A 54,266-nucleotide genomic window follows, 5' to 3' on the forward strand; every position below is an offset into this window, starting at 1 on the left:
GTCATCAAGTTCGATGAACAGAAACGGATTGAGTCCTGGGTGCGCAAGACCACCCTGATCGGGACGGATTTCCTGTAAGAGCCGATAAATCGTAACAAAAAAACGCGGTCCGCATGGACCGCGTTTTTTTATGCGTATTTTCGGCTATCCCATTTCCCTTTCAAGGAAGAGGGGGATGGTCTTTTTCAGCGTGGTGCGCATGAATTCTTTTTTCTGGGTAGGAAGCTTTTCATTGCGGGGGATCATGAAAAGGCTCCGGCAGGACTGGCACTCCCAATGCTTGTCATGCCGCTGGAGATGGACCAGCAGGCCGTCGCGGTCATAGCAGACCTGGCAGAATGGCCCTTTTCGCTCGTCTTCGTCCAGGAGCCAGTATTTCTGGCCGTCGAACTGGACCTTGTCGGCCAGATCAAGGACGTCGGCCACTTCGGAAAGCTGTAGTTTGAGAGCCTCATTTTCTTCGCAAATGGCCAGGAATTCCTCCTGGAGGCTTTTCAGCAGCGCTTCGGCTTCTTCCAGCTTGCCTTCCTGGCAGAGAATCAATGCCCGTTTGAATCCCGTGGCTTGGTACATCGTCGAGAACATGAGCGGTTTCCCCCCGTTATAATTCAGTCACGGCTTCTGTATCGTCCGGTTTCCCCTGCAACTTTAGGGTGTGCGCCTTTTTGCCTGGGAAAAGTGCAGGATTTGTCTTGTCGGGCGAGCCGGACGGTGTCTCATGCGGAGAGAGGAACCTGGATAAGATGTCGTGATCAAACGGGAATACATAAAAGTTCGATGGCTCTTTACACGGCGCTGCTATTGGCATAGGGTTTTCGCAGCTAGGGGTGCCCCTTGGGGCTGAGATGACGTCCAGTCTGACCCTTTGAACCTGATGCGGGTAATACCGTCGTAGGGAAGCTGCAACACCTTCGAATTTTTCGTGTATGCGCTTGTCCTCTGCGACAAGCGCATTTTTTTATGCACGCGAAACGGGCAAGGAGCGCACATGCAAATCGTACTCAATGGCAGCGAGACCGAGTTGGCGGACGGCATCACCGTCCTCGGCCTGCTCGAATCAAGAGATATTTCGGCGGAAGCCGTGGTGGTGGAACTGAACCGGGAAATCGTTCCGGCCGACGCGTTTGGCGAAACCACTCTCAATGACGGCGACCATCTGGAAGTGCTCCGTTTTGTCGGCGGCGGATAAAAGGACAGAAAACATGAGTGAAGACAGTTTGGAAATCGGCGGCCTGAAACTGGCCAGCCGTCTGTTTACAGGTACGGGAAAATACGCGGACGACGCGGTCATTCCCGCTGTGTGCGAGGCCTCGGGCTCCGAGGTGATTACCGTGGCCCTGCGGCGTGTGGACCTGGAGTCCACCACCGGCAACGTCATGGATTGCATCCCCAAGCACATGCGGCTGCTGCCCAACACCTCGGGCGCGAGAAACGCCGACGAGGCCGTGCGCATCGCCCGGCTGGCCAAGGCCATGGGCTGCGGCGACTGGATCAAGATCGAGGTCATCTCGGACAACAGGTACCTGCTGCCCGACGGCTACGAGACGGCGAAGGCCACGGAAATCCTGGCAAAGGAGGGCTTCACGGTCCTGCCTTACGTCAACGCCGACCTTTACATTGCCCGTTCCCTGGTGGACGCCGGGGCCGCTGCGGTCATGCCGCTTGGCGCGCCCATCGGCACCAACCGGGGGCTGAAGACCAAGGAGATGGTCCGCATTCTTATCGAGGAAATCGACCTGCCCATCGTCGTGGACGCTGGTATCGGGCGGCCTTCCGAGGCGTGCGAGGCCATGGAGATGGGCGCGGACGCCGTGCTGGTCAATACGGCCATCGCCACGGCCTCCGATCCGGTCATGATGGCGCGGGCCTTCGGGCGTGCGGTCAAGGCCGGACGCGAAGCCTATCTGTCCGGTCCCGGAGCGAGAAGGACGCAGGCATCCGCCTCCTCTCCCCTGACCGGATTCCTGGCGGAGGGCTGACATGAGCTTCTATCCCATTTGTGAGGAGTTGAGCCGGGCTCCGCTGGATGAACGGTTCGACGCCGTCACCGGCGAGGACGTGCGCCGCGCTCTGGGCAAGTCCTCCTGTTCGCCCGAGGATTTCCTGACGCTCATGAGCCCGGCGGCCAAGCCTTTTCTGGAGGAGATGGCACGCCAGGCGAGCGAGATCACGCTCCGTCAGTTCGGCCGGACCATCCAGATGTTCACGCCCCTCTATCTCTCCAACTACTGCACCAATCACTGTGTTTATTGCGGTTTCAACTGCAAGAACCAGATCAATCGCAGCCAGCTCTCCCTGGAGCAGGTGGAAGTGGAGGGCAAGGCCATTGCGGCTACCGGTATGAAGCAGTTGCTGATTCTCACCGGTGACGCCCGCGCCAAGGCATCCCCGGAGTACCTGGAGGACTGCGTCAAGGTGCTGCGCCGCCACTTCCCGTCCGTTTCCATCGAGATCTACGCCATGGATCAGGATGAGTACGACAGGCTGGTGAAGGTCGGCGTGGACGGCATGACCATGTTCCAGGAGACCTACGACGAGGAACTTTACGCCACCCTGCATCCGCGCGGCCCCAAGAGGGATTTCCGCAACCGGCTGGACGCGCCCGAGCGCGGCTGTCGGGCGGGCATGCGCGTGGTCAACATCGGCGCGCTGCTCGGGCTGGGGGACTGGCGCAGGGACGCGTTCATCACCGCCATGCACGCCTCCTACCTGATGCGCAAGTACCCGGAGACGGACATCGCGGTTTCCCTGCCGCGCATGCGTCCGCACGTGGGCGAGTACCAGCCCGCCACCATCGTGTCGGACAGCGACATGGTCCAGTTTCTCATGGCCCTGCGCATTTTCATGCCCCGGCTGGGCGTGACCATCTCAACCCGCGAGGCCCCGGAATTCCGCGAGAACATCATGCCCCTGGGCGTGACCCGGATGTCTGCGGGCGTGTCCACTGCCGTTGGCGGCTACTCGGACGAGGCCGAGACCTCCGGTCAGTTCGACATCGCGGACGAGCGCTCCGTGGACGAAGTCTGCTCCATGATCAAGGCTCACGGGTTCCAGCCCGTGTTCAAGGACTGGGAGCCGATCATCCCGGTGGAGGGCGCGGCATGAACGCGGCCGAACGCGGCATGGCGACCTACCTGGGCGAGGACCGGCTCCGGTTCCTCCAACAGGTGGTCGTGGGCATAGCTGGCGCGGGCGGCCTCGGGTCCAACTGCGCCATGCATCTGGTGCGCAGCGGCTTCAAGCGGTTCCTGTTGGTGGATTTCGACGAGGTGGACGCGTCCAACCTCAACCGGCAGTGCTTTTGCCTGGATCAGGTGGGGCAGCCCAAGGTCGAGGCCCTGGCCAGGAACATGCGCGCCGTGAATCCGGATCTGGAACTGGAGTTGCGCAACGAGCGCCTGGCCGAGGATACCATGCTCGCAACCTTTGCCCGCTGCGACGTCGTGGTGGAGGCCATGGACGCGCCGCGTTTCAAGAAGGCGCTGGTGGAGGCGTTCCTGCCCACGTCCCGGCTGGTGGTCACCGCCTCGGGTATCGGTGGGGCAGGGGACGCCGACGCCATCGTCACCCGGCGGGTGAGGGATAATCTGTACATGGTCGGTGACATGGAGACCGAATGTTCCGATGCAACCCCGCCCTTTGCCCCCAAGGTCACCGTGGCCGCCGCCAAGCAGGCGGACGTGGTGCTCGGCCATTTCCTGCGTGTGTTTGAACAAGAAGGAGGCAGATAGATGCGCACCCGCGCCATTACCCGGCAGACCATACTGGACACGGACCTGTATTGTCTGACCGCCGAAAAATTCTCCCTGGGTCGCTCCAATCTGGAGGTGGTTCAGGCCATGCTGGACGCGGGCGTCAAGCTGGTCCAGTACAGGGAAAAGGAAAAGAAGACCGGCGTCATGTACGAGGAGTGCATGGCCATCCGCCGGATGACTCGCGAGGCGGGAGCCGCGTTCATCATCAATGACTACATCGACCTGGCCCTCATGGTCGGGGCGGACGGCGTACACATCGGCCAGGAGGATTTCCCTGTCTCGGCAGTGCGCCGGATCGTGGGCGAGGACATGGCCATCGGGCTGTCCACCCATGCCCCCGAGGAGGCGCGAGCCGCAGTGGAGCAGGGGACGGACTATATTGGCGTGGGGCCGATCTACCGCACCTTTACCAAGGACGACGTGGTCGATCCCGTGGGACTGGAATATCTGGAATACGTCGTGGCCAACCTGGACATCCCGTTCGTGGCTATCGGCGGCATCAAGGAACACAATGTGGCCGATGTGGTCAAACGCGGCGCGCGCTGCGTTTCCCTGGTCACGGAGATAGTCGGTGCCGAGGATATCGGCGGGACAATCAACGCCCTGCGCAAGGAAATGCAGGCCGCGAAGGAGAAATAATGGATTATACGACACAGATGGACGCCGCCCGCAAGGGTATCGTCACCCCCCAGATTGAGGCCGTGGCCCGCAAGGAAAATATCCGTATCGAAGACCTCATGGCCCGCATGGCCAAGGGGACGGTCATCATTCCCGCCAACAAGAACCACAAGAATCTCGACGCCGAGGCAGTGGGCGAGGGCATGCGCACCAAGCTCAACGTCAACCTCGGCATCTCCAAGGATTGCTGCGCCATCGAGCCGGAGCTCGAAAAGGTGCGCGGCGCCATTGAACTGGGTGCCGAAGCGATCATGGACCTCTCCTGCTACGGCAAGACCCAGGAGTTCCGCCGCCGCCTGGTGGAGATGTCTCCGGCAATGATCGGCACTGTGCCCATCTACGACGCCGTGGGGTTCTACGACAAGAACCTTCAGGATATCACCGTGGATGAGTTCTTCGACGTGGTGAAGAAGCACGTGGAGGACGGCGTGGACTTCCTGACCATCCACGCGGGGCTGAACAAGCACACCGCCGAGAAGGTCAAGTCCGCCAAGCGGCTGACCAACATCGTCTCCCGCGGCGGCTCCCTGCTCTTCACCTGGATGGAGATCAACAACGCCGAGAATCCGTTCTACGAGCACTTCGATCGCCTGCTGGACATTTGCGAGGAATACGACGTGACCCTGAGCCTGGGCGACGGTTGCAGGCCTGGCTGCCTGAACGACGCCACCGACGCCTGCCAGGTGGAGGAGCTCATTACCCTGGGCGAGCTGACCAAGCGTGCCTGGGAACGCAATGTCCAGGTCATGATCGAAGGCCCCGGCCACATGGCCATGAACGAGATCGCGGGCAACATGATGATGGAGAAACGGCTCTGCCACGGCGCGCCGTTCTACGTCCTCGGCCCCATCGTCACGGACGTGGCTCCCGGATACGACCACATCACCTCCGCCATCGGCGGAGCCATCGCGGCCATGTCCGGTGCGGATTTTCTCTGCTACGTCACCCCGGCCGAGCACCTTCGTCTGCCCACCCTTGAGGACATGAAGGACGGTATCATCGCCACCCGCATCGCGGCCCACGCCGCCGATATCGCCAAGGGATACCCCGGCGCTGCCGACTGGGACAACGAGATGTCCAAGGCCCGTGCCGCCCTGGATTGGGAGGCCATGTTCAAGCTGGCCATGGACCCGGTCAAGCCCCGCGAGTACCGCGAGTCCTCCAAGCCCGAGCACGAGGATTCCTGCTCCATGTGCGGCAAGATGTGCGCCGTGCGCAACATGAACCGCGTGCTCGAAGGCAAGGACATCCAACTGGACGACTAGCCTCTGCGTAATGACAAAACAAAGCCCCGGCGGACAGTGTCCGCCGGGGCTTTTTTGGCTTTAGGACCCACGTTGGCCGGGAGAAGGGGAAGAGGTCTATGACTTCTATCGCTTGCGTCCGCAGACCATGTAGATGGAATCGCTGACGCCCTTGGTTTCCAGGAAGCGAGGATCGTCCTGATCGCGCCAGTCGTTGCGGCGGGAAAAGGTTCGGGCGTCTCCGTCCAGCCCGGCTCGGCGCAGGTATTCTAGGATCAGGCCCATGCGTTCGAACTCGTGCAGTTCCGTCCAGCCCTGGATGACGCGGTCCTTGTCGTAGGCGTTGCCGAATCCGGCAAGCACCATTCCGCCCGGTGCCAGGTGTGCGGCTATGCTGCGCAGTACCCCCACCGGATCGGCGAGGTATTCGAAAACCTGGGTAAAGATGACTGCGTCGTAGCGTCCGGCCATGTGCGGAGACGTGGCTGCGTCCATGGCGAGCACGCGCATGTCAGGGGTGAGGACGCGATCCTGGAGGGCCTGGAGGTTGCGTTCAGCGGCGTTGTCCATGCAGGGCGCATTCGGGGCAATATTCTCGTTCCGAATTTGGAAGAACGCATCGTGAAAGAAGTCGGTGGGTTCGCCATTGTGGCGGGTCTGCATGCCCGGCCCCCAGTCGCAGGTGGCTTCGCGCCAGTGGGTCAGTGAGCCGTACGTGCCGGCGTCGCGCGGCTGAAGATATTGGATTGCGGCTTCGATGGTCACCGGGATAGTGGCCAACGGGTGGTTGCAGTCGGCGGTGAAGCTCTTGTCCGTGAGCCCTGTCAGGCGGAAGGGTGTCAACGTGTCCGGATAGACGTCCAGCAGTCCGTCTATGTGTCCCTGCGGGTAGAAGCGGCCCAGCCTCGGCAGGATCGGTTGGCCAAAACGGGTTTTCTTGCGCAGCCGGTCCAGGGGCAGGATACGCACCAGGGATTCCTTGAAACGGGGGATGCACATCCTCGGTTCGTAGGTGAAGGCTACGGACTCGCCCTCGCCCTTGCCCTCCAGCGCCTCGCGCATGCCGCGTGGAAAGATGTCGTTGACCGGGTTCACCTTCCGGCCCAGGAACCACTCCTCGTGGCGGATGCCATCCATCTCCCAGGATACGGTGAATTCCAGTGCTCCCGTGACGTTGTCGTTGAAAAGCGTTCTGTTCATGTAAGGGCGGGCCGACGTTTGTTCATTCTGTGAAGGGAGGCGTGGCGTCTAGTAGCTGTCGAAGTCAGGATATTGAAAGTCCCACTTGTCGTAAATGGGTTTGAGCTTTCCTTGTCGGTGCAACCGAACTATTCCTTCCTCATACATTCTTTTGATGTGCTTTCCCCGTTCCGTAACGTTGAAGAGGGGGAAATAGGCGCGCCTGCCCGCTTTTTGGACATCAAAGTCCTGTCTGCGAAAGGGAATGGTGTTTCTGCGCATGGACTGCCTAATCAGGTTGAGGTCGTCCACATAGAAATCGGAACGGTCCAGGATGATCATGGACAGGGCCTGTTCACCCGTGAGCACGTCCTTTATCCTGACCGGCACGTTGAAGTTGGCCTGGGAATAGAAAGTCGGCTGGCTCAGGATTTCCATCCCCCGCAAGGTCTCCTCGCCGCGCCATGGGCCGATGCGGCTTTTCTTGAAAAAGACATAGTAGTCGTTTTCATACATGGGATACCGGGCCAGGACCAGGGGCGGAGTCGCCTTGTCGTCGCAGGTCATCATGTCGGCCAGACTAAGCAGGACGAGCTCTTCGGAGCGGTTGGATTTGGAATAGGTGTGCCTGACGGGGATTCCGTAGAGGCTGAAAACCGCTCGCAGTACTTCATGGTACAACCCGGTGCCGTCCTTGTTGGTAAAGGAGTCCCAGGATGGGCTGGCGGAAATGACTTCGTCTATTTCCGACGCCGGGCACGGCGATGCGATAAGGGTCATCACCATGAATATGCCGAGAGCGATTTTCTTCATCGTTTGCGTTATTTTTCCTTTTGAGAAAATTTGTCGTTTAAGATGCCTTTCGATATGAATTGCGTCAATATCTGTTTTTAGAATTTAAAAAGCGGTAAAGCCGCAACAAATATTATATCTGAATAACGATTCATGCGTTCTGCTCTAGGTTGTTCGCATGGTTTTCAAGACGGCAAGGGGCTCGGGCGGTCGCAACCCCTTGCTGCCAGGCTGTGCGTTACTTCATGTCGTACGTTGTAGGGCCATTGCCATATCCTGTCCGGTTCAGCCATTGCGCAGGATAGCCCACGGCCCTGGCTTCGGTCCCGGGCAGGTTGATGTAGCCGTCGGAGTATTTGGCGAGCAGATCGAAGGTGAGATCCCGCCAGGTGTTGAGGACATCACCGGCCTGGTTGAAGCTGAACTCGGTGATGCGCTGCCTGGCTTCGGCTTCGGACAGTCCGGCCACCGCGCGGTCCATGGCCAGCACTCCTGCCAAGCCCTTGCGTTCCAGTTCGCGCTGGGCGGGCTTGATGTCCACTTCGGTCATCCGCTTGAAGTTGAGCCGCGCCCAGTTGCCGAGCAGGTCGAAGTGCCACCAGGCGGACTTGAAGCTGAAGTGCTGCGGGCTGCCGGTCTGATAGGGCTTGGGCAACTGGAGCATCTTTGAGAAGAAGGGCGTGAACACCGTGGTGTAGGAGACGTCCGGGCCGAACCAGAGGAGTCCCTTGGTGGCCTCCGGGGCCTTTGGCCGGGTCTGGCAGACGAAGGTATAGCCCTGGTAGAAGACCGAGATGGCCCGTTCCCATGCGCCGTAGAATTTTTTTTCCTTATCCACGTTGTTCTGGTTGCCGTCATAGGGGCCGACAAAACGGTGCGGATCGCCGTAAGGACCGGCCGCCGTGCCCTTGGTCAGGTCGAACTCGGTCCCTTCGTAGTGGTCGCGGTAGAGGGCAAAGACGTCCAGGGGGGAGAGATTGCCCCGAGGTGCAATGGAGAAGGGGTAGTCGCGGGTATAGGTGTCCTTGACCCAGGGGGAGAGGCCCAGATCAGGGTTGACCCGGTCCAGACAGCGCCAGACGCGCCGGAGCGAATAATAGGGATGGTTGTATTCGCCGGGACTGACCGCGCGCAGCCAGTCGATGGTTCCCTGCTTGGCCTCATCCCACCAGCCGACCTTCTTCAGGCCGGGCACCAGGTGCCTGGAGTAAAGGAAATGGTCCGGGTCGTCCTTGATGACGTCACGGATGCGGAAGGTGTTGGCTGCCACGAAATAATCGCCGTCGGGTACGCGCTTGGCCACCCAGGCCGAGTGGTGCCGGGTGTCGGGCAGGGCGCACATCTCGAAGACCCACGCTTCATTCTCATCGCCCACCAGCAGGGTCTCGCCGGTGGAGAAGTAGCCGTATTCGTCGATGAGCGCACCCATGAGTTTGACCGCCTCGCGGGCGGTGGCGCAGTTTTCAAGGGCGATGCGGGAGAGTCCCGAGCTGTAGAAGATCCGTTGCGGTATGCCACGGCCAGCCTTGGGGTTGGGATCGGGTTCGTAGTTCGCTCCGTTGGTGCACTCGCCCATCATCAGGTTCTTCTCATTCATGATTCCGTAGTTGCCGTCGAAATAGGCGAAGGAGGTCTCCTGCCTGCGGCCCAACAGCTTCCAGATGGCTTCATAGGAGAGTTGCGCCAGAGGCTTTGTCGGCTCGCCGGGCGTGTTGTAGGCCGGGCCCCGGTCGTCGGTGACGATGCGGGGGTAGGCCATGGCGTCCGAATAGATATTTCGCATGCCCTCCTGCTTTTTTGCAGGGACAAAGACCAGGCGCTGGTCTCCCAATTCGTCGTCGTCCGAGTGGGCGACCATCATGGAGCCGTCCTTGCTGGCACCGGGCGTGACGATCATCGTCGTGCAGGCGAGGGCGGCGGAAACGAGGAAAAACGCGCCCAGGATGAGGGCGGCAAGCAGTGTGGAGAGTTGTCTCATGGTTGGCTCCTTTGGCCTGGCAATGGAAAGAACGTGAGCTACGTAACACATTCCTCTCTAGAAGTGGTTTATAAATTCCTTGCCATCCGCAGTTCCTTGCTTAGGATGGCCCCATGACTTGGACGGAGCGTATTTCATGGTGGTAGCGGTGGCCGTCAGCGGCGGCATGGATTCCCTGCTTTCTCTGGTCCTGATGAAGGAGATGGGGCACGACGTCATGGCCGTGCACGGCCACTTTTTGCCACCCGGACCCGGCTGGGCAAGGGTGGCGGAGGGGCTGGGCCAGGCCTGCGAGGCTCTGGATGTCCCCTTTCATGCCCTTGACCTGCACCGGGAATTCGACAGTCGGGTGATCGCGCCTTTCGTGGAGGAATACCGGGTGGGGCGCACTCCCAATCCGTGCGCCCTGTGCAACCCGCGCATGAAGTTCGGCGCACTCTTCGACGCAGCCCGCGAGTTGGGTGCGGACCGGATCGCCACCGGACACTACGTGCGCATGGAGGAGCGCGAGGGGCTGGGCCGGATGCTTGTGCGCGGCGCGGACCGCTCCAAGGACCAAAGCTATTTTCTTTCTCTGGTGCCGATTGAGGCCCTGCGCAAGGCCTTCTTCCCTCTGGCCGAGACCTACAAGAAGGACGTTCTCCCGCTACTGGGAAAATATGGCCTGAAGCCGCCCCTGCCCGGGGAGAGCCAGGAGATATGCTTTGTGCCGGGTGACGACTACCAGGCGTTTCTGCTTACGCGCGGAGTCATGCCGGGCGGTGGCGATGCCGTGCTCTCGGATGGCACCGTGGTGGGTAAGCATCACGGATTGTGGCGGCATACCCAGGGACAGCGGCGCGGTCTGGGCATCGCCTGGCGGGAGCCGCTCTACGTCCTGGACAAGGACGTGCCCGCCAATCGGCTGGTCGTGGGAACCCGGGATGAACTGCCGGTTCGGGGTTGCGTGGCCGGGCAGATCAACCTGATGGTCGATCCCGCCCTGTGGCCGGAAGAGGTCATGGTTCAGACGCGCTACCGCCAGCAGGCCAAGCCGGGCAGGGCGCGGGTGGAAGACGGCAGACTCGTGCTCGATTTCATCGAGTCTCACGTCCGCCCCACGCCGGGGCAGGTGGCGGCTGTTTATACCGCAGACGGGGCCGTGCTCGCCGGGGGCATCATCGAGTCTTCCCTCAGTTGAAGAGGAAATCGCGCCTTCGATTCCAGTATTCGTCCTGATCGCGCATGAAGCCTTCGGCCCGGGCATTGACCATGGCCCGCTTCACGTCGTCGGGCGTCATCTCCGGTTTTTTCCTGCAGTATCCGGCCCACCAGCGCACTTCGTCCTGAACCCGGAATTTAGGGTCCTGGTATTTGTCGAGCAAAGCCAGCCCGGCATCGCGCTGTCCCAGATAGACGCGGGTCAGGCCGAGGTAGAAGGTGGCGTCCGGGTCGATGGGCGAGGCCTTCAGCGCCGTGGTAAACGTTGCGTTGGCCTCCTCGAATTTCCGGGCCAGGAACAGGTTCAATCCTTTTCTGTTGTCGGCGTAGACCCTGCTGCCTGGATAAAGGTAGTCATTGCGGCTGGAAACGAGGATGCCACCGCTGCCGGTGCCCACCCCGGCGCCAACGCCCACGGTGGTGCAGCCGGTACTCAGGCCGGAGAAAATCAGGAGCAAAATAGGAATCAGGTATCGCATGTGTTGACCCTTGTTCACGTTTGCATTAGGCCGCTGAGGCGGCCGCCGGGTAGAAAGCGTCTGAACGGTTTTGTCAGCAACGGTATTTTGCCGTATATTGCCGCATCGCATAGCCTGAAGTGAACCCGAGGATACATGATTCGATTCTTTACCGCCACCCTGGGATGCAAGATCAACCAGTATGAAACCCGCGCCATTGCGGAGGCCTGGGCCGGTGACACGGGGTTGGCCCTGGAGGCGGCCTCGGCTGCGGAGGCAGACCTGATCCTGGTCAACTCCTGCGCCGTGACCGCTAATGCCGTGGCCGACCTGCGCCAGACCGTGCGCCGTTTCCATCGGGACAACCCCGGCGCGGAGATCGTCATCACCGGGTGTGCGGCTCAGGTCATGCCCGAGGAGCTCGAAAAGCTGCCCGGTGTGGTCCGGGTTGTTCCCCAGGAAGACAAATCCATGCTTCTGGCCGGACCGTCGCCGGATGCCGCTCCCGCACCATCTCCGGAAGCGAAATCGGTCTTCGCACCGTTCGCCATCTCCGGCTATGACCGGGCTCGGGCCGTGGTCAAGGTTCAGGACGGTTGTTCCCATCATTGCACCTACTGCATCGTGCCGCTGACGCGCGGCAGGTCCGTCTCCCGGCCCATGGAAGAGGTAGTGGCCGAAGTAGGTCGCCTGCTGGACAACGGTTTTCGCGAGTTGATCCTGAGCGGCATCAACCTGCGTCATTACGGCCGTGGGCTGGACGGCAAGGCCGATTTCTGGGATCTGGTGGCGCGGCTTGAGGCGGAGTTTGGATCGGAGTGGGCGGGGCGGGCACGCTTCCGCATCTCCTCGGTGGAGCCCGGGCAGCTCGGCGATAAGGCTTTTGGCGTGCTGGCCGGATCGAAGATGGTATGCCCGCAACTGCATCTGTCCCTGCAAAGCGGCGATCCGGACGTGCTCAAGGCCATGGGGCGCGGACATTATTCACCAGAGACAGCCGTTGAATTTCTGGACCGGCTTCGCGAGGCCTGGCCTGTCTTTGGACTGGGCGCTGACCTCATTGCCGGCTTCCCCGGCGAGAGCGAGGAGCAGTTTGCAAACACCTTGGAATTGTGCCGCCGCCTGCCCCTGACCTACGCCCATGTTTTTCCCTATTCCGAGCGTCCCGGCACCCGTGCCGTGGAATTGCCGGGAAGCGTGGAGGTGCCGGTGCGCAAGGAGCGAGCCGCCCGGCTCAGGAAGCTGATCGCCGGGAAGAAGCGGGCGTTTCTGGACAGGCTGCTCGCCCTGGAGCATCTGGACGTGCTGGTGCAGGACGCCGAGGGTCGGGGCGTGAGCGAATTTTACGCGGCCTGCCGCTTCCTTTCCCTGCCCGAAGGAGCGAACCCGCGCAGCCTGGTTCGGGCCAGGCCAGTGCGTAAGGAAAAGGGCGTGATTCTGGTCGAGCCTTTGGAGGTGCTCTCGTGAGCGTTCCCAAAACGCCTGATCCGGGGCTGTTGCTCATCTCCATCCTGTGCGCCGACTGGGACGCCTGCTGGCCGGAACTGCTTGAGGAATTGGAGGAGCGCTTCGGCACGGCGGATCATGTGTCCGAGCCCTTCGCCTTTGACGAAACAAACTATTACGACCGGGAGCTGGGCACGCCCATAACCCGGCGGCTTGTGGCCTTCGAGGATTTGCGCCCGCTGGATGAACTGGCGGACATCAAGCTGTTCACCAACTCGTTGGAAGCCCGGCGGGCCCGGTCCGGCAACAGGCTCTTCAATCTCGATCCCGGGTTCCTGACCGTGGAGCGGCTGGTCCTGGCCACGGGCAAGAATTTTTCCCATCGCATCTATCTGAAGGACGGCATCTGGGCCGATCTGACCCTGGTGTGGCAGAAGAAGCAGTGGACCGTTTTTCCCTGGACTTTCCCGGACTACGCCGGGGAGGACATGAAATCGCGGCTGACAAAGTTGCGCCTGTCGTATAAAACCAAGCTCAACAATCCGCATACGCAGAATCGTCATGCAACACGCGGATAGACTATAAGGATTATCTACCATGCCTGTCAGTATGACCGGTTTCGGCCGGTTTGAGACCAATGAGGACGCCTGGACCCACGTCTGGGAGATTCGGAGCGTCAACGGACGTTTTCTGGATGTTAAATGGCGTATGCCTTCCAACCTTCGCAGCCTGGAAAACGGCTGGGAAAAAGTTGTCCGCACTTACGCTTCGCGCGGCCGGGTGGACATCTCGCTGAACCTCGAGGTGCTGGATTCCGGCGTCCTCGGCGTGTCGTTCAACGAGACCCTGGCCAAGGCCATGTTCGCCGAGTTGACCAAGGTGGCAGAAAGCCGGGGCGAACTGTTCACGCCCGACTATAACCGGGTGCTTGGCATGTCCTCCCTTTGGCGGGACGCAGGCAGCGAGCCGGACCCCGGTCTGTCCGAATCCCTGACCGCCGGGCTGGAAGAAGCGCTCAAGGACTGGGTACGCTCCCGCTCCGTGGAGGGCGACGCCATGGTCGAGGACCTGCTTTCCCGTCTGGTGACCCTGCGGGAGATCGCCGGTAAGATCGCCGAGCGCATCCCGGACATCCTGGAGGAAAAGAAGAGCGGTCTGCGTCAGCGCATCCTCGACATGCTGGAGTCCGTGGGCGCTGAGTTTTCCGAGGACCGGATGCTTCAGGAGGTGGCCCACCTCACCGACAAGCTTGACGTCTCCGAGGAACTGACCCGGCTGGACGCACATCTGGAGCGCCTGGGCGAGGTCCTGACCGACAGCCAGGACGTGGGCAAGAAGCTCGACTTCCTGCTTCAGGAGACCTTCCGCGAGATCAACACCTGCGGCAACAAGGCGCAGGACACCGCGGTCAGCAGGCTGGTGGTGGATTTCAAGGCCGAACTGGAGCGCTGCCGGGAGCAGGTGCAGAACATCGAATAGCGAACCGGTTCGAAGAGCGGATCACAGCGAGGGGAAAAGAGTATGCAGAAACAGGGGTTGCTCAACGTCGGCTTCGGTAATTTCGTGGTGCTCAACAGGGTGGTCTCCATCGCCCTGCCGTCCAGCGCGCCCATGCGCCGCCTCCGCGAGGACGCGCGCGCCGAGGGACGCCTTATCGACGCCACTCAGGGGCGCAAGACGCGCGCCATCATCGTAACGGATTCAAATCACGTCATTCTGTCCGCCATTCAGGCCGAGACCATCGGCCAGCGGTTCAGCGCGGAGGAGGGAGAATAAATGGCCGGGACCGTTTCCCGATTGGGCCAGGTCCTGGTGGTTTGCGCCCCCAGCGGCACGGGCAAGAGCACGCTCATCGCCAAGTTGCGGGAGGAATTCCCCAACTTCGGTTTTTCCGTTTCCTATACCACCCGCGCCCCGCGCGGTGAAGAGCGGGACGGGCAGGAGTATCACTTCGTCTCCCGCGACCACTTCGTGGCCATGCGCAGCCGGGGCGAGTTCTGCGAGTGGGCCGAGGTGCACGGCAACCTCTACGGCACGGCCACTGCTCCGGTCACTGAGATGCTCGGCAAGGGCATGGACGTGCTCTTCGACATCGACGTGCAGGGCGCCAAGCAGCTCAAGAAGACCTTTTACAAGGGCACGTTCATCTTTCTGCTGCCGCCCTCAAGGGAGGAGCTGACCCGCAGGCTCACCGGACGCGGCACCGACTCCGAGGAGTCCATCGCCAAGCGACTGGCCAACGCCAAGGGTGAGATTGGCGAGGCTCGCTTCTTCGACTACTGGATCGTCAACGACAACCTGGAGCGGGCTTATCAGGAATTCCGCGCCGTCTACATGGCCGGGGCCTGCAAGCCCGAGTTGCGGACGGACGTGGAGGAAACCATCCTCAAGGAGTGGGAAGACGATGAGTGAGCTTGTGGTGGCGCTTGATTTCAAGGACGCCCGGTCCGCTTTGGCCATGGCCAAGTCCCTGAAGGGGACCGCCGCCTGGATGAAGGTCGGCCTGGAGCTGTTCACCGCCGAGGGCCCTGCCGTGGTCTCCGGCCTCAAGGAGATGGGTTTCAAGGTCTTTCTGGACATGAAGTTCTTCGACATCCCCAATACCGTGCAGGGCGCGGTGCGCTCCGCGACGCGGCTGGGCGTTGACATGGTCAACATCCACGCCCTGGGCGGACGGCGCATGGCCGAGGCCGCCATGGCAGGGTGCCTGGAAGGCGCGCCGGAAGGCAAGGATCGCCCCCTGGTCCTGGCTGTGACCATGCTGACCAGCATGGCTGCCGGAGACCTGCCCGTGGAGGGAGCGCCGGAGCCGTCCGAGATGGCTTTGGACCTGGCCCGTCGGGTCAGGGACTACGGCCTGGACGGCGTGGTCTGCTCCGGGCTTGAGGTGGAGCGCATCAAGGCCGCCTGCGGCGATGACTTTCTCTGCCTGACGCCGGGCATCCGTCCCGCGGGCACCGCCGGGGACGATCAGCGCCGGGTGGTTACTCCGGCGGGCGCGGTGCGCAGCGGCTCGGACTTTTTGGTGGTGGGAAGGCCCGTCACCGGAGCGGATTCGCCTGCGGAAGCGGCCCGGGCCATTCTTGACGAGATGGCGGGCGCATAGCGGGAGGCCTGGATGAGCACGCGGGACGATATCGACAAGGCCGGTTTCACGGTGGTTCGGGACGGCGCGGAAGCCATTCACGGCGTCTTTTCCACCCAGTCCATGGATAGAGTCGGTTCGCCGACCGCACAGCGTATCAGTATCCGTAAGGTCTATTGGAGTGCACGAGAGTTGTCCGGCGGAGACGTCGAGGTTCAGCCCATCAACCGGAATTGTGTTCCTTCCGGTCCGAAACAGAACGTAGGACGGGAGGAGTTCCTCGCCAAATACAGCCCTGAGCCGGAGTATTACATGAACCGGGTGCTCCCGGCTCTTCGCCGAAAGGAGGAAGGTGCCGGGGAGCAGGCAGTGTCCTCTGCGGATACGATGGAACCGGGAATAGAGGGCGCGCCGGATGTGGATGAAGGCAGCGTCCGCGCCAGCTTCGGGCTGGGACTGACCTACCTGGGCCGGGGCGAATCCAACCGGGCCAACGACATTTTTGAACGTATTCTGGGGCTGAAGGGCGCCTTCCGGGCCGAGCACAAGCACCTGTTCAATGATTTCGGCATAAATTTGCGCAAAAACAGGTTGTTCGATCAGGCCCTCAAGTATTACTTTCGTGCAGGGGAACTGGTCGAGGACGACGATCACCTCTGGCACAACATTGCCCGTTGCTACTACGAAAAGGGCGATGTACAACAATGCAAAAACTTCCTTCGTAAGAGTTTGAGCATCAATCCGGAGCTTCGGGAAAGCCGGATGTTCTGGAGGTTTCTCAGGAACAGGGGAATGGTGGGGGCCACGGAGGCCCTGGACGGAATCTAAGCAGGACAGGCACAAGCATGGGCCAGGAAAAAATACAGGATTTTCTCAACGAACTCCCACGCATGCGAGAGGATCTGCCGTTTTCACCCCGGTTGTTGAAGCGGCTGTTCATCCAGACCGGCTCCAACTCCACCGCCTCGCTGGAGGAAGTGGGAGAGACGCTGAGCAAGGACCAGGGGTTGACCACGCGCATACTCAGCCTGGCCAACTCCGCCTACTACGGTCTGCAGTCCGAGGTGCAGTCCGTGCCCCGCGCCGCTGCCGTTCTCGGCATGGGCGAAATCAGGAACATTGTGCTCGCTCTGGGCGTGCAGAGTCTGACCAAGCAGTGCGACCTTCCTGAGGATTTCAGCCTGGGAGAGTACTGGCAGCATCAGTTGCTGGTGGGTATGGCCGCCCGGGAATTCTCCCGTATGACCGACCTCGGCAATCCGGGCAATCTGTTTACCGTGGGGCTGCTCCACGACGTGGGCAAGCTGATCACCGCCATGCGTCGCCCGGAGGACTGGCAGATCATTCATGATCTGGCCGATGACGAAAGCCTCCTCGATGCCGAGGCCGAGGACCGGCATTGGGGTTCGGACCACGCCCTGGTCGGTTCTCTTGTGCTCAGTTCCTGGGAACTGCCTGATGAACTGACCGAGCCCGTGAAGTGGCATCATGACCCAGCCCTTTCCCCCGCGCACTCCAATGAATCCATGATTATCTGTTTGGCCAACTATGCGATTCACGCAGCTGACGATCCGGAAGGACCATACGTGGAACTGACGGAGGAATTCTGCCCTGAGCTGGAAATGGATTTCGAGGAGGTCATGGAGACCACCGCAGAGTTGGCCGAGTCCGAGGAAGTCGAACAGTTCGCCCGGCTGCTGGCCTGACGGCTGCCGTCACATCAACACCAATACGGGCTGTTCCGCAACTTGCGAAGGCAGGGCGCCGAATGAAACCGGGACCGGCATTTTGTTTTGATCCAGCGGTTTCCCGGTGACAATGCGGTTTGGACGGCCCGGCAGGGAGCGTTATTCGTTTTGCCGTGTAAATGGACCGCCCGTGGCGATTCCAGGCCGCCCTCCGGAGAGCGCCTGGCCGAAGAGTTGAGTGTTTCTCCGCTCATCGTCGATATCCTCTGGAACCGTGGATTGACCTCGCTGGAGGAGATGGACCGGTTTCTCAGCCCCGGGTTGCGCCACCTGGCCGACCCATCCGAAATTCCCGGCCTGTCCGAGGCTGTCGGCATACTGGCCCGTGAAGTGAACGCCGGACGCAAGCTCGCCGTCTGGGGCGACTACGATGTGGACGGCATCACCTCCACCACCCTGGTTACCGAATTTTTTCGGGGCCACGGCATCGAAATTCTGCACCACCTGCCCAATCGCATGGAGGAAGGCTACGGCCTGAACCCGGCCGGCGTGGAGGCCCTTGCCGAGCAGGGCGCTGAGGTGCTGCTCACCGTGGACTGCGGCATCACCGATTACGCTGGCGTGTCCCGCGCCCGTGAGTTGGGTCTGACCGTGGTCGTCTCCGACCACCACCTGCCGGGTGAGACCCTGCCCGAGGCGCACGCCGTGTGCGATCCGCGCCTGCGCGAGGGCGGCCCCTACGACGATCTGGCCGGGGTGGGCGTGGCCTGGATGCTCATGGCTTCATTGAACAAATCTCTGCCGGGGAGGCCCGTGGACATGCGCGGGTTGCTTGACCTGGTGGCTCTGGGCACCATCGCGGATGTAGTGCGGCTTACAGGCATGAACCGGATTCTGGTCAAGAACGGTCTGTTGGTCATCAAGGAGGCCGCCCGGCCCGGTATGGCCGCTCTGAAGGTTGTCAGCGACTATGAGCGCGGCGCGGACCTCGGGGCCGGACAGATCGGGTTCAACCTGGCCCCGCGCATCAACGCCGCCGGGCGCATGGGCGACCCGGGCAAGGCGCTCAAGCTGCTGCTCTCACCTGATTTCGATTCGGCCATGCCCATTGCCGAGGAACTCAACTCCATCAACATGGAGCGCCGCCGTCAGGAGACCGAGATCGCGGAGCAGGCCTTTGCCCAGGCCGAGACCATGAAGGACCGCGCCGGGCTGGTGCTCTTTGCCGAGCACTGGCACCCGGGCATCATCGGCATCGTGGCCTCGCGGGTGGTGGAAAAGTACTATCGTCCGACCCTGATGCTCTGCGCCGCTGAAGACGGCGGGCTGCTCAAGGGCTCGGGCCGTTCCATCTCCGAGTTCGACCTGCACGAGGCCCTGAAGGGGATCGCACCGATTCTCAATGGGTTCGGCGGCCACAAGCAGGCGGCGGGGCTTTCCATTCTGCCGGAAAATCTTGAAGCGTTGCGTGAAGGTTTCAACGAGCAGGTGATTGAGGCTTTGGGGCCGGACCCGCTCATGCCGACCCTCAAGCTCGACCGCGAGCTGCCGTTTGCCTCCATCACCACAACGCTGCTGGCCGAGTTGGAGATGCTCCAGCCTTACGGTATGGGCAACCCTGAACCGGTCTTCGGGTCATCGCCGGTGACCGTGGCCGAGCACTCCGTCTTCGGGCGCGAGCGCGAGCATGTGAAGCTGGTTCTGGCCGACGCCGAGACCGGTGCGCGCCTGCCCGGCAAGGCCTGGCGCATGGCCGACAAGCTGACCCGCGATATTCAGGGCCGCCAGATGCGCTTCGCCTTCACTCCAAAGATCGACCGCTACCGGGGCATTCCCAAGATCGACCTGCGGATTCGGGACTGGAATTTCTGATAGGCGGAATCCTTAAAAGAAATGGGGGGTATTCCTCTAACTCCCTATGATACAAAATCAGGATTTGAAGCCGCCTATGGCGGCGAGGTCAGGAGATTTCGCCTCCGGCGGGCAAGGACTCGCGCCCTTGCATCCCCTTTTTGCGCCTTCGGCGCGGGTAAATGTAAATTTAAGCGGGTAAGCCTCAAAGAAATGCCCCGTGTCAGGCCCTGAGGGACACAGACACGGGGACATTTGTTTTCTTGGAATGCCCGTTTGTTATTTGCCGGAGCGGACGAATTTGGCTGCGTTGTAGCTGGAGCGGACCAGCGGGGCGCAGAACATGTTCTCAATGCCGCGCTTTCTGCCTTCCTCGGCGTATTCCTCGAATCGTTCGGGCTCCACGTAGCGCGTTACCCTGGGGTGGTGGCGGGTGGGCTGCATGTACTGGCCGATGGTCACGATATCGCAGCCGATGGCGGCCAGGTCGTCGAGTACGGGCATGATCTGTTCGTCGGTCTCGCCCAGGCCGACCATGATGCCGGACTTGGTGGGGATGGACGGGGCCTTTCGCTTGGAGCGGGCGAGCAGTTCCAGGGACTGGTGGTAGTCTGCCTGGGGCCGGATGGTGTCATAGAGGTCGGGCACGGTCTCCAGATTGTGGTTCAGGATGTCCGGTCCGGCGTCGAGCACGGTCTCGAGGGCTGCCTCGTCACCCTGGAAGTCCGGGATGAGGACCTCCACGGTGCACTCGGGCATGGCCTCGCGCACGGCCTTGATGGTGGCCGCGAAGTGGGCAGCGCCGCCGTCGGGCAGGTCGTCGCGGGTGACCGAGGTGATGACCACGTGCTTGAGCTCCAGCCGTTTGGCGGCCTCGGCCACGCGGGCGGGTTCGTCGGATTCCAGCGGGGAGAGATCGCCTGACTCGATGTTGCAGAACGCACAGTTGCGGGTGCACAGCCGGCCCATAATCAGGAAGGTAGCCACGTTCCGTGAGAAACACTCCCATTTGTTGGGGCACTTGGCGGACTGGCAGACCGTGTTCAGGTTCAGGTCGCTGATCAGCTCGGCGGTTCCGGAAAAGTTTTTAGTCTCCGGGAGCTTGACCCTAAGCCAGGGCGGTATCCGCAAAGGCTTTTCCAAATTCTCGAGTGAAGACATCCTTGGCCTCCTTTATGGTAATGTCGCGTCCTGCCTCTTTGCTGATGGAGGTGGGGACGGCTCCCTGTATGCCGCACAGGGTGATGAGTTCGAAGAGACTGACGTCGGGGCCTACGTTCAGGGCCAGGCCGTGGTAGGTGACCCAACGTTTCACGCCGATGCCCATGGAGCATATTTTCCTTGATTCGTCCACCCATACGCCGGGATGGCCCTCCCTGCGCCGAGTGTCCACGCCGAAATGCGCGCAGGTCCTGATAACCGCTTCCTCCATGTCGTGGAAGAACTTCCTCATGCCACCGGGACGTTTCTCTACGCGCCAGATGGGGTAGGCCACCAGTTGGCCGGGGAAGTGGCAGGTGATGTTGCCCCCGCGCGCGGTCTGGGCCAGGGTGATGCCCTGCGAGGCCAGGAAGGCCTCGTCCACATGCAGGTTTTCCGCTCCTCCCTGGCGGCCCAGGGTGATCACCTTGGGGTGTTCCAGCAGAAAGAGCGTATTCTCCTCCTTCCCCTCCGTGACTGCCCTGAGAGTCTCCAGTTGGAGCTCCACGGCCTCGTCATAGGGGATGGTCCCCAGATCAATGACGCGCATCAGCGTTTCTCCTTTGTATTCGGCAGGATCAGCGCCCCGGATTTGAGATCTGTTTTGGGGTTGGCGGGCCAATTGGGGACCAGGCTCTGACCGGGGAAGAGGGGGCGCTGCTTCTCTCCGTGGTCCACCAGGGTCAGCCCCTTGTGGGAGCAGGCGTACTGGGCCCGACCGCCATGAAATTTGAACGGTTCCGAGATGATCCTGACCGCGCCCCAGTCCTTGCCGCCCTTGCGGGAGAGGTAGAGGAAGTTCATGGAGACGCCCTCTTTTTCGAGACGTGCCTCGGCGGACAGGGTCTGCAGCCAGGTCGGCGCGTCCTTTACCGAGAAATTGAAGTGGCACCAGGGCGCTCCCTGGCCGGTTGCGGGCATGGGGCACTCTTCCACGTGCGGGCAGGGCGCGATGGGCTTGAACCCTGTCTGCATCAGCTGGGTGCGCATCTCGGCGATGATTCGGCCTGTCAGCCTGACCCCTGTTTCGATGAGCAGGATGCGGCCCGTCTCCGTGGTGGCGCCCGCCATGTGCTGGGCGAGTTTTTCGGCCTGGGGCCGAGCCACCCGGCCCGACCAGTCCAGCTCGTTGAAGGCGTTGGCGGCAATGACCAGGTCGGCCTTGCGCTTGATGTGGTCGGTGAAGTTGGCCTTCACGGTCCTGACGCGCCAGGGGGAATTCTCGCCCGCCACGGCGTTGAAGAGCTTGAGTCCGGCCTGGAGCGACTTGGGCGCGCGGTCCATGCAGGTGAAGTTGATCCGTCGCTCCCGCAGGTGGGGGCGGGACATCCACAGGGCCATGACCGTTGTCAGCGGGCCGGACCCCAGGTCCGCCACTTCGCTGCCGTCCGGGATGTCCAGTTCCAGGCCTGTGAAGAGCCGGGACATGCGGTACAGGTTCCAGGGCAGGAAATAGGTCAGGTAGGGCGACAGAAACCTGGCCTCGGACAAATAGTCGATCTTGCGCTCGGACCGTTCCGTGGTCAGGCCGCGGGACATGTCCCTAATGTCGTACTTGAGCTTTTCGCGGTGCTTGGCCTTGAGCGGCCAGACACGCTTCAGGATGTCTCCGAAACGTTCGAGTTCAGCCTGGTTGTCCTCGGTGAGGTTGGGAAAGAGTCGGTCAATCGACATAGGTGAATCGCATCCTTTGGAGATATTGTTCGCCGAAGCTTTCGTCTCCGGCCAGTTCAAGGGCAGTCAGGGTGGCGGGAAGGCCTTCGGCGAAGGCGCGCGCGCCCGGGTCGGTGACAAACAGCTCCGTGCCCTTGAGCGAGGTGTTGCCCGCCTTGACGGTCTTGGCACGGGTGCCCGGCGGCAGGAAACCGAGAGTTTCCAGGTCGGCCAGGTTGACGTGTTCGCCAAGGGCTCCGGCGATGTGGATCGCCTTGAGTGCGGACGGACCGATCCCGGCGGCCTTGAGCAGGGCGGACATAGCCAGGTTGAAGGCCGCCTTGACCTTGAGAATTTCCTCCACGTCCGAGGCCGGGAGATAGAGGTCATCGCCCAGGACGTAGACGGGTTCGCCGTCCTTCTGGTCCAGGTTCTCGGCCAGGCGGGCGGCCAGCGGGGTCGCACCCTTGCCGAAAAGGCCTGTTTCGTCAATGACGCCCTGTTGGCGCAGAATGGCTGCCAGGGAGAGGTAGCCGGTGCCGGTCATGCCGTCGGGCTGGCTGGCGGAATCGTCAAACAGGACGGCGGCCAGCCCCCGGGGGGTGAGTTGGAAGCCGGTGATGGCGCCTGGTGAGGCGGTCCGTCCGAAGGAGAGCCCCACGCCCTCCAGAGCCGGGCCCATGGGGACGCTGGCGCAGAGCCGCTCTTCAGGTGACATGGCCAGGACGAATTCTCCGTTGGTGCCAAGGTCTGCCAGCAGGAAGGGATATTCCGGTTCGCCTCCGTATTCGATGGCGGCCAGGCCAGCCGAGATGTCCGCCCCCACGAAGGGAGCGAGCAGGGGCGGGATATAGGCCAGAGGCAGGCTCGCGCCGAGCTTCTTCTCGTCGCCGCCCGTGTAGGAGAGGGTATAGGGTGCGCTGGCCAGGTCGTCCGGTTTCTTGCCGAGCAGGATGTATGTCATGGCCGAGTTGCCGGACACGGCGAGCGTGGTGCATACGCCGCCCATGTTGTTCATGGCGATCTGCATCAGCTCTGTCAGCCGGTCCGTGATCAGCGCGCGGAGCACGAATCGTCCCTCGGCGGTGGTCGCAGTGGCCAGGCGGGACATGACCTCGCTGCCCAGCCCTGTCTGCGGGTTCAGCTCATGGCCCGAGGCCACCCGCTCGCCGTCCACGAGAACGGACCAGTGGATGGACGTGGTGCCCAGGTCCACGGCCATGGCGAAGTCGCCGGTGGTGGCCGAGTGCCCCATGATGGCTCGCTGGCTGCGGCGCGGTGCGGGGATCATGATCTCGCACGGTTCGGACGGGTGCAGGCAGGACAGCCGCCATCCCTCTTCCACGGCTTCCTTGCCGAGCTTGCGCATTTCGTCGTGATTGGCTTCGGGAGCGTCGGAGAGATAACGGACCCGGCATAGACCGCACTTGCCCAGGCCGGAGCAGAGCGGCACGCCGTGCCACAGTCTGCTGAGAAAGATGGTCCGGGCCAGGGTCGCGCCCGGAGTGGGCTCCAGGGCGAGCCTGGTCCCGTCATGGGTGGTGATGAATATGCTCAAAAGATTACTCCATCGGGTGGATGCGCCCTTCTTCCGGGTGGAATGGAAAAAGTGTCGGGGCTGGCTTTCTGTTTCGTGTCGTTGGCGGGTCTATTCTGTTGTTCGAAGCTTCGATCCCGGCTTTGCCCCGCGTCGTCAAGGGCATAAAGATTAGCTCATGGCGCTGAGCGTGTAAATGGTTCATCTAACGGTTGGCAAGGTGGCCTCCGCTTGGTATTAAAGCCATTCGGAGTATCGTTATGCGTGAGAAATCATACACAGTTCAGATAGAAAGCCGGTCGGGCAATCGCGAAGCCTATCGAGCCGGTTTTTCCGATCTTCAGCTGCGGATCGACGACCGGTCCGCTCCTGTTGCGGTCATCAACCTCAGCCCGGTGGGTGTTGGCCTGCGCCGTAATGTCGGCATGACCCAGGGACAGGAGGCCGTGGTGCATCTGTACCGCAAGGGCGTGTTGGTCATTCCCGACCTGGCTGTTCGAGTTGCCCGGGTTTCGGCATCGGCCACGGGGTTGGCATTCCTGGGCCTGACCAGGAAGCAGACCGATGAGATTCACAGCGTGGTGCTCGAGGAGCAGAAGCGTCAGCTCTCCGGTCGAAACAGGGTGCGTCTCGACTCCTTCTGATCAGAGGGGATGAGTCGTATAGCTACGACAGGGATCGCTTCCGGTTTGAAAGCGGCGACCCTTCACACAGAAGTCCTCTCCTTCATGTCGTTCGCGGGCATCTTTACGTTTTTAATCTAGCAGCGGGACAGCCTGCGTAGAGCATCGTCGAGGTGCGCCAGCCAGATGTCCACCAGCCGGTCATATTCGCCTGCGCCCTTGAGCACGGCCTGACATTGGATGCCCGCATTTTCCAGGCGGCTCTTCCAACTGGTCTCGGCGTCGCCGACCATGTCGCGCGCCGCGTGCCAGCCCGCCCCGAACAGGAAGGGAAGCAGGTAGGCCTTGCGCACTCCGTCCTCATGGAACCGCTGGATGATGGCGTCGATGCCCGGCTCCGCTTCCATGGCTCCCATGTGGACCGTCGTGTCCCGCTTCTGGAAGGCCCGGTGCAGGGCTTCGTAATAGATGTTTCCGTCGTGCTTCGTGCCGTGGCCCATAAACAGGACCGCGTCGTGGTCGCCTTTGCCTTCCAGCCCTATGGAGAGGATGGCCTCGGCCACGGCTTCAACGCCCGCCTCGCCCGCCACCAGAGGGAAGCCAACCTCAACGCGGCTGAACCCGCCGTCCTTGAGCATCAGCTCGTTGGCCAGCCCGAGCAGCTCGTGGAACTCGGTGCCGGGGATGAGGTGCAGGGACTGCACGGCTACATGGGTCACGCCGTCCGCGAGCAGCTTGTCCAGGGCCTGGGGCACGGAGTCCACGGCTTCGCCCGCTTTTTCCATGTGTCCACGGATGGTCTTGGAGGTGTAGGCAACGCGCACGGGAAGGTCGGGATAGGTCCGGCGGACCCGCTCCACGATGTGGTCCAGGGAGGCCCGGGCATTTTCGTGCCGGGAGCCGAACGCGGCGAGGACTATGGCAGTTTTCATTCGATCTCGTTTTTTCTGACCAGGGCCAGGGAAAAGTAGTGAGGCGTCTTGGGGGCATCCTTGATATCCATGAGAATGGATTCTCCGTCCATGCCAAGACGGGAGACGAGTACGGTCTTGTCGTCCAATCTGAGCCGCTCCAGGGTTGCCCTGATCTCCTCGAAGTTTTTGTACGCCTTGAGGATAACGGCGTTGTCGGCCACGTCAAGCTGCGCTTCGAGCCGGTCGGGATCGGTGACCCCGGAGGTGATCAGCAGGGATTCCTTTGATTCGGCCAGGACGAATCCGATCCTGGCGGCGGCCGCATGAAAGGACGTGATGCCCGGGATGGCCTGAACGCGGATTGAAGGATTCAGGCGCAGGAGGGTGCGCTGGAGGTAGCCGTAGGTGGAGTAGGTCAGCGGATCGCCAAGGGTCAGGAACGCGGCGTTTTCGCCTCGGTCCAGGACTTCGGCCACGATTTCCGCGTTGCGTTGCCAGGCTGTCTCCAACTCTGTCTTGTCCTTGGTCATGGGGAAGCCGAGCTGAATGACCTGGACCTCTTTCTTAAGATGCGGCCGGGCAATGGCGTAGGCCGTGGAGTAGTCGTTCTTGGTGGAGGCGGCGGCAAAGACGACGTCCACCTCGCCCAGGGCGCGGACCGCCTTGATGGTCAAAAGTTCCGGGTCGCCGGGGCCGACGCCGATGCCGTAGAGAGTGCCATGTTTCGTCACGTTGTGGTTCCTCTGTTCGTGAGCCGTCATTGGTTGACCGGCACGGGATGCAGCAGCCGGTATACGGTTTCTATGCCGCTGAGCAGCCGCATGGTCGGGCGTGAGACCAGATGTTCGTCCACCAGGAATACGTTCCGGTCGCGCACCGCCTTGATCCGCGAAGCAGCCGGGACGGTCATGATGCTCTTGACGTCCACCTGGTTCATTTTGCCGTATTGGGCGAGATATACGTCGATGCGTGCTCCCTTGGCCAGCACGCGCTCCAGACCGTAGTTGGCGATGTTGGTGCCGTGGTGGGGGGTGGCATCGGCCGCGGCGTTGCGGCCTCCGGCCATCTGCAGCACGAACAGGGGCATGGAGCCTGGGGAGAAGGTCGCATACTTGCGGTGGATGGCCTCGAAAAACACGTTGGGGCGGCGATTTTCCGTGATGCGGTCCAACCTTTGGAGAGCTGCCTCCAGCCCTTCCTTGAAGTCGCCGACCATCCGCTCGGCCTCCAACTCCCTGCCGGTCAGGCGGCCCAGAGTCCGCCAGTAGGCGTACATTTCCTCCACCGTGTTCGGCTGCAACGCCGCCACCTGGATGTGGTGATTCCTCAGGGCACGCCACAGGCCGGGGTAGGCCCTGTATTGCATGGGGCGGATGAGAACCAGGTCGGGCTTGGCCGCCAGAAATCTCTCCACGCCGTCATGGGGAGAAAAGGCTGGTTTGGCCAAGGCCTGGAACGGGTAGTCCTCGGTTGCGCTCACGCCTATGATTCGGTCGTCCAGCCCCAGGTTGAAAAGGTTCTCGGTGTGCGCCGCGTACAGGGATATGATGCGCTCGAAGGGCTTGTCGAAAAAGAGGGTGGTCCCGGTGTCGTCCTTCAGCGTGGCCGCGCGGGCCGGGGTAGCGAGCAGGAGAATGAACAGAAGAGTGAAGAAGAGGCGTTTCACGATGATTCCTTGGACTGATAAACGAGAGTAATGGCTTGGCCGCAGGTGAGCACGCGGGCGTCTACGTCGAAGACCCGGCTGATGTTCTTCGGGGTCAGGACCTGGGTCGGAGCGCCGCTGGCATGGACGCGTCCCTTGTCGAGGACGGTTACGCGGTCGCAGTGGGCCGCCGCCAGGTTGAGGTCGTGGAGTACGGCGACAATGGTTCGCCCGGACTCGGCCAGCCGCCGCAGAACGGCCATGACCGCGAGCGCGTGCCGGATGTCCATACTCGAAGTCGGCTCGTCAAGCAACAGGCAGGGCGTGTCCTGAGCCAGGGCACGGGCGAACACGGTCCGTTGCCTCTCGCCTCCCGAGAGTTCCGTGAGGGGACGATCGGCAAGACCGGTCAGGTCCATTGCCGTCAAGGCATCGCGCACGGCGTTTCTATCTTGCTCGTCCGGTGGAGAAAATCGTTCCATGTGGGGGTGACGGCCCATGAGCACTGTATCGGCCACGGTAAAGGGGAAGGCCGCCCGTGGGGTCTGCTCTACCAGGGCGGTGAGCATGGCCAGTTCTTTCGGGGAGTATGCGGTGACAGGTTGCCCATTGAGTTCAACCATGCCTTGGGAGGGAGATCGGTATCCGGCCAGGAGATCAAGCAGGGTGGATTTGCCGGAGCCGTTGGGGCCGACAATGCCGTGCAATTCGCCTGGTTTCAGATCGAGATCCACGCCGTGGAGCACTGGTTCTCGCCCGTAGCCGAAAGTCAGGTCCCGGAGGACGTAGGTGGTCCTATCCATGGAACCTCCCGCTGCGGGCCCGGCTGAACAGCCAGCAGAACACCGGGCCACCGAGGAGCGCGGTGAGCACGCCGATGGGTACCTCGTTGGGCAGCACGGCGCGGGTCAGGGTGTCCGCCGCCAGGAGCAGCATGCCGCCGCCCAGGGCCGAGGCCGGGAGCAGCAGCCGATTGTCTGGGCCGACCACGAAGCGCATCAGGTGCGGAACGATGAGCCCCACGAAGCCGATGATGCCCGAGACCGAGACGCAGACGGCGCTGACCAGCGAGGCGGTGAGCAGGAGGACCAGACGGACCCGGCCCGTGTTTACGCCAAGCCCCTTGGCCGTGCGGTTGCCCAGGGAGAGAATGTTCAGATCGCGGGCGTAAAAGGCGCACAGGGCATACCCGGCCACTGCCACGGCCCCGGTCAGTGCGGCGTCGGTCCAGGTGCGGGAGACAAAGCTGCCCATGAGCCAGAAGACGATGGCGGCCACGCGTTCGTCAGCCATGTATTTTATGAAGGAGATTGCTGCGGACAGGATGGCCGAAACGATGACACCCGAGAGAATCAGGTTGGTGGGGGCCAGCTCGCCGTCCCGTCCGGCCATGGCGATGACCGCGAAGAGGGTGACCGCCGCTCCCAGGAAGGCCGTCAGGCACAGGGTGGCCGGGCCGAGAAAGGCCAGTCCGAGGTAAAGGGCCAGGGCCGCTCCGAAGGCCGCGCCCGAAGACACGCCCAGGGTGAAGGGGTCGGCCAGGGGATTGAGCAGCAGCCCCTGGAAGACGGTTCCGGCCACGGCCAGCCCCACGCCCACGGAGATGGAGGTCAGGATGCGCGGCAGCCGGACTTCGAGGATTACACTTTGAAAAAGCGGGTCGGCATGGTTTGCCGCTCCCCGCAACCCGTCCCACAGGGCGGCGATAACGTCGCCCGGCGGGATGGAGATGAAGCCCATACCCATGGCCAGGATCGCCAGCACGCCCAGACAGAGGGCGAGCAGGGCGATCAGCAGACCGGCGCGGGCGGGATTGCGGGGAGCGTTTTGCATTCGTTTACCTGGGGAGCATATGGCTCTGTGCCATGGCGTCCTTCAGATGGTTCACGTACAGGTCGGCCCAGGCGTCAACCGAGCCGAGACCCCGCAACTGGGTGGTTACGGAGAAGCCTGCCCTGGTCAGCATGACCTTCCAGGAGTCGTCTTCATCGCCGGCCATGTCGTTGGAGGCGTGATCACCGGCAACGACCATGAAGGGCTTGAGCAGGATTTTTTTCTTCCCTGTGGCCTTGAGTTCGGCCACGAGTTCATCGAACCCGGGGAAGCCTTCCACGCAGCCCACAAAGACGGGGTAGTCGTGGGAGGTCTGCATGACGTGCTGGAATTCGGAATAGATGCCGGTGGAATAGAAGTCGTTGCCGTGACCCATGTAGACCAGGGTGGCACCCATCTTCTTGGCCTCGTCCACGTCGCCCTTGAGAGCAGCAGCCGCAGCGGCGATGTCGTCGGTGTAGGGGTAAGCGTCACCGGGCATGCCCAGGGCCGGGCGGCCGAGACGCAGCTTGTTGAAGGGAATGGACTTGGCCTTGACCGTGCGGATGGAGCGAAGGCCGATCATCATATTGGTAAGATCGGAGAATTCCTCACCCGCGAAGACGTGCAGGGTCTGGACCGCGAGATCCTTGTATCCCTCGTCCTGGAGGTCGGCCACGGTGGCCAGCGGGCTTTTCACAAACAGGACCTCTCGCGGAACGTCTTGGTTGGCCTTCTGCCACTCGGGGTCATGGCGACGTTTGCTCCAGATTTTGCGGATGATCGAGGAGGTGAAGGCCAGCCTGACCGGCACGCCGGGGTAGGCCTTTTCAACGCGGGTTTTGATGTTGAGGATGGAGTCGAGGCCCGTGGGGTAGGACGTGCCGAAAGCAGCCAGAACGATGGCTTGTTTGGCGGCGCCATCGGCCTTGTGCCCGGCCAAGGCCGGGGCGGCGGTCAGGACGAGACAAAGGGTCAGCGCCACGCAGAGCGGGCGGAACGGAAAACGGAACATGGAACCTCCCTGGGAGGAGGGGCTTGATTGGGGAAAAGAAAATCCCCTTCCTCACGCATACGAGGAAGGGGAACCGTTTTTTCCCTTCGTGTCACCTTGGCGGCAAGCCCACGTACCACCGAGGCAAACCGGTATCGTTTTCAGGCAGGTCTTCCGGCTGGTCCCTCCCGTCTTCGCCTTCCCGGGATTCTCCCAGTGGCATATGTGAAGACGGTTCATAAGGACGTCACGGCGGCGGGTCCGCTCCCGATTCGCACGGGATTCCCTATCAAGTCGCAATAACACCTGAAGTGCGCTGTATTATGCTCTTCCGCCTGGTGAAGTCAAGAAGCGGGGCTACTCGGTTGCGTCCTTGCGTTTGCCCTGGTGGACTCGATTCTGAAAGTGCTGGAGCATTTCCTCGGTGTCGATGACCAGTGCATCCGATTCGCCCATCATGCCGTAGCCGAGGATGGGGATATGGAAAATCTCCTCCACGGGCACGGTGAAACCGGTGATGACCACCTGCTGCTGTCGGAGCACTTCGTCCACAAGGATGGCGGCCTTGTAATCGCCCACACGGACCACAATGGCCTGGGCCATGCGGATGTCCTTTACTTCGGGCTCCAGGTCGAGCAGGTCGGCCAGACGGAGCAGGGAGTGGACCTCGCCCCGTACGTCCACGGTCTCGCGTCCGTCGGGCAGCTCCACCACCTCGTGCAGCTTGGGCATGTAGATTTCGACCACGTCGCGGCTGGGTACGATGTAGGTTTCGCCGCCGACCCTGGCAACCAGGGCATCCACGATGCCTTCGTTGGCCGAGCGGTCAAGCGGAATGGAAATGGTGAAGGCCGCGCCCTTGCCCAGTTCGCTCTCGATGGTCACGTCGCCGTCGAGGGTGTTGCGGATGGAGTTGACCACGGCGTCCATGCCCACGCCTCGTCCCGAGACGTCGGTAATCTTTTCGGCGGTGGAGAAGCCGGACTGGAGCACGAAGTTGAGGATTTCGTCCTTTTCGTATTCCTTGTCTTCTTCTGCCAACCCTTTTTCAATGGCCTTGTTCAGGATGCGATCCGGGTCGAGGCCCTTGCCGTCATCCTTGACCTGGATGAAGGCGCTGTCGCCCTTGCGCCAGGCGGCCAGGGTGACGTTGCCGGTGTCGTTCTTGCCCGCCTGCTTGCGGCCTTCCGCGTCCTCGAGGCCGTGGTCAACAGCGTTCCTGAGCAGGTGAACCAGAGGTTCGTTGAGGGATTCGACGATGGTCTTGTCCAGAGCGAGTTCGTCTCCGCGAACAACAAAGTCGAGCTTCTTGCCGATCTTTTGGCTCAGTGATTTGACCAGGCGGTGCATGGGCATGAAAATCTGCTTGAGGGGTACCAGCCGGATGGCGTCCACTTCCTGTTGAAGCTGGCTTATGACGTTGTCCAGTTCGCGCAGGGAGGCGGTTACCTGGGCCAGGTTGGAGGTTCCGCCCTGGGCGATGACCGCATAGGTAACCATAAGCTTGCCCACCAGTTCGATGACTCGGTCCAGGGAGTCAGTGGGTACGCGGATGGAGGAGATGGCCTGGGACGCAGTCTGCTTCTCCTGCTTGGGCTTGGCGGCCTTGGGTTCTTTCTGCTTGGCCTCGGGTTCATCGGTCTGTTCGGGGACTTCCGCCTCGGTGCTCTCCTCGGGTGCTTCAAAGGCCTTGGCGGCTTCTTCCTCGTTTTCTTCCATCGGAGCAGTGGCCGAGCTTCCGGTCTCCATCATGCCCATGGACGCCGTGTTATCGAGCTGGCCGCTCAGGGCGAACAAAAATCTTTTCTGGGCCTCGCACACGCCAAGCATGGCCGTGACGATGTCGTCGTTCAGCGGGGTGATTCCTTCCGTCAGCATGTCAAGGATAGCGATGACGCCCGCGCTGGACAGCTTCATGTGTGTCAGGCCGAGCGCTTCCACGGCGTCACCGACGCTCTGGCCGGTATCCGCCACGTCGAGAATCTGTTTCTCGATGTCTTCGATGCACTGTATAATGCTTTCCTGCATTTACTTTCCTTGCTGTTACTGCGTCGTGAAGTAGGTGTCTTCGTCAGGGTAGATGGCGATGGTGTTATCGAATCCCCAGCCGTAGAGCATCTGTTTCGCATCCGGCGAAAGGTGGCAGGCCGCAATCTTGAAAGTGGTTCCCATGCTGGCCACGGCGGCCCAGGCTGTGGAGCCGAAGGTCAGGACGTCCGAAAGATCGAGGAGAATGCGGTCTCCCGGTTCCACGCACATGATGGCCGACATGATCGGCTTGTACTGTGACTCCAGGTGGACGCGGGGGTCCTTGACCCGGAGGATGGTCACCTGGTCGCGGGTCTCCACTTCCACGCCCGCACCGGCGGGGCCGACGTCGGATTGACCTGTGCTGGACGCCTCCATGATGAGGGCGAGGACTTCTTCCTGCTCCTCTTCGTCAACGTCGTTGTCGCGAAGTTGCTCCAGAACCTGGAAGATCATGTTTACGCCGCGCGCGAGAAGGGTGAGGTTCTCGGGGGAGGATTCGACCTCGCCGGCCTGGACCTTCTTGAGAAAGTCTTCGATCTTGTGCGTGAAATGGGACGCCGGTTCGAAACCGGCCATGAATCCCGTCACGCCCTTGATGGTGTGTAGCGGGCGGGCGAGTATCTCGATACCCGAGCCGACGTCGTCACCCTCCAGCATCTCAAGGCCTTCCATGACCTGCGGGTAGTACTTGTCGTTTACCTCGGAAAAGAATTCCTCGATCATCGGATCGTCGTTCATGGCACGTCCTGTCTCAGCTGTGCAGCAGTCCGAGTTTTTGCAGTTCTTCGTAGAGCTTGTCCTTGACCACCGGTTTGACAATGTAGGCGGAGGCCTCTCCGTCATAGAAGGTCTTGATGACCGTCTGCGGATCGTCCAGGGCCGTGGTCATGATTACCTTGGCCCTTGGACGGAGATTCTCTTCGAGCTCCATCTTCCGGATTCTGGCCAGGGCTTCCATGCCGTCCACTTCCGGCATCATGATGTCCATGAGGATGAGGTCATAGGGTTTGTTTTCAGCATGCGCCAGCTTGAAGGCCTCCACGGCCTCGCGCCCGTTGACCACGACTTCAATTTCGAACAGGGGAAGAAGAAACGACCTGAGAATCTTGCGGCTCAGGAATTCATCTTCGACAATGAGGGCTCTCATGCAATTCCTCCGTTGGATCAATAAAAGAGGCTTCGATTAATCTTTTCCTATGTAATCGAAAAATTTGTCAATAAGTTGATGAAAAATATAACGGTATCATGTTGTTGCGGGTGCCGGGTTCGTTCATGCCGTCCGCCGTGGGTATGGCCTCAGTTTTGCCCGTGTTTACGTCGGGTTGAAGCGTCTTGGTAGATACTTTCCCCGTCCGGACAACGGCTTGTGTCCAGAACGGTTGCCCGGCAGGGACTTGCTAAAATAGGGGACAATCGGCTACCAAGCCGACCATGCGACGTCAAATAACACAAGCGAGAAAAGAACGTATCGACGCGGTCCTGGCCAAGCGCCAGAAGAATCTGACTCTGGTCATGGACAATATCTGGGACCCGCACAACGTCTCCGCCGTGCTGCGCAGTTGCGATGCGTTCGGTGTAGCCGACGTGCATCTCTACTACACCACCTCCAAGTGGCCCGAGTTGGGCAAGAAAAGCTCCGCGTCGGCAAAGAAGTGGGTGCGTCGAACCAGGCACCTCGATGCCGGAGAAATGATCGCCGGGCTCAGAAAGGAAGGCAAGCAGGTTCTTCGGACCGGATTCTCCGCCTCGGCCAGACCGGTGATGGAATTCAACCTGACCGAACCCACGGCGGTCATCCTGAGCAACGAGCACAACGGTACCGCCCCTGAGATCGCCGAGCTGGTCCCGGATGAAATCTACATACCCATGTTTGGCATGGTTCAGAGCTTCAATGTATCCGTGGCCGCCGCCATTATACTCTACGAGGCCTCCACCCAGAGGCAGCGGGCCGGGATGTACGACCAGCCGTCGTTCAACGAGGACGAACTCGCCGAGCTCAGGGCCGAGTGGTACGAAAGATAATGCTTCCCGGTACTTTTTCTGTTGATCGGGACGGGTTTCGGGGATACAAAGTCGGCCAGATCACAATCGGACGTGTCCCTCCCGGACACGCATGATGGGAAATCGGAGGAAGCCTTGCAGAGCCTGATCAAAGCCCTGAACAACGGAGAGACCGTTGTCTACCCCACTGAGACCCTCTACGCGCTGGGTTGCGACGGAACCAATGCCGAAGCCTGCGACAAGGTCATCAGCATCAAGGCCCGAGCAGCCGACAAACCCCTTCCCCTGATCATCGGCGGAGTGGACATGCTCGGTCTGGTCACCAACGACCGTCCCGCCGTGCTGCAGCAGTTGGCCAGTTCCTTCTGGCCCGGACCTCTTTCCATTCTGGTCAAGGCGTTGCCCTCGCTTCCCTCGGCCCTTTCCGACGAGCAGGGCTACACCTCGGTGCGCTGGAGCGGTCATCCGTTTGCCTCGGAGCTTTCCAAACGCATGCGAAAGCCCGTGGTCGCCACGTCTGCCAACATGAGCGGCAGGCCTCCGGCAGCTCTGCCCGAGGATCTGGATCCGGAGCTTCTGGCCCTGGCAGGGGCCGCCTACCTTGATCCGCCGTGGCCCAAGGGCGGCAAGGCCTCCACGGTCATCCGCGTTTTGGAGTTCAATCGACTGGAAGTGATCCGAGAGGGCGCCGTATCGGTCAAGATGCTGTGCGACAAAGGGTTCTCCGTTTCCATCGCTCGAGTTGAATAAGAACCTTTCCGTACTGGTGCTGCTGTGCTAAGGCATGGTTTGAAGGGAGAATTACGAGTGAAGCACGCAGCCGTATCCCAAACCCCGCCTATCCTGCTTATCGTCGAGGACAGCAAGCTCGTCCGCGGGGAACTCAAGCGCGCCATCGGGAGCGCCTTCGCCTTCCAGATAGAAATGGTCGCCTCCTATGAGGAAGCAAGGGAATATCTGGATTGGCATTCCAGAGATATCTTTCTCGCCATTCTCGATCTCAATCTTCCCGGTTCCCCTTCCGGGGAGATCGTGGACCTCTTCTGCTCCATGCGGGTGCCGAGCCTCGTCCTGACTTCGGATTTCACGGAGACCACCCGTGAACGCATGCAGTCCAAGGAAATCATCGATTATCTGGTCAAGGACGCCCATGCGGTCGAAAACGTTCTGGCCTACATCGACCGGCTGTACCGCAACCGAAGCACCAAAGTCATGGTGGTCGAGGATTCCGAGCTGTCCCGCCTGTACGTGAGCAGCCTGCTCCATCGCCAGATGTTCAAGGTTATCGATGTGCCTGATGCCGAGTCCGGCCTGCGTATCCTGGAGCAGCAGGACGATGTGGGCCTGGTCATCATCGATTACGCTCTCCCCGGCATGGACGGCATCGAACTCACCCAGCGGATCAGGGAGAAGTTTTCCAAGGAGACCATGGCCGTCATCGGTCTCTCCTCGGTCTCGGACACCATGCTCACGGCCCGGTTTCTCAAAAACGGCGCCAACGATTTCATCACCAAGCCTTTCGAGGTGGAAGGGTTTTTCTGCCGCATCAACCACAACGTGGAGATGCTGGATTCCATGCGCGCCCTGCGGGACGCCAACATGGTCAAGAACCAGTTCCTGGGCATGGCCGTGCACGATCTTCGCAGTCCCATCAACGGGATCAACGGGCTGGCCGAGATGCTGCTCAGCGACATGTGCGGTCCGATAAACGAGGAGCAGCGTGAGATCATCGGGTACATCAGGACCGCCAACAGGCAGATGAATGCCCTGGTCAGCGATCTGCTGGACATTTCGGTCATCGAGTCGGGCAAGCTCGAGCTCGTGCTGGATCAGCGTAACCTGCGGGAGGTCGTGGAGCAGCGGTTGCGAATCCAGGGGTTTGCCGCAAAGCGGAAGAACATCCTGCTTAAACGGACGCTTGAAGACGTGCGCGAGTTTCGTTTCGACCGCAACAGGGTGGGGCAGGTTCTCGACAACCTGTTGTCCAACGCCATCAAGTTCTCCCCGGTCAGCGAGGTCATCGAGATCAGCATGGGGGAAGAGGATGGCCATGCCGTTATCTGCGTGACAGACCACGGGCAGGGCATCCCGCCAGACGAGGCCGATCTGCTGTTCCAGACCTTCAGGAAAACCAGCGTCCAGCCCACGGCCGGGGAATCCGGGGCCGGACTTGGACTGGCTATCGTGCACAAGATCGTTCTGGCCCACCGGGGACGGGTCTGGGTCGAGTCCGAATACGGGAAGGGCGCTACCTTCTGTTTCTCCCTACCTCTCGATACCTCATCGGATTCCGGCGATTGATGCCGGTTGGTGTTTTCTCCGGCCTCTGGTACAACGGTGCGGCCCGGTGAGCCAGGAGGCGCGCCGTACGCAGTTACCAGAACAGGAGCGGACAGCCATGGAAGTGAGAAAGCCGTGCCCCCACTGCGGGGAGGATATCGTTTTATTTGCCAATCCAACGCCCACGGTGGACGTGGTCATCCTCGTGCCCGGCGGCGCTGACGGGGTGGACGGGGTCGTTCTCATCGAACGCATGAACGAGCCTTATGGCTGGGCTCTGCCCGGCGGTTTCGTGGACGAAGGCGAGACCTGCGAACACGCCGCCGTCAGGGAGATGAAGGAGGAGACCGGGCTGGACGTTATCCTGACCGGACTTCTTGGCGTGTATTCCGATCCCAAACGTGATCCCAGGAAGCACACCATGAGCGTGGTCTACACCGGCGTGGCGCGGAATCCCGATGCGCTGGCGGCGGGAGACGACGCGGGCAAGGCAAGAATCTTTCCCTTGGGCGGATGGCCCGAGCCGGTTTTTGACCACGGTAAAATCCTGGCCGACTTTCTGGCGCGCCACGACCGCTTCAATCTTCGCTGATATGGCGCCGCCCGTTCTAGTAGCGGGGCTACGGCGGCAATGATAAGAAATCAAAGGTACATATATATGCGGACAATATGCATTACCCTGGGCGACCCCTGCGGCCTTGGCCCGGAACTGGTGGCCCGGCACTTCAAGGAGACAGGCGTTCGTGAAGATGAGCGGGTCCTGCTCATCGGCCCTGAAGCTCCCTTGCTTCGCGAAGATGAGCGCTGTGGCGTTGTTCCCTTTCATGAGCGTCTGGAGCGGCCCGACGACGTCGTCACCCGGGACGCGGGCGTCTATTTATACGAACCGCCGCAGCTGGCCGGGCTCGAGTTTCCCCTGGGCGAGCAGCGGGTGGAGGGCGGCAAGGCCGCCGGAGAAAGCATGGAAGTCGCCGTGGCCCTGCTGCGCTCCGGGACGGTGCAGGGGTTGCTGACCTGCCCGCTGAACAAGGCCATGCTCCAGTTGGCGGGGTTCGATTTTCCCGGTCATACGGAATTTTTGGCGGAACGGCTCGGCGTGGGGGCGGACAAGGTCTGCATGCATCTTTGCGGACATGATCCAGAGAATCTTTCCGCGCCCAAGCTGCGGGTCAGCCTTGTGACCACTCACCCGGCCCTTCGGGACGTACCCGGGTTGGTCACTCGCGAGCGCATCCTGCACTGCCTGCGGCTGACGGACGCTTTCGTACGGGCCATGGGATTTGCCGGTCCGGTGGCGGTCTGCGGTTTGAATCCCCATGCCGGGGAGTCCGGCCGGATCGGAGACGAGGAGGCCCTGACCGTGGAGCCCGCCATTGAAGAAGCCCGCAGGGAAGGCCTGGATGTGGCCGGCCCCATCCCCGCGGACACGCTTTTTCATTTCGCGGCCAAGGGAGATTATCCCGCCGTGTTGGCCATGTATCACGACCAGGGGTTGGGTCCCCTCAAGCTGTTGCATTTCAGCGAGGCGGTGAACGTTACCCTGGGGCTGCCCTGTCCGCGTACTTCGCCTGACCACGGCACCGGCTACGACATCGCGGGAACGGGCAAGGCGTCCATCAAGAGTTTTCAGGCCGCCTACGACATGCTCAGGCGGCTGGTGGCAGCAGGGAGTTAGCCGCATGGCAAAGCGATATATTCTGCTCGACCGTGACGGCACCATCATCGCGGACAAGCACTACCTGCACGACCCGGATGGCGTGGAGTTGCTGCCCGGCGCGGTCGAGGGGTTGCGCCGGATGCGTGACCTTGGCTTCGGGCTGGCAGTGCTCACCAACCAAAGTGGCGTGGGGCGCGGCTATTACGACGACGCCTCGGTGCATGCCTGTAATGATCGGATGCGCGAACTGCTTGCAGAGGAGGGCGTGCGCATAGACGGCGTCTATTATTGTCCTCACTCACCGGAAGAGGCTTGCGAATGTCGGAAACCGGCACCCGGCCTGATGGAGATTGCTGCGCTCGAACTCGGATTCGATCCAGCCGAGAGCTATATGATCGGCGACAAGACAGCGGATATGGGCGTGGGGCGAAGCGTGGGCGCGACCACCATCATGGTGCTCACCGGCAAGGGCGCCGACCACGCGCGACGCTGCCCTGAAATGATCGACCATGTGGCGGAGGACCTGACCACTGCCGCCTCAATCATCGAAGGTCTTGAGAGAAAGGAACGCTAGACCGTTTCCGAGGGGAAAGGGGATAGCGGGACTTGTGGATTTGTCCGTACAAAAGTCGGAAACCGCCAGGTTCCGGCTTTTTTGCGAATAAGGTCTGCTTTACCGGTTTGTTTTGCCGGAGGTTTTTTGAGAGAGCCAGGCCATCACTGCGGCAAAAAGAATTTCGGCGGCGATCATGGGCAAGATCACCCAGCCAATTTCCGTCCAGTAGTTCATATTATCCCCCCTGATCAGTATAGAATAAGGGAGGGCGATACCAACCGCAAAAGTCTTGGTAAAGTATTTTTTATCTACTTCGGAAATTTCGTCGGCGGTTACGAAAGCTTCTTTTGCGCGAAGCGAAGCATCTTCACTGCCTCGGCGAATTCGGGGTTGAGGTTGACGGCGCGTTGCGCAGCCAGGGCCATCTTGTCCCACTTCTTCCAGTCGTAGTAGAGACGACCGATGTTGTAGTGAAGGTACTCGTCCTCGCTGGTCAGGCTCAGGGCCTTGAGGTAGTACTTTTCCGCCGTTTCGTAGTCTTCCATCTTCCGCAGGACCATGCCGATGCGGTTGTAGAGATGGATGGCGTTGGGGTCGTCCTTGAGCGCGCCGTCCAGCATGTGGAAGGCTTCCTTGTACCTTCCGGCGTGGAGATAGCGGTCCGCGATGTCCGCCTTGAGGTCCGCGTCGCCGCCGAAGTCTAGGACCAGTTGGTCGAAGATCTTCTTGGCATCGTCCCACTGCTCGTTATCAAGGTGCTCCTGACCCTTTTCGATGGCGGCCTTCTTTTGGGCCATGATCGCCTGAACCGAGTCGTTGATGTCCTTTTGCAGTTCCTGGAGCAGTTCGCGCATGGCATCGAGCAGGGCGCGTTCCTTGCCCGGCTCGTAGTTGATGATCAACGGATAGACTTCCCTGATCTTCTTGTCATTGTTCAGGGTCTGCGTGGCTTTGGTCAGGATGTCCTCGAACTCGACGCGTTCATTTTTCATGACCGGGTTCTTAAGGAACAGAATCAACCCGTCATGGAGCGCCTGGACAGCGGGCATGTACTTGCCCTTCTTGAGCAGGGTGGAAACGGAGTTAAGCCGTTTGCGGGACTGGATGAGCTGATTGGACATGGGTGCGCGCCTCTTGTTCGGTTGTGTACGGCAGTGTTATTTCCCAGTGCTTTCCTTGACCATATCACGAAAGCGCTTGAAGAAATAGCGGCTATCGTGAGGACCGGGCCCTGCCTCGGGGTGGTGTTGGATAGCCAGCAGGGGACGTTCCTTGTGCCGGAAGCCCTCCAGGGTCTGGTCATTGAGGTTGATATGGGTGGTTTCCAGAAAGTCCAGCCCGGCGATGTCTACACAGAAGCCGTGGTTCTGAGAGGAAATCTCGATTTTTTCGGTTTCCATATCCATGACCGGGTGGTTGCAGCCGTGGTGGCCGAACTTCAACTTGTAGGTCTTGCCGCCCATGGCCAGGCCTAGGATCTGGTGCCCCAGGCAGATGCCCGCGACAGGGTAGTCCTTGTACAGGTCCTTGGTGGCCTCGACTGCCGTGGTTACCGCCGCCGGGTCGCCGGGGCCGTTGGACAGGAATATGGCGTCCGGACCCAGTTCCCGGATTTCCGCCGCGGTGGCGCAGGAGGGGAGCACGAGCATGTCGAAACCCTCGGCCTCCATGAGCCTGAGAATGTTCCACTTGATACCGAAGTCGTAGACGGCCAGTTTGGGACCGGTGCCTTTCCAGGAAAAGTCCTTGAGGTCGTCGATGTACACCGGCTTCTTGCCGTCCCAGGTGTATGGCTTGCTGCAGGTCACCCGGTCAGCCAGGTTGAGGCCTTCCATGTTTTCAATGGAGCGGGCCTTTTCCACCAGTTCTGCCGGGTCCACATCGCCTGTGGCCATGAAGCCGCGTTGGGCGCCGTGCAGGCGCAGATGGCGTGTCAGGGCGCGGGTGTCGATGCCTTCGATGCCCATGACTCCGACTTCGGTCAGGTACTCGGGCAGGGACATGGCGGAACGCCAGTTGCTCGGCTTCTTGCAGCACTCCTTGACGATGAAGCCGCCGACCTGGACCTTGTGGGATTCCACGTCCTCCGGGTTGACGCCGTAGTTGCCGATGAGCGGGTAGGTCATGGTGACCATCTGCCCGGTGTAGGAGGGGTCGGTGAGGATCTCCTGGTAGCCGGTCATGCCGGTGTTGAAGATGACCTCGCCGCTCGCCTCGCCGTCGCCGGTGAAGCTCTTTCCCTTGAAAATGGTGCCGTCTTCGAGGGCCAGGATTGCTTTCATCAAGTGTTCTCCAGAATTTGCTTCGCTTTTTCGAGATCCTCCGGCCGGTCGACGCCATGGCAGGTGTGGGTGGTCTCGGTCACGTAAATATCGATGCCGTCCTCAAGCAGACGGAGTTGCTCCAGTTTTTCGCGTTGCTCCAGCGGGCTCGGGTCAAGTTCGCCGAAGCGCTGCAACGCTTCCATGCGGAACGCGTACAGTCCGATGTGCAGCAGAAATCCGTGCACTTTTTCGTCCCGGTCGTGGGGAACCAGGGCCCGGGAGAAGTACAGCGCCCGCCCGTTGGCGGCCCGCACCACCTTGACTCTGTCCGGGGACTGGGCGTCCTCGTATCCCATGGCCGTGGCCAGGGTCGCCACGCGCACCCTGGGGGAGGCGAAGGGCGTGAGCAGGTCGGTGAGCATGGCCGGTTCCAGGCATGGTTCGTCACCTTGGATATTAACCACTACCGCGTCGTTGTCCAGACCGAGCGTTCTCGCCGCCTCAAGGACCCGGTCCGTGCCGGATCTGTGCACGGCGGAGGTCATGACCACGGGCACGCCATGGGCCTCGGCGGCCTCCCGGATGCGCACGTCGTCTGTGGCCAGGGTCACGCTCTTCAGGTGCGGACAGCGGCTCGCCCGATCATGGACGTGCCAGAACATGGGCTTGCCCATGATCTCCGCCAGGGGTTTGCCCGGAAAACGGGAGGATTCGTACCTCGCCGGAATGATGCCGTGACACTCGGGAAAATTGCTCATCGTTTTGCGTTGACGCTAATTAAACCTTATTGAGAAAATCGGCAACCTGTTTGGCCGTAGCTTTCGCGCCGCCCTGGCGGTCGCGGATGTAGGCCTTTGCCCGGCTCGCAACCTCGCTTCGGGGCGGCGTTTTTTCCAGTACTTCAATGAGCAGATTCAGGGCGTGCTCGGCGTCCTCGGCTTCCAGAGCGAGCCCGGACTCGACGATTTCCCGCCCAACCCAGGCAAAGTTCTTCCAGTGGGGGCCGATGACCGGAGTGACCCCGCAGGTCAGGGGCTCCAGAAAGTTCTGCCCGCCCAGCCTGGCCAGGCTGCCGCCCACAAAGGCGGTTTTGGCCAGGCCGTATGCCGGGACCAGTTCGCCGAAGGTGTCCCACAGGACCACTGTGCCGGGGCTGGCCGCGCCCTTGAGGGCGGAGCGCAGGGTCCAGGTCACTCCCACTTCGTTCATGGCTTTCTCCCATAGCGGCATGTGGTGCATGTGGCGTGGGAACAGACCAATGACGGTGCCGGTCTTGTAGCGCATGAGCGCGGCGGCGATTTTGGCCACCTCGATTTTCTCCTGTTTTCGCACCGAGCCGAAGACCACGAAATTGGTGCGATCAGGGATGATTTCTCTGAGGGGGTTGTCCTTGCGCGCAAGCGGGCCGGCTCCGGCCATGCGGTCGAATTTGATGTTGGGCATGACCCATACCCGTTCGCGTCCGAACAGGGTGCCGAAGCGGCGGGCGTCGGTCTCTGATACGGCCATGATGCGCTCCGGGCCCAGGGCGCGGAACAGGCCGGGCCAGGCCAGATAGCCGCCCAGGCTCTTGCTTGTCATTCGCCCGTTGGCCAGCAGCACGTGCACGCCTGATTCCCGGCAGGCCGACAGGAAGCCGGGCCAGATTTCCGTTTCCAGAATCAGGGCTGCACTTGGGCGCACGTGGCGGACTGTCCGGCGCATGAGCCCCGGGGAGTCAAAGGGAAAATACCACGGCTGTACGGCAATCCCCTTTCTTGTGGAGTGGATTTCCCTGGCCGCATTGGTCAGAATTTCGTGCCCCTGGCGGGTGTTGGTGGTGACCAGCACGCGCAGTGTTTCGTTGGGAAGGGGAACGAGTTCCTTGAGCACGGCCCAGGCGAGATAAGCCTCGCCGCCGCTGGCCGCCTGAATCCAGAGGTGGGCCGGGGCGGGCAGGCCGCCGGACAGGGTGCGCTGTTCCCAGCCATCCTTGAGGCGGTGATTGAACCTCAGCAGGGGGAGGGCGGCCTTCCACCCGAGATCGTAGACCGAGAGGGCTGCGTTCAGCAGCGTCCGGTTCATCTAGCCCCGCTCCCCGATGCCCAGTTCCATGAGGCGCGCGATGAGGTCGTTGAAGGACAGCCCCACGGCGTCGGCGGCTCGGGGGAGCAGGGAGGTGGGGGTCATGCCGGGCAGGGTGTTGACTTCCAGCAGATAGGTCTCCCCGGTCTCGGTCAGGATGAAGTCGCCCCGGCTGTAGCCGGACAGGCCTAGGGCCTCGTGGGCCACCTTCATTTGCGCCTGGACCGTCCTGGTCACGGCCTCGTCCACCGGGGCAGGGCAGATTTCTTCGGCCCCGTCGGCAGCGTACTTGTTCTCGTAGTCGAAGAAATCCGCGCCGCTTTTGGGCGTGATCATGACCAGGGGAAGCGCTTCATCTCCAAGGATGCCGCTGGTCAGCTCCACGCCGGGAATGAACCGTTCCACCAGAGCGGACTGGCACATGGCGAAGACCTTGTCCAAGGCTGCCGGAAAGTCTTCGGCCCGCTTGACCAGGGACATGCCCAGGCTTGAGCCGCCCTTGTTGGGCTTGACAAAGACCGGCAACTCCAGTTCCAGTTCGGTGTCCCTGCCCTGGACCGGCGTGACGAACTGCCAGTCCGGGGTGTTGATGCCCCTGTCCTGGAAGACCTCCTTGGAAGCCGCCTTGTTCAGGGCGAGATAGGAGGCGGCGGCTCCGGCCCCCTGGTAGGGGCAGCCCGCCTTGTCCAGCACCGCCTGGATCAGCCCGTCCTCGCCGGGAGCGCCGTGCAGGTTGATGAAGGCGAAGTCCGCCTCCCGTGCAAGGGAGAGCAGGTTCTTGAAGTCCTCGGCAGGGTCGAAGAGGGTGACGTCGTGGCCCAGTTCGTTCAGGGCCTCATGGATCTTCCGGGCGCCGACCAGGGAGACTTCCCGTTCGTCAGACCAACCGCCCGCTATCAAAATCACATTCATTCAAGTTTACCTCGAGGGTGTCGCTCAGCAGATTTTCCAGATCCACGGACTGGGTACGCGTGATCTCGATACGCCGGCGTATGTAGTCGTTGATGCCGTAGCGCGAAGTCAGGTCCTTGAAGCGTGTCTCAATGGACACGAGTCTGTTGTGGCGGACGCGTTTGTCCGCGTAAATGACCGCGAGCGGCGTGAAATACTTATCGATATCCATGGCGAAGTGCCAGTAGACGTGGTGGGTGATGCCCACGGCAATGGCCGGGTTGCCGGTAATGTCCATGGTCCACGCCCCGCCGAGCTGGCTGTGGTTGCCGCCGTGCCGGATGGTGTAGGTTTTAGCGATGTCATGCAGCAGCGCGGAGGCGCGGACCGTGGCGACATCCACGTTCAACCCCAGGGCCTTGCCTCGTTCGGCCACGAAGGTGGCGACCCTGGCCACCTCCCGGCTATGCTCGGCCACGTTGTCCAGCATCTTGTAGCGCTCCCAATACGTAGCGCACTCCCGGTCGTCCGGCACGGGGAGCGTCGGGTCGATGATCACCGGGGGTGGGGCCGGGAGCGGGCAGACGGGGATTTCCCCGACGATTTCCGGTTTGACGTTGCTGTTCATTCTGGCTGGCTGGCGGGAGTGTTTGGGCGGACCGCCTTATTGCGGCCCAACGGCTCAAGCATACCAGCAGACAGGGGAAAAATAAAGACACGTGCGGGCGGGAATCGTGTTGTTTTTCGGGCAGGTTTCCTGTGAAAAGCGTTTATCGGCAGGAAAGCCCTTGCTGCTCCGGGTTTTATTTGCCCACTTGGGTAAAGAGGTATATGGAAGGTTCTGACCCTGTAGGACGGGACCTGAAACCAAGTGTGAGGATGTTGATTTGAGCTTCGAATTGTTGGAGAAATTTCGAGACCCGGCCCTGTGCCGGAAGATACTGGACAAGATGCGGGCCGAACTGGACGGCGGGTTGCGCTTCATGGAGGTTTGCGGCACCCACACCGTGGCCATTTTCCAGAGCGGACTGCGCTCCCTGCTGCCCGAGGAGATCGTTCACCTGAGCGGCCCGGGGTGTCCCGTGTGCGTCACCCACGAGTCCGAGGTGAATGCCTTTCTGGACCTGGCTGGCCGGGACAACGTGATCATGGCCACCTTCGGGGACCTGATGCGTGTGCCGGGGCACGGCGGGCGCAACCTGAAGAAGGCCCAGGCCGACGGTGCGCGGGTCAAAGTCGTGTATTCGCCTTTCGATACCCTCAAGCTCGCCAAGGAGAATCCCGGCGATCTGGTGGTCTTTATCGGCGTCGGCTTCGAGACCACGGCTCCGACCATCGCGGGCACTATGAAGATGGCCAAGGCCCAGGGCATAACGAACCTGCGCGTGCTCTGCTTCCACAAGACCGTGCCTACGGCCCTGGAGGCACTGCTGACTGACGCCATGACCAGCATTGACGGTTTTATCCTGCCCGGCCATGTTTCTGCCATCATCGGGCTGGAGCCATATAAGTTCATAGCCGAGAAGTATGGCAAATCCGCCGTGGTCACCGGGTTCGAGCCGCTGGATATCCTTCAGTCCCTGGACCAGATGATCGGCTGGCGCAACGCGGGCGAAGCGCACGTGACCAATAACTACACCCGCATCGTCAGTGATGAAGGCAACCTCAAGGCCAGCGAGATCATGTACGAGGTCTTTGAACCGGTGGACGCCCTGTGGAGGGGCATCGGTCTCATTCCCGGCTCCGGTCTGGAGATTCGCGAGGAGTGGGAAGGCTTCGACGCCAAGAAGGAATTCGGCATCACCATAGAGGAAGGACCCGCGCTGCCCGGCTGCAAATGCGGCGAGATCCTCAAGGGCATCAAGCAGCCCGACGAATGTCCCCTGTTCAAGAAGGCCTGCACCCCGGCCAACCCGGTCGGCCCGTGCATGGTATCCACCGAAGGCAGCTGTGCCGCCTATTACAAATATAAATTGGATTAGTTCATGAGCGATAAGGTTCTTCTCGATTACGGCAGCGGCGGACGCGCTTCCCAGCGCCTCATCTCGGAACTCTTTCTCAAGTACCTCGGCAACGATGAACTCAACCGGCTCAATGACGCGGCGGAACTATCCCTGTCCGGTCGGCTGGCCATGTCCACGGACTCCTTCACCGTCGATCCCATTTTTTTCCCCGGCGGCAATATCGGTTCCCTGGCCGTGCACGGCACTGTCAATGACGTGGCCATGATGGGCGCGGTGCCGCGCTATCTCACCTGCGGATACATCATTGAGGAGGGGCTCCCCATGGACGACCTGGAGACCATTGTGGCCTCCATGGGGGAGGCCGCTGAACACGCCGGGGTCCAGATCGTCACAGGCGATACCAAGGTCGTGCCCAAGGGCGCGGTGGACAAGATTTTCATCAACACCACGGGCATCGGTGAGATCATCGTTGATCCGTCCCCCGGCGGTGACAGAGCCCGGCCCGGTGATGCTGTGCTCGTTTCGGGCACCATCGGAGATCATGGGCTGACCATCCTCGGTACTCGCGAGGGGCTGGACTTCGAGGCCAAGGTCGAGTCCGATTCCGCCTCTCTGAACCACCTGCTGGTCAGGCTGGTGCGGGAACTGCCCGATGTGCACGTGCTACGCGATCCCACCCGTGGTGGCCTGGCCACCACACTCAACGAGATCACCGCCAGTTCCGGCGTGTGCTGCGAGCTGGTGGAAAACGATCTGCCCGTTCGGCCCGAGGTCCGGGGCGGCTGCTCCATCCTCGGCCTGGACCCGCTCTATCTGGCCAATGAGGGCAAGTTCCTCTGCATCGTGCCTCAGGAGGACGCGGACAAGGCACTGGAGATCATGCGCGCCGACCCGTTGGGTCGCGACGCCTGCCGTATCGGGACCATGACCGACGCCAACCCCGGCAAGGTCGTGCTGGTCACCCAACTGGGCGGCAAGCGGCTGCTGAACATGCTGGAGGGCGAACAGCTGCCGCGTATCTGTTAACTGTCCATCCTTTTGAACAAAAAGAGGCCCCCGGTTTTCCGGGGGCCTCTTTTTGTTTTCTTCTTGCCGATCAGGATCAGAAGTCTTCGTTCGCCGCCTTGCGGATGAGCGCAGCGGCACGCATGGCCAGCTGGGTTATCTCCGGCTTGGAAATCTGGTCGTCTGCCCCTACTGTCTCGCCCCGGTGGCGGAGTTTCTCCGTGATCAGCGAGGAAAAGAGGATGACCGGAAGGTCGCGGAGTTCGGGATCTTCCTTGATGCGCTTGCAGAGGTGGTGGCCGTCCATCATGGGCATCTCGATGTCGGATATTACGACTTGGACGTAATCGGTAATGGGCCGCTCCTCTTCCCGGGCCAGAGCCTTGAGTTCCAGGAGGCGGTCCCAACATTCCTTGCCGTTGGTGGTCTTCTCCACACGGAATCCGGCCTGGTTGAGCATGTCCCGGATCATTTCCCGGATAAGCGGGGAGTCGTCGGCAGTGAGCGCCTTGTAGCCGGAGTGGCTTTCCATCACGAAGTTGTCGTCGAGCTTGAGGCGCATGCTGGGGTTGAGTTCCGAGACGATGCGCTCCAGGTCGAGGATGAAGACGATGCGCTTGTCGAACTTGACCACGCCCGTAATGGAGTCGCTGGACAGGGCGGAGACGTATTTATTGGGCGCTTCCACGTCTTCCCAACTGATACGGTGGATGCGGGTGACGCCGGAAACCATGAATGCCGAAGTCACCTGGTTGAACTCGGTGACGATGACCTTGGGCGGTTCGTTTTCCACTCGTTTTTTCTTGAGCCAGATGGACAGGTCGAGCAGGGGGATGATCCGCGACCGGAGATTGAAGGCTCCAAGCACGGACTCATGAGCGACCTCGGGCATTTCCGTCACTTCGGGCATGCGCATGATTTCCAGGACTTTGGCGACGTTCACTCCGTAGAAGCTTTTGCGGCTGGCCTTTTTGCCCTTGCCCTCTTCGTCGGGGAAAGCCTCTTCCTGGTTCAGTTCCGGGTCGTCACTCTCCTTGGGTTCTTCCTCAAGATAGAATTCGACGATTTCAAGTTCGTTGGTTCCCGCTTCAAGCAGAATGCCATTTGCCGTGCTCGCCATGGGTTCACCGCTCCCTAGGATGCATGGGTAAGGAAAGAGTTTCGCAGTATTGCAGTGCTTGTAACCGTTAGCAGCAAAGGTCGTCAATGAGAGTTTCCCCGGGCAGCCCGTCTGCGGGCTCCAGGGAGGCGATGGTCGCGGCCGCCTCTTCCAGCGCGGCCCAGTCTTCGCATTGCAGCAGGGAGGCGCGCAACGTGCGGATTCCCTTGAGCCCCTTGGCATAGCGTGGGATAATGGAGCGGATCTTGCGGAAGGAGCGGCCATCGCCCTCGTATTGCCGAGTAAGACGGATATGTTCCCGGACGATATTTGCCAGGAACGCTCCGTCGCGGGGAGGCAGGTCCTCGCCTTTGCGCAGGGCAGTGAAGCGGGCGAAGATGGAAGGATCGTACAGGGCTCCTCGGGCGAACATGACTGCGTCCACACCGGTTTCCTCGATGCAGCGGTGTCCATCCTCGGCGCTGAACAGGTCGCCGGAGGCGATGACCGGGATGGATACGGCCTTCTTGAGCAGGGCGAGTTTGGACCAGTCCGCCTTGCCCGAAAACATTTGCTTCCCGTATCTCGGGTGAAGCGTGACCCAGTCAACGCCGACGTCCTCGAGACGCCGGGCGAGGTCGAGATAAACGTTTTCGCCCTTGTTGAAGCCGAGGCGGAACTTGACGCCGACTCGGCCGCCCTCCGGGTGCTGTGCGGCTTTTCGGACCATGATCGAAGCGATATTCACCAGGTTATCCAGGTCCATCATCATGGCGCAACCCGATCCCGACTTGAGCACTTTGCGCACTGGGCAGCCCGAGTTGAGGTCGAAGTTTCGGAGGCCCAAGGACAGCAGCTTATCCATGACCGGTTCAAAGAATTGTTCGTCGGCTCCGAAGAGCTGCAGGACCATGGGGTCGTCTTCGGGGCAGGTGGCGATAAGCCTCTTCGTGCCTGCGTTTTTGAAAGCCAGTCCCTTGACGCTGACCATTTCGGAGCAGCACACGCCGCAGCCGAACTGTTTCGCCAGCAGGCGGAAAGGGAGGTCGGAATAGCCGGCCAGCGGGGCCAGCCAGGGAATGTCGGGAGTGATGTTGAACGCGCTCATGGTGAGAAGCACATAATGATTGCCATGGAACGAGTCAAAGAAAAAAGGGGGCAACATCCAGGGAGTACATTAGCGAGTTGGGGACTCGCCTTGTCTTATATATGGTGATATGCGAAAAGGGGTGGCTGCCGAAATATTTTGAAAAAAATAAAGCGGGAGGGTTGACAAAAGTCCGGTTTCCAACTTAAACACGCCCGTCTTCGAGCGAAAGGCAGCTCCGCCCGGACAGGGCGCAAAAAGCTGATCAAAACGCTTGCTTTTTGAAATATTGATGGATATAGACTTCGTTCCTGGCGGGCTGGCGTAGCTCAATTGGTAGAGCAGCTGATTTGTAATCAGCCGGTTGCGGGTTCAAGTCCCATCGCCAGCTCCATAAGACGAATGGTGGGGTTCCCGAGTGGCCAAAGGGAACAGACTGTAAATCTGTCGGCATACGCCTTCGGAGGTTCAAATCCTCCCCCCACCACCACAAATTTCATAAGCCGCGCTGTAGGAGAGGGTCCTAATGGAGACCCTTGGTGACTACGGATAGTGAGCGGGAATAGCTCAATTGGTAGAGCATCAGCCTTCCAAGCTGAGGGTTGCGGGTTCGAGTCCCGTTTCCCGCTCCACGTTCTGCCTGATCCAGTCACCCATACTCCTTAAAATCCGGGCGCAACCCGGTCAGCAGGCACCCGCTGCCCCCGTAGGGCGAGCGATACCGGCACAAGCCCGGTCATGGATCCCCTGGGTTCATGGCTTTGTTAATTATGTATTATAAGTAATTAAAACCTACACAACTTTTACGTTTAGGGGGATCCAAAATGGGTAAAGCTAAATTTGAACGTAGCAAGCCTCACGTTAACATCGGTACCATCGGTCACATTGACCACGGTAAGACCACTCTGACCGCCGCCATCACCAAGCTGGCCGCCATGGCCGGCAACGGCGAGTTCGTCGCCTTCGACGAAATCGACAAGGCCCCGGAAGAGAAAGAGCGCGGCATCACCATCGCCACCGCTCACGTCGAGTACGAGACCGCCAACCGTCACTACGCTCACGTGGACTGCCCCGGTCACGCCGACTACATCAAGAACATGATCACTGGTGCTGCTCAGATGGATGGCGCCATCCTGGTCTGCGCCGCCACTGACGGTCCCATGCCCCAGACTCGTGAGCACATCCTGCTCGCCCGTCAGGTCGGCGTGCCCGCCATGGTCGTCTTCCTGAACAAGTGCGACATGGTCGATGACGAAGAGCTCCTCGAGCTGGTCGAGATGGAAGTTCGTGAGCTTCTCGACAAGTACGATTTCCCCGGCGACGACATTCCGGTCATCCAGGGTTCCGCTCTGAAGGCCCTCGAGTGCGAAAGCGTCGATGACGAAGCCGCCAAGCCCATTTTCGAGCTGTTGGACGCCTGCGACAGCTACATCCCCGAGCCCGAGCGTGACATCGACATGCCGTTCCTGATGCCCGTGGAAGACGTCTTCTCCATCTCCGGCCGTGGTACCGTTATCACCGGTCGTGTGGAGCGCGGCATCATCAAGGTCGGCGACGAAATCGAAATCGTCGGCATCAAGGACACCCTGAAGACCACCTGCACGGGCGTCGAAATGTTCCGTAAGCTGCTCGACCAGGGCCAGGCCGGTGACAACGTCGGTCTCCTGATCCGCGGCATCAAGCGTGACGAAGTGGAACGCGGCCAGGTTGCTGCCAAGCCCGGTTCCATCACCCCGCACACCAAGTTCAAGGCCGAGGTCTACGTCCTGTCCAAGGATGAGGGCGGCCGTCACACCCCGTTCTTCTCCGGCTACCGTCCGCAGTTCTACTTCCGTACGACTGACGTTACCGGTGTCGTTACCCTGGACGAGGGTGTCGAAATGGTCATGCCCGGCGACAACGCCACCTTCAATGTCGAGATGATCGCTCCGATCGCCATGGAAGTCGGCCTCCGCTTCGCCATCCGCGAAGGCGGCCGCACCGTCGGCGCCGGTGTCGTCACCGAGATCATGGAGTAATCATGCGCATCAACATTCAGCTGCAGTGCACCGAGTGCAAGCGTAAGAATTACGCTACGCAGAAGAACAAGAAGAATACTACCGGTCGACTGGAAGTGAAGAAGTATTGTCCCTGGGACAAGAAGCACACTGTCCACAAAGAGACCAAGTAGTTTCGATAGAGCAGGGGTATAGTTCCAACGGCTAGAACGCCGGTCTCCAAAACCGGATGTTGGGGGTTCGAATCCCTCTACCCCTGCCAACCTTAGTCTTTGAAGCGCGTAGCGGGGCTTTGGCCTGAGCGGCCAAGGCCCCGCGAACCGCTCAATAATTCGGGAAAAAGAAATATGGCCAAGAAGAAAGGCAAGAAAGCTGCCGAGAAGCAGGCTGCCCAGGCTTCCTCAAATATCGTCGTCACCAAGGTCAAGGAATTCACTGAATTTTTTGATGAATCCAAGGTGGAGATGAAGAAGGTTGTCTGGCCGACCCGCAAGGAAACCATCTCCACGTGTGTGGCCGTGCTGGTCGTGAGCGTCGTCATCGCCATCTACTTGGGTGTTGTCGACCTCGCGCTCTCGAAGATCGTCGAGGCCATACTTTCCTAAGTCCCTTTTACGAGCAAAGGCTGGATTAACATGGATGCCAATATGGAAAATGCTTCCCCCCGCGCCCGCTGGTACATTGTTCATACCTATTCAGGGTTCGAGCAGCGCGTGGAGCAGACCGTTCGCGAGATGATGCGGACCGGGCAGGACAAGGGCCTCATCGAAGAGGTCGTCATGCCCACCGAGAAGATCGTCGAAATGGTCAAGGGTGAACGCAAGACGTCCACCAGGAAGTTTTACCCTGGCTACATCATGATCAAGATGATCTTGACGGATGATTCCTGGCACCTGATCCAGTCCATCCCGCGCGTCACCGGGTTCGTGGGCGGCAAGAACCGTCCCACCCCCATGCGTGACAGCGAGGCGGAAAACATCCTCAACATGATGGAGAGCCGCCAGGAGAAGCCTCGTCCCAAGTTCAATTTTGAGCGCGACGACGAGGTTCGGGTCATCGACGGCCCGTTCAGCGGCTTCAACGGTGTTGTGGAGGAAGTCAACTACGACAAAGGGAAGCTCAAGGTTTCCGTCTCTATCTTCGGGCGCCAGACGCCGGTCGAGCTGGACTTCGTCCAGGTGGACAAGGGCTAGCCCGCAATATACTCGCTAACTGCGAAATTTCTCACCGAGGAATACAATGGCCAAGAAAGAATTAGGAAAGATCAAGCTGCAGATTCCCGCTGGCGGCGCCAACCCTTCTCCGCCGGTCGGTCCGGCTCTGGGTCAGCACGGCGTCAACATCATGGAATTCTGCAAGGCGTTCAACGCCAAGACTCAGGACCAGAAGGGACTCATCATCCCCGTCGTCATCACGGTTTACGCAGACCGTTCCTTCGACTTCATCACCAAGACTCCTCCGGCGGCCGTTCTCCTCAAGAAGGCGGCCAAGATCGAGAAGGGTTCCGGTGAGCCCAATAAGGAAAAGGTCGGCAAGGTCACCAAGGCCCAGATCAAGGAGATCGCCGAGTTGAAGATGGTCGATTTGAACGCCAATGACATAGAGAACGCAATGCTGCAGATTGAGGGCACCGCCCGCAGCATGGGCCTCGAAGTCAAGGGCTAGTGAGGTTACAAGCAATGCCTAAGCATGGAAAAAAATATCGCAATGCCGTCGGTGATCGTGATGCCGTCATGCGCGTTTCCGTTGAGGAAGGCGTGAAGACCGCTGTCGAAAGCGCCTTCGCCAAGTTCGACGAGACCGTGGACGTGGCCATCAACCTCGGTGTTGATCCCAAGTATTCCGATCAGATGATCCGTGGCGCCGTCTCCCTGCCTAACGGACTTGGCAAGGATGTCCGCGTGGCCGTCTTCTGCAAGCCCGAGAAGGAAGCCGAAGCCAAGGAAGCCGGAGCCGACTTTGCCGGTTCCGACGAACTGGTCGAGAAGATCCAGTCCGGCTGGTTGGACTTTGACAAGGCTGTCGCCACCCCGGACATGATGGCCGTGGTCGGCAAGATTGGTCGAGTGCTCGGTCCCCGAGGCCTGATGCCCAACGCCAAGACCGGCACCGTGACCATGGATGTGGCCAAAGCCGTGTCCGAGCTCAAGGCCGGTAAGGTCGAGTTCAAGGTCGACAAGGCTGGCATCCTGCACGCCCCCATCGGCAAGGTCTCTTTTGGCCCCGAGAAGCTGTGTGAGAACCTGAAGACCCTGCTCAACAAGGTCGTCAGCCTCAAGCCGTCTTCCGCCAAGGGAACCTACATGAAGGCTGTCGGCGTTTCCACCACCATGGGCCCGGGCGTCAAGATCGACCCCCTGACCGTCAGGAAATTCCTGGAAGCCTAAACAACAATGGTATGCCGGATGTCTCTCCCGGGGCATCCTGTAGATAACGCACGGGAAGTTGAGTCAGAGACGGCGGGTGAGGGCTGTGCCCCTCTTAAAATCCCGCTCAGACAACGCTTTGACCTGCTTTCCGGGCCTAGACGAGGAGTGGTAGATGAACAGGCAAGAAAAAGCCCAGATCATCGAGCAGCTGAACGAAAAAGCTGCGCGGGCGAGCATTGCCGTCGTCACCGACTTCAAGGGACTTAGCGTCGAGGAACTTACCGTCCTCCGCGCCAAGTGCTTCGAAGCCGGCGTTGACTACCAAGTCGTCAAGAATACCCTGGCCCGGTTGGCTCTCAAGGACACCGCACACGGTGACCTGAGCGAACACTTTAAAGAGAACTGCGCCGTTGCGCTGGGCTACGATGATCCCGTTGCCCTGGCCAAGGTGCTGGCCGATTTTGACAAGGGGAACAAGCTGTTCTCCATCCGTTTCGGCTCTCTTGAAGGGAAGTTTCTTGATAACGACGGCGTGAAGGAACTCGCCAAGATGCCCAGCAAGCCTGAGCTTCTGAGTTCCGTACTCGGCACCATGCAGGCCGTACCGCGCAATTTCGTTTGCTTGTTCGCAAACATCGAACGCAAATTCCTGTATGCCTTGACTGCGATCAAGGAACAGAAGGAAGCCGCGTAAACCAGGTTCAAAGCGAATCGATTTCCAAGGAGAATTTATCATGGCTGATATCACCAAAGAACAGGTTGTCGAGTTCATCGGCAACATGACCGTCCTGGAACTGTCCGAATTCATCAAAGAGCTCGAAGACGTCTTCGGCGTTGAGGCTGCTGCTCCCGCCGCTGCCGTTGTCGCCGCTCCCGTCGCTGGCGGCGATGCCGGTGGCGCTGAGGAACAGACCGAGTTCGACGTCGTCCTGAAGGGCGCCGGTGGCAACAAGATCGCCGTCATCAAGGCTGTCCGCGCCATCACCGGCCTGGGCCTCAAGGAAGCCAAGGCTCTGGTCGACGAAGCTCCCAAGGCTCTCAAGGAAGGCGTTTCCAAGGAAGAGGCCGACGAAGCTGCCAAGCAGCTCGAGGAAGCCGGCGCCGAAGTTGAAGTTAAGTAACTTCAGCAGCTTAAGCTATTCATAGCAAAGAGCGCTCATCCTGTAACAAGGGTGTTGCGCTCTTTGCTCTGTCTATATATATACTGGTTAATTCTTTTACATCTGGGTTTAAGCATACGAAGGCGTCAAAAGCGCCTGCTCCTCGTTC

The 54,266-nt window shown here is 60.8% G+C and carries 60 protein-coding genes, 4 tRNA genes and 2 riboswitches (1 of these 66 cut by a window edge); of the genes, 38 read left to right on the plus strand and 26 right to left on the minus strand.

Annotated features, from left to right (window positions below):
- Positions 1–78 carry the final stretch of an SH3 domain-containing protein gene (locus GM415_RS11340; protein ID WP_158948238.1) on the plus strand. It extends 1,272 nt beyond the left edge of the window, so the window shows 78 of its 1,350 coding nt (coding positions 1,273–1,350); its start codon lies beyond the left edge, outside the window; it ends in the stop codon at positions 76–78.
- 66 nt (positions 79–144) lie between these two features.
- Here GM415_RS11340 and GM415_RS11345 read toward each other — a convergent pair whose 3' ends face one another.
- The gene (locus tag GM415_RS11345; RefSeq protein ID WP_158948239.1) at positions 145–585 is read right to left on the minus strand and encodes a hypothetical protein; all 441 of its coding nucleotides are present in this window, start codon (positions 583–585) and stop codon (positions 145–147) included.
- Between the two features lie 228 nt (positions 586–813).
- Positions 814–915, plus strand: a riboswitch (TPP riboswitch).
- A 73-nt stretch (positions 916–988) separates the two neighbouring features.
- Here GM415_RS11345 and thiS point away from each other — a divergent pair.
- Genes thiS through thiC form a run of 6 tightly spaced genes read left to right on the plus strand, consistent with a single transcriptional unit; the run spans position 989 to position 5,698 of the window.
- A complete protein-coding gene (gene thiS, locus GM415_RS11350) occupies positions 989–1,189 on the plus strand; it encodes a sulfur carrier protein ThiS (protein WP_158948241.1) in 201 nt (66 codons plus the stop codon).
- A gap of 13 nt (positions 1,190–1,202) precedes the next feature.
- Entirely contained in the window at positions 1,203–1,979 is a 777-nt protein-coding gene (locus GM415_RS11355) for a thiazole synthase (protein ID WP_158948243.1), read from the plus strand.
- A 1-nt stretch (position 1,980) separates the two neighbouring features.
- The gene (gene thiH, locus GM415_RS11360) at positions 1,981–3,105 is read left to right on the plus strand and encodes a 2-iminoacetate synthase ThiH (protein WP_158948245.1); all 1,125 of its coding nucleotides are present in this window, start codon (positions 1,981–1,983) and stop codon (positions 3,103–3,105) included.
- Positions 3,102–3,731 (plus strand): sulfur carrier protein ThiS adenylyltransferase ThiF, encoded by a 630-nt coding sequence (gene thiF / locus GM415_RS11365; protein ID WP_158948247.1) that lies wholly within the window; start codon positions 3,102–3,104, stop codon positions 3,729–3,731. The genes thiH and thiF overlap by 4 nt, the downstream gene beginning before the upstream one ends.
- Positions 3,732–4,394 (plus strand): thiamine phosphate synthase, encoded by a 663-nt coding sequence (gene thiE / locus GM415_RS11370; RefSeq protein WP_158948249.1) that lies wholly within the window; start codon positions 3,732–3,734, stop codon positions 4,392–4,394.
- Positions 4,394–5,698 carry a phosphomethylpyrimidine synthase ThiC gene (gene thiC, locus GM415_RS11375; protein WP_158948251.1) on the plus strand — a complete coding sequence of 435 codons (1,305 nt, stop codon included), beginning with the start codon at positions 4,394–4,396 and terminating at the stop codon, positions 5,696–5,698. The genes thiE and thiC overlap by 1 nt, the downstream gene beginning before the upstream one ends.
- A 105-nt stretch (positions 5,699–5,803) precedes the next feature.
- On the opposite strand, the gene GM415_RS11380 is transcribed toward thiC, so the two are convergent.
- The 3 genes from GM415_RS11380 to GM415_RS11390 all read right to left on the minus strand — a co-directional run bounded on the left by GM415_RS11380 (position 5,804) and on the right by GM415_RS11390 (position 9,626).
- Positions 5,804–6,877: a methyltransferase gene (locus GM415_RS11380; protein WP_158948253.1), complete on the minus strand. Its 1,074-nt coding sequence runs from the start codon at positions 6,875–6,877 to the stop codon at positions 5,804–5,806.
- A 48-nt stretch (positions 6,878–6,925) separates the two neighbouring features.
- The gene (locus tag GM415_RS11385; RefSeq protein ID WP_158948255.1) at positions 6,926–7,669 is read right to left on the minus strand and encodes an ABC transporter substrate-binding protein; all 744 of its coding nucleotides are present in this window, start codon (positions 7,667–7,669) and stop codon (positions 6,926–6,928) included.
- 217 nt (positions 7,670–7,886) lie between these two features.
- Entirely contained in the window at positions 7,887–9,626 is a 1,740-nt protein-coding gene (locus GM415_RS11390) for a dipeptidase (protein WP_199244291.1), read from the minus strand.
- Between the two features lie 136 nt (positions 9,627–9,762).
- Between GM415_RS11390 and mnmA the strand changes: the two genes are divergently transcribed.
- Complete coding sequence (gene mnmA / locus GM415_RS11395; RefSeq protein WP_158948257.1) at positions 9,763–10,806, plus strand: tRNA 2-thiouridine(34) synthase MnmA; 1,044 nt, start codon at positions 9,763–9,765, stop codon at positions 10,804–10,806.
- Here the strand turns inward: mnmA and GM415_RS11400 are convergent.
- Positions 10,799–11,305 carry a tetratricopeptide repeat protein gene (locus tag GM415_RS11400; protein WP_158948259.1) on the minus strand — a complete coding sequence of 169 codons (507 nt, stop codon included), beginning with the start codon at positions 11,303–11,305 and terminating at the stop codon, positions 10,799–10,801. The two genes, mnmA and GM415_RS11400, sit on opposite strands and share 8 nt — an antisense overlap.
- A gap of 135 nt (positions 11,306–11,440) precedes the next feature.
- On the opposite strand from GM415_RS11400, the gene GM415_RS11405 reads away from it, so the two are divergent.
- The 9 genes from GM415_RS11405 to recJ all read left to right on the plus strand — a co-directional run bounded on the left by GM415_RS11405 (position 11,441) and on the right by recJ (position 19,375).
- Positions 11,441–12,751 carry a MiaB/RimO family radical SAM methylthiotransferase gene (locus GM415_RS11405; protein ID WP_158948261.1) on the plus strand — a complete coding sequence of 437 codons (1,311 nt, stop codon included), beginning with the start codon at positions 11,441–11,443 and terminating at the stop codon, positions 12,749–12,751.
- Positions 12,748–13,308, plus strand: a complete 561-nt coding sequence (locus GM415_RS11410; RefSeq protein WP_158948263.1) for a DUF4416 family protein — start codon at positions 12,748–12,750, stop codon at positions 13,306–13,308. Before GM415_RS11405 ends, GM415_RS11410 begins: the two co-directional genes overlap by 4 nt.
- Before the next feature lie 19 nt (positions 13,309–13,327).
- Complete coding sequence (locus tag GM415_RS11415) at positions 13,328–14,209, plus strand: YicC/YloC family endoribonuclease (RefSeq protein ID WP_158948265.1); 882 nt, start codon at positions 13,328–13,330, stop codon at positions 14,207–14,209.
- 42 nt (positions 14,210–14,251) lie between these two features.
- Positions 14,252–14,506, plus strand: a complete 255-nt coding sequence (locus tag GM415_RS11420; RefSeq protein WP_158948267.1) for a DUF370 domain-containing protein — start codon at positions 14,252–14,254, stop codon at positions 14,504–14,506.
- Positions 14,507–15,142, plus strand: a complete 636-nt coding sequence (gmk, locus tag GM415_RS11425; protein ID WP_158948269.1) for a guanylate kinase — start codon at positions 14,507–14,509, stop codon at positions 15,140–15,142.
- Positions 15,135–15,836: an orotidine-5'-phosphate decarboxylase gene (pyrF, locus tag GM415_RS11430; protein WP_158948270.1), complete on the plus strand. Its 702-nt coding sequence runs from the start codon at positions 15,135–15,137 to the stop codon at positions 15,834–15,836. Before gmk ends, pyrF begins: the two co-directional genes overlap by 8 nt.
- A gap of 12 nt (positions 15,837–15,848) precedes the next feature.
- The gene (locus GM415_RS11435) at positions 15,849–16,643 is read left to right on the plus strand and encodes a tetratricopeptide repeat protein (RefSeq protein ID WP_158948272.1); all 795 of its coding nucleotides are present in this window, start codon (positions 15,849–15,851) and stop codon (positions 16,641–16,643) included.
- A gap of 17 nt (positions 16,644–16,660) precedes the next feature.
- Positions 16,661–17,521, plus strand: a complete 861-nt coding sequence (locus GM415_RS11440) for an HDOD domain-containing protein (protein ID WP_158948274.1) — start codon at positions 16,661–16,663, stop codon at positions 17,519–17,521.
- Positions 17,522–17,671: 150 nt separating this feature from the next.
- Positions 17,672–19,375, plus strand: coding sequence for a single-stranded-DNA-specific exonuclease RecJ (gene recJ / locus GM415_RS11445; protein ID WP_158948276.1), 1,704 nt, complete (start codon positions 17,672–17,674; stop codon positions 19,373–19,375).
- Between the two features lie 258 nt (positions 19,376–19,633).
- Here the strand turns inward: recJ and lipA are convergent, their stop codons facing one another.
- The 4 genes from lipA to GM415_RS11465 are packed head-to-tail and all read right to left on the minus strand — an operon-like array spanning position 19,634 to position 23,765.
- On the minus strand, positions 19,634–20,515 hold the full coding sequence (lipA, locus tag GM415_RS11450; RefSeq protein WP_158948278.1) for a lipoyl synthase: 882 nt from the start codon (positions 20,513–20,515) through the stop codon (positions 19,634–19,636).
- On the minus strand, positions 20,463–21,104 hold the full coding sequence (gene lipB / locus GM415_RS11455) for a lipoyl(octanoyl) transferase LipB (protein WP_158948280.1): 642 nt from the start codon (positions 21,102–21,104) through the stop codon (positions 20,463–20,465). The genes lipA and lipB overlap by 53 nt, the downstream gene beginning before the upstream one ends.
- Positions 21,104–22,228, minus strand: coding sequence for a small ribosomal subunit Rsm22 family protein (locus GM415_RS11460; protein WP_158948282.1), 1,125 nt, complete (start codon positions 22,226–22,228; stop codon positions 21,104–21,106). The genes lipB and GM415_RS11460 overlap by 1 nt, the downstream gene beginning before the upstream one ends.
- Positions 22,218–23,765, minus strand: coding sequence for an ASKHA domain-containing protein (locus GM415_RS11465; RefSeq protein ID WP_158948284.1), 1,548 nt, complete (start codon positions 23,763–23,765; stop codon positions 22,218–22,220). Before GM415_RS11465 ends, GM415_RS11460 begins: the two co-directional genes overlap by 11 nt.
- Positions 23,766–24,004: 239 nt before the next feature.
- On the opposite strand from GM415_RS11465, the gene GM415_RS11470 reads away from it, so the two are divergent.
- Positions 24,005–24,388 carry a hypothetical protein gene (locus tag GM415_RS11470; RefSeq protein WP_158948286.1) on the plus strand — a complete coding sequence of 128 codons (384 nt, stop codon included), beginning with the start codon at positions 24,005–24,007 and terminating at the stop codon, positions 24,386–24,388.
- A gap of 116 nt (positions 24,389–24,504) precedes the next feature.
- On the opposite strand, the gene GM415_RS11475 is transcribed toward GM415_RS11470, so the two are convergent.
- The 9 genes from GM415_RS11475 to GM415_RS11515 form a co-directional block, all read right to left on the minus strand.
- Complete coding sequence (locus GM415_RS11475; protein WP_158948288.1) at positions 24,505–25,299, minus strand: sirohydrochlorin cobaltochelatase; 795 nt, start codon at positions 25,297–25,299, stop codon at positions 24,505–24,507.
- A complete protein-coding gene (gene cobI / locus GM415_RS11480; protein ID WP_158948290.1) occupies positions 25,296–26,012 on the minus strand; it encodes a precorrin-2 C(20)-methyltransferase in 717 nt (238 codons plus the stop codon). The genes GM415_RS11475 and cobI overlap by 4 nt, the downstream gene beginning before the upstream one ends.
- A gap of 26 nt (positions 26,013–26,038) precedes the next feature.
- Complete coding sequence (locus tag GM415_RS11485; RefSeq protein ID WP_158948292.1) at positions 26,039–26,947, minus strand: ABC transporter substrate-binding protein; 909 nt, start codon at positions 26,945–26,947, stop codon at positions 26,039–26,041.
- Positions 26,944–27,729, minus strand: a complete 786-nt coding sequence (locus GM415_RS11490) for a heme ABC transporter ATP-binding protein (RefSeq protein ID WP_158948294.1) — start codon at positions 27,727–27,729, stop codon at positions 26,944–26,946. Before GM415_RS11490 ends, GM415_RS11485 begins: the two co-directional genes overlap by 4 nt.
- Entirely contained in the window at positions 27,722–28,759 is a 1,038-nt protein-coding gene (locus GM415_RS11495; protein ID WP_158948296.1) for a FecCD family ABC transporter permease, read from the minus strand. The genes GM415_RS11490 and GM415_RS11495 overlap by 8 nt, the downstream gene beginning before the upstream one ends.
- Positions 28,760–28,763: 4 nt before the next feature.
- Positions 28,764–29,753, minus strand: coding sequence for a sirohydrochlorin cobaltochelatase (locus tag GM415_RS11500; protein WP_158948298.1), 990 nt, complete (start codon positions 29,751–29,753; stop codon positions 28,764–28,766).
- 126 nt (positions 29,754–29,879) lie between these two features.
- Positions 29,880–30,057, minus strand: a riboswitch (cobalamin riboswitch).
- Positions 30,058–30,089: 32 nt separating this feature from the next.
- A complete protein-coding gene (locus GM415_RS11505; RefSeq protein ID WP_158948300.1) occupies positions 30,090–31,760 on the minus strand; it encodes a chemotaxis protein CheA in 1,671 nt (556 codons plus the stop codon).
- A 15-nt stretch (positions 31,761–31,775) separates the two neighbouring features.
- Entirely contained in the window at positions 31,776–32,501 is a 726-nt protein-coding gene (locus GM415_RS11510; protein ID WP_158948302.1) for an Hpt domain-containing protein, read from the minus strand.
- A gap of 13 nt (positions 32,502–32,514) precedes the next feature.
- Positions 32,515–32,910: a response regulator gene (locus tag GM415_RS11515; RefSeq protein ID WP_158948304.1), complete on the minus strand. Its 396-nt coding sequence runs from the start codon at positions 32,908–32,910 to the stop codon at positions 32,515–32,517.
- A gap of 284 nt (positions 32,911–33,194) precedes the next feature.
- Between GM415_RS11515 and GM415_RS11520 the strand changes: the two genes are divergently transcribed.
- From GM415_RS11520 to gmhB, 6 genes are all read left to right on the plus strand, one after another.
- Positions 33,195–33,785 (plus strand): TrmH family RNA methyltransferase, encoded by a 591-nt coding sequence (locus tag GM415_RS11520; protein WP_158948306.1) that lies wholly within the window; start codon positions 33,195–33,197, stop codon positions 33,783–33,785.
- Positions 33,786–33,857: 72 nt separating this feature from the next.
- Complete coding sequence (locus GM415_RS11525) at positions 33,858–34,514, plus strand: L-threonylcarbamoyladenylate synthase (protein ID WP_277872922.1); 657 nt, start codon at positions 33,858–33,860, stop codon at positions 34,512–34,514.
- A gap of 57 nt (positions 34,515–34,571) precedes the next feature.
- Entirely contained in the window at positions 34,572–36,065 is a 1,494-nt protein-coding gene (locus GM415_RS11530) for a hybrid sensor histidine kinase/response regulator (RefSeq protein ID WP_158948310.1), read from the plus strand.
- Between the two features lie 97 nt (positions 36,066–36,162).
- Positions 36,163–36,636, plus strand: a complete 474-nt coding sequence (locus GM415_RS11535) for an NUDIX domain-containing protein (protein ID WP_158948312.1) — start codon at positions 36,163–36,165, stop codon at positions 36,634–36,636.
- 66 nt (positions 36,637–36,702) lie between these two features.
- On the plus strand, positions 36,703–37,719 hold the full coding sequence (gene pdxA, locus GM415_RS11540; RefSeq protein ID WP_158948314.1) for a 4-hydroxythreonine-4-phosphate dehydrogenase PdxA: 1,017 nt from the start codon (positions 36,703–36,705) through the stop codon (positions 37,717–37,719).
- A 4-nt stretch (positions 37,720–37,723) separates the two neighbouring features.
- Positions 37,724–38,275, plus strand: coding sequence for a D-glycero-beta-D-manno-heptose 1,7-bisphosphate 7-phosphatase (gene gmhB / locus GM415_RS11545; protein ID WP_158948316.1), 552 nt, complete (start codon positions 37,724–37,726; stop codon positions 38,273–38,275).
- Positions 38,276–38,589: 314 nt separating this feature from the next.
- On the opposite strand, the gene GM415_RS11550 is transcribed toward gmhB, so the two are convergent.
- Genes GM415_RS11550 through GM415_RS11575 form a run of 6 tightly spaced genes read right to left on the minus strand, consistent with a single transcriptional unit; the run spans position 38,590 to position 44,104 of the window.
- The gene (locus GM415_RS11550; protein ID WP_158948318.1) at positions 38,590–39,378 is read right to left on the minus strand and encodes a tetratricopeptide repeat protein; all 789 of its coding nucleotides are present in this window, start codon (positions 39,376–39,378) and stop codon (positions 38,590–38,592) included.
- Positions 39,379–39,414: 36 nt separating this feature from the next.
- Positions 39,415–40,539: a glutamine-hydrolyzing carbamoyl-phosphate synthase small subunit gene (carA, locus tag GM415_RS11555; RefSeq protein ID WP_158950904.1), complete on the minus strand. Its 1,125-nt coding sequence runs from the start codon at positions 40,537–40,539 to the stop codon at positions 39,415–39,417.
- The gene (gene kdsB, locus GM415_RS11560; protein ID WP_158948320.1) at positions 40,539–41,279 is read right to left on the minus strand and encodes a 3-deoxy-manno-octulosonate cytidylyltransferase; all 741 of its coding nucleotides are present in this window, start codon (positions 41,277–41,279) and stop codon (positions 40,539–40,541) included. Before kdsB ends, carA begins: the two co-directional genes overlap by 1 nt.
- A gap of 19 nt (positions 41,280–41,298) precedes the next feature.
- Complete coding sequence (locus tag GM415_RS11565) at positions 41,299–42,585, minus strand: 3-deoxy-D-manno-octulosonic acid transferase (RefSeq protein WP_158948322.1); 1,287 nt, start codon at positions 42,583–42,585, stop codon at positions 41,299–41,301.
- Positions 42,586–43,497: a D-alanine--D-alanine ligase family protein gene (locus GM415_RS11570; RefSeq protein ID WP_158948324.1), complete on the minus strand. Its 912-nt coding sequence runs from the start codon at positions 43,495–43,497 to the stop codon at positions 42,586–42,588.
- On the minus strand, positions 43,463–44,104 hold the full coding sequence (locus tag GM415_RS11575) for an HDIG domain-containing metalloprotein (protein WP_158948326.1): 642 nt from the start codon (positions 44,102–44,104) through the stop codon (positions 43,463–43,465). Before GM415_RS11575 ends, GM415_RS11570 begins: the two co-directional genes overlap by 35 nt.
- A gap of 259 nt (positions 44,105–44,363) precedes the next feature.
- Here GM415_RS11575 and hypD point away from each other — a divergent pair, with 259 nt between their 5' ends.
- Positions 44,364–45,458 (plus strand): hydrogenase formation protein HypD, encoded by a 1,095-nt coding sequence (gene hypD / locus GM415_RS11580; RefSeq protein ID WP_158948328.1) that lies wholly within the window; start codon positions 44,364–44,366, stop codon positions 45,456–45,458.
- 3 nt (positions 45,459–45,461) lie between these two features.
- The gene (gene hypE / locus GM415_RS11585; RefSeq protein ID WP_158948330.1) at positions 45,462–46,466 is read left to right on the plus strand and encodes a hydrogenase expression/formation protein HypE; all 1,005 of its coding nucleotides are present in this window, start codon (positions 45,462–45,464) and stop codon (positions 46,464–46,466) included.
- A 76-nt stretch (positions 46,467–46,542) separates the two neighbouring features.
- On the opposite strand, the gene GM415_RS11590 is transcribed toward hypE, so the two are convergent.
- Positions 46,543–47,565, minus strand: a complete 1,023-nt coding sequence (locus GM415_RS11590; RefSeq protein WP_158948332.1) for a chemotaxis protein — start codon at positions 47,563–47,565, stop codon at positions 46,543–46,545.
- A gap of 67 nt (positions 47,566–47,632) precedes the next feature.
- On the minus strand, positions 47,633–48,652 hold the full coding sequence (locus tag GM415_RS11595; protein ID WP_158948334.1) for a tRNA dihydrouridine synthase: 1,020 nt from the start codon (positions 48,650–48,652) through the stop codon (positions 47,633–47,635).
- Between the two features lie 297 nt (positions 48,653–48,949).
- On the opposite strand from GM415_RS11595, the gene GM415_RS11600 reads away from it, so the two are divergent.
- The 12 genes from GM415_RS11600 to rplL all read left to right on the plus strand — a co-directional run bounded on the left by GM415_RS11600 (position 48,950) and on the right by rplL (position 54,118).
- Positions 48,950–49,025 (plus strand) — tRNA-Thr (locus tag GM415_RS11600).
- A 10-nt stretch (positions 49,026–49,035) separates the two neighbouring features.
- Positions 49,036–49,121: transfer RNA gene (locus GM415_RS11605), tRNA-Tyr, on the plus strand.
- A 66-nt stretch (positions 49,122–49,187) separates the two neighbouring features.
- Positions 49,188–49,263, plus strand: a tRNA-Gly gene (locus GM415_RS11610).
- A 192-nt stretch (positions 49,264–49,455) separates the two neighbouring features.
- The gene (gene tuf, locus GM415_RS11615; RefSeq protein WP_158948336.1) at positions 49,456–50,649 is read left to right on the plus strand and encodes an elongation factor Tu; all 1,194 of its coding nucleotides are present in this window, start codon (positions 49,456–49,458) and stop codon (positions 50,647–50,649) included.
- 2 nt (positions 50,650–50,651) lie between these two features.
- A complete protein-coding gene (rpmG, locus tag GM415_RS11620) occupies positions 50,652–50,801 on the plus strand; it encodes a 50S ribosomal protein L33 (protein ID WP_158948338.1) in 150 nt (49 codons plus the stop codon).
- 12 nt (positions 50,802–50,813) lie between these two features.
- Positions 50,814–50,890: transfer RNA gene (locus GM415_RS11625), tRNA-Trp, on the plus strand.
- A gap of 85 nt (positions 50,891–50,975) precedes the next feature.
- Positions 50,976–51,233 (plus strand): preprotein translocase subunit SecE, encoded by a 258-nt coding sequence (gene secE, locus GM415_RS11630; RefSeq protein ID WP_158948340.1) that lies wholly within the window; start codon positions 50,976–50,978, stop codon positions 51,231–51,233.
- A gap of 30 nt (positions 51,234–51,263) precedes the next feature.
- Positions 51,264–51,821 carry a transcription termination/antitermination protein NusG gene (gene nusG / locus GM415_RS11635; protein ID WP_158948342.1) on the plus strand — a complete coding sequence of 186 codons (558 nt, stop codon included), beginning with the start codon at positions 51,264–51,266 and terminating at the stop codon, positions 51,819–51,821.
- A 46-nt stretch (positions 51,822–51,867) separates the two neighbouring features.
- Positions 51,868–52,293, plus strand: a complete 426-nt coding sequence (gene rplK, locus GM415_RS11640; protein WP_158948344.1) for a 50S ribosomal protein L11 — start codon at positions 51,868–51,870, stop codon at positions 52,291–52,293.
- 14 nt (positions 52,294–52,307) lie between these two features.
- Positions 52,308–53,015 (plus strand): 50S ribosomal protein L1, encoded by a 708-nt coding sequence (gene rplA / locus GM415_RS11645; protein WP_158948346.1) that lies wholly within the window; start codon positions 52,308–52,310, stop codon positions 53,013–53,015.
- A 154-nt stretch (positions 53,016–53,169) separates the two neighbouring features.
- Entirely contained in the window at positions 53,170–53,691 is a 522-nt protein-coding gene (gene rplJ, locus GM415_RS11650) for a 50S ribosomal protein L10 (protein ID WP_158948348.1), read from the plus strand.
- Positions 53,692–53,731: 40 nt separating this feature from the next.
- Positions 53,732–54,118, plus strand: coding sequence for a 50S ribosomal protein L7/L12 (gene rplL / locus GM415_RS11655; protein WP_158948350.1), 387 nt, complete (start codon positions 53,732–53,734; stop codon positions 54,116–54,118).
- Positions 54,119–54,266: the final 148 nt, after the last annotated feature.

The sequence above is a fragment of the Pseudodesulfovibrio cashew genome (assembly GCF_009762795.1).
GTDB classification, from domain to species: domain Bacteria; phylum Desulfobacterota; class Desulfovibrionia; order Desulfovibrionales; family Desulfovibrionaceae; genus Pseudodesulfovibrio; species Pseudodesulfovibrio cashew.

What these genes read in the sequence shown, in the direction of transcription:
- rplJ (WP_158948348.1), top strand. Translation starts at nt 53,170, where the DNA reads ATGAACAGGCAAGAAAAAGCCCAGATCATCGAGCAGCTGAACGAAAAA.
- pdxA (WP_158948314.1), top strand. Translation starts at nt 36,703, where the DNA reads ATGCGGACAATATGCATTACCCTGGGCGACCCCTGCGGCCTTGGCCCG.
- rplL (WP_158948350.1), top strand. Translation starts at nt 53,732, where the DNA reads ATGGCTGATATCACCAAAGAACAGGTTGTCGAGTTCATCGGCAACATG.
- GM415_RS11550 (WP_158948318.1), bottom strand. Translation starts at nt 39,378, where the DNA reads ATGTCCAATCAGCTCATCCAGTCCCGCAAACGGCTTAACTCCGTTTCC.
- GM415_RS11440 (WP_158948274.1), top strand. Translation starts at nt 16,661, where the DNA reads ATGGGCCAGGAAAAAATACAGGATTTTCTCAACGAACTCCCACGCATG.
- rplA (WP_158948346.1), top strand. Translation starts at nt 52,308, where the DNA reads ATGCCTAAGCATGGAAAAAAATATCGCAATGCCGTCGGTGATCGTGAT.
- GM415_RS11510 (WP_158948302.1), bottom strand. Translation starts at nt 32,501, where the DNA reads ATGAACGACGATCCGATGATCGAGGAATTCTTTTCCGAGGTAAACGAC.
- nusG (WP_158948342.1), top strand. Translation starts at nt 51,264, where the DNA reads ATGGATGCCAATATGGAAAATGCTTCCCCCCGCGCCCGCTGGTACATT.
- gmhB (WP_158948316.1), top strand. Translation starts at nt 37,724, where the DNA reads ATGGCAAAGCGATATATTCTGCTCGACCGTGACGGCACCATCATCGCG.
- GM415_RS11435 (WP_158948272.1), top strand. Translation starts at nt 15,849, where the DNA reads ATGAGCACGCGGGACGATATCGACAAGGCCGGTTTCACGGTGGTTCGG.
- kdsB (WP_158948320.1), bottom strand. Translation starts at nt 41,279, where the DNA reads ATGAGCAATTTTCCCGAGTGTCACGGCATCATTCCGGCGAGGTACGAA.
- GM415_RS11500 (WP_158948298.1), bottom strand. Translation starts at nt 29,753, where the DNA reads ATGTTCCGTTTTCCGTTCCGCCCGCTCTGCGTGGCGCTGACCCTTTGT.
- GM415_RS11355 (WP_158948243.1), top strand. Translation starts at nt 1,203, where the DNA reads ATGAGTGAAGACAGTTTGGAAATCGGCGGCCTGAAACTGGCCAGCCGT.
- GM415_RS11390 (WP_199244291.1), bottom strand. Translation starts at nt 9,626, where the DNA reads ATGAGACAACTCTCCACACTGCTTGCCGCCCTCATCCTGGGCGCGTTT.
- GM415_RS11405 (WP_158948261.1), top strand. Translation starts at nt 11,441, where the DNA reads ATGATTCGATTCTTTACCGCCACCCTGGGATGCAAGATCAACCAGTAT.
- lipA (WP_158948278.1), bottom strand. Translation starts at nt 20,515, where the DNA reads ATGTCTTCACTCGAGAATTTGGAAAAGCCTTTGCGGATACCGCCCTGG.
- thiF (WP_158948247.1), top strand. Translation starts at nt 3,102, where the DNA reads ATGAACGCGGCCGAACGCGGCATGGCGACCTACCTGGGCGAGGACCGG.
- hypE (WP_158948330.1), top strand. Translation starts at nt 45,462, where the DNA reads ATGAGCGATAAGGTTCTTCTCGATTACGGCAGCGGCGGACGCGCTTCC.
- GM415_RS11400 (WP_158948259.1), bottom strand. Translation starts at nt 11,305, where the DNA reads ATGCGATACCTGATTCCTATTTTGCTCCTGATTTTCTCCGGCCTGAGT.
- GM415_RS11565 (WP_158948322.1), bottom strand. Translation starts at nt 42,585, where the DNA reads ATGAACCGGACGCTGCTGAACGCAGCCCTCTCGGTCTACGATCTCGGG.
- GM415_RS11490 (WP_158948294.1), bottom strand. Translation starts at nt 27,729, where the DNA reads ATGGATAGGACCACCTACGTCCTCCGGGACCTGACTTTCGGCTACGGG.
- mnmA (WP_158948257.1), top strand. Translation starts at nt 9,763, where the DNA reads ATGGTGGTAGCGGTGGCCGTCAGCGGCGGCATGGATTCCCTGCTTTCT.
- thiH (WP_158948245.1), top strand. Translation starts at nt 1,981, where the DNA reads ATGAGCTTCTATCCCATTTGTGAGGAGTTGAGCCGGGCTCCGCTGGAT.
- thiC (WP_158948251.1), top strand. Translation starts at nt 4,394, where the DNA reads ATGGATTATACGACACAGATGGACGCCGCCCGCAAGGGTATCGTCACC.
- GM415_RS11415 (WP_158948265.1), top strand. Translation starts at nt 13,328, where the DNA reads ATGCCTGTCAGTATGACCGGTTTCGGCCGGTTTGAGACCAATGAGGAC.
- GM415_RS11345 (WP_158948239.1), bottom strand. Translation starts at nt 585, where the DNA reads ATGTTCTCGACGATGTACCAAGCCACGGGATTCAAACGGGCATTGATT.
- GM415_RS11595 (WP_158948334.1), bottom strand. Translation starts at nt 48,652, where the DNA reads ATGAGCGCGTTCAACATCACTCCCGACATTCCCTGGCTGGCCCCGCTG.
- gmk (WP_158948269.1), top strand. Translation starts at nt 14,507, where the DNA reads ATGGCCGGGACCGTTTCCCGATTGGGCCAGGTCCTGGTGGTTTGCGCC.
- GM415_RS11460 (WP_158948282.1), bottom strand. Translation starts at nt 22,228, where the DNA reads ATGTCGATTGACCGACTCTTTCCCAACCTCACCGAGGACAACCAGGCT.
- GM415_RS11570 (WP_158948324.1), bottom strand. Translation starts at nt 43,497, where the DNA reads ATGAATGTGATTTTGATAGCGGGCGGTTGGTCTGACGAACGGGAAGTC.
- GM415_RS11515 (WP_158948304.1), bottom strand. Translation starts at nt 32,910, where the DNA reads ATGAGAGCCCTCATTGTCGAAGATGAATTCCTGAGCCGCAAGATTCTC.
- GM415_RS11495 (WP_158948296.1), bottom strand. Translation starts at nt 28,759, where the DNA reads ATGCAAAACGCTCCCCGCAATCCCGCCCGCGCCGGTCTGCTGATCGCC.
- GM415_RS11470 (WP_158948286.1), top strand. Translation starts at nt 24,005, where the DNA reads ATGCGTGAGAAATCATACACAGTTCAGATAGAAAGCCGGTCGGGCAAT.
- thiE (WP_158948249.1), top strand. Translation starts at nt 3,732, where the DNA reads ATGCGCACCCGCGCCATTACCCGGCAGACCATACTGGACACGGACCTG.
- GM415_RS11380 (WP_158948253.1), bottom strand. Translation starts at nt 6,877, where the DNA reads ATGAACAGAACGCTTTTCAACGACAACGTCACGGGAGCACTGGAATTC.
- tuf (WP_158948336.1), top strand. Translation starts at nt 49,456, where the DNA reads ATGGGTAAAGCTAAATTTGAACGTAGCAAGCCTCACGTTAACATCGGT.
- carA (WP_158950904.1), bottom strand. Translation starts at nt 40,539, where the DNA reads ATGAAAGCAATCCTGGCCCTCGAAGACGGCACCATTTTCAAGGGAAAG.
- rplK (WP_158948344.1), top strand. Translation starts at nt 51,868, where the DNA reads ATGGCCAAGAAAGAATTAGGAAAGATCAAGCTGCAGATTCCCGCTGGC.
- GM415_RS11535 (WP_158948312.1), top strand. Translation starts at nt 36,163, where the DNA reads ATGGAAGTGAGAAAGCCGTGCCCCCACTGCGGGGAGGATATCGTTTTA.
- GM415_RS11385 (WP_158948255.1), bottom strand. Translation starts at nt 7,669, where the DNA reads ATGAAGAAAATCGCTCTCGGCATATTCATGGTGATGACCCTTATCGCA.
- GM415_RS11475 (WP_158948288.1), bottom strand. Translation starts at nt 25,299, where the DNA reads ATGAAAACTGCCATAGTCCTCGCCGCGTTCGGCTCCCGGCACGAAAAT.
- rpmG (WP_158948338.1), top strand. Translation starts at nt 50,652, where the DNA reads ATGCGCATCAACATTCAGCTGCAGTGCACCGAGTGCAAGCGTAAGAAT.
- secE (WP_158948340.1), top strand. Translation starts at nt 50,976, where the DNA reads ATGGCCAAGAAGAAAGGCAAGAAAGCTGCCGAGAAGCAGGCTGCCCAG.
- GM415_RS11590 (WP_158948332.1), bottom strand. Translation starts at nt 47,565, where the DNA reads ATGGCGAGCACGGCAAATGGCATTCTGCTTGAAGCGGGAACCAACGAA.
- GM415_RS11520 (WP_158948306.1), top strand. Translation starts at nt 33,195, where the DNA reads ATGCGACGTCAAATAACACAAGCGAGAAAAGAACGTATCGACGCGGTC.
- GM415_RS11420 (WP_158948267.1), top strand. Translation starts at nt 14,252, where the DNA reads ATGCAGAAACAGGGGTTGCTCAACGTCGGCTTCGGTAATTTCGTGGTG.
- GM415_RS11505 (WP_158948300.1), bottom strand. Translation starts at nt 31,760, where the DNA reads ATGCAGGAAAGCATTATACAGTGCATCGAAGACATCGAGAAACAGATT.
- thiS (WP_158948241.1), top strand. Translation starts at nt 989, where the DNA reads ATGCAAATCGTACTCAATGGCAGCGAGACCGAGTTGGCGGACGGCATC.
- pyrF (WP_158948270.1), top strand. Translation starts at nt 15,135, where the DNA reads ATGAGTGAGCTTGTGGTGGCGCTTGATTTCAAGGACGCCCGGTCCGCT.
- GM415_RS11575 (WP_158948326.1), bottom strand. Translation starts at nt 44,104, where the DNA reads ATGAACAGCAACGTCAAACCGGAAATCGTCGGGGAAATCCCCGTCTGC.
- lipB (WP_158948280.1), bottom strand. Translation starts at nt 21,104, where the DNA reads ATGCGCGTCATTGATCTGGGGACCATCCCCTATGACGAGGCCGTGGAG.